Annotated in this window: 45 protein-coding genes and 3 pseudogenes; 27 read left to right on the top strand and 21 right to left on the bottom strand. The window is 70.9% G+C overall.

All coding sequences use genetic code 11. The features are described from left to right. Nucleotides 1-23: 23 nt before the first annotated feature. Nucleotides 24-902 carry a LysR family transcriptional regulator gene (locus AB1460_RS09015; RefSeq protein ID WP_368960264.1) on the top strand — a complete coding sequence of 293 codons (879 nt, stop codon included), beginning with the start codon at nt 24-26 and terminating at the stop codon, nt 900-902. A 796-nt stretch (nt 903-1,698) separates the two neighbouring features. On the opposite strand, the gene AB1460_RS09010 is transcribed toward AB1460_RS09015, so the two are convergent. Together AB1460_RS09010 and AB1460_RS09005 are read right to left on the bottom strand one after the other, a co-directional pair. Then, nucleotides 1,699-2,502 (bottom strand): ABC transporter permease, encoded by an 804-nt coding sequence (locus AB1460_RS09010; RefSeq protein ID WP_368960262.1) that lies wholly within the window; start codon nt 2,500-2,502, stop codon nt 1,699-1,701. Beyond that, nucleotides 2,499-3,275 carry an ABC transporter ATP-binding protein gene (locus AB1460_RS09005; protein ID WP_368960261.1) on the bottom strand — a complete coding sequence of 259 codons (777 nt, stop codon included), beginning with the start codon at nt 3,273-3,275 and terminating at the stop codon, nt 2,499-2,501. The genes AB1460_RS09010 and AB1460_RS09005 overlap by 4 nt, the downstream gene beginning before the upstream one ends. Between AB1460_RS09005 and AB1460_RS09000 the strand changes: the two are divergent. The 4 genes and pseudogenes from AB1460_RS09000 to AB1460_RS08985 form a co-directional block, all read left to right on the top strand. Continuing rightward, nucleotides 3,274-4,116, top strand: a pseudogene (locus AB1460_RS09000) (histidine kinase dimerization/phosphoacceptor domain-containing protein); the annotation flags it as partial. The gene AB1460_RS09005 and the pseudogene AB1460_RS09000 sit on opposite strands and share 2 nt — an antisense overlap. Nucleotides 4,117-4,276: 160 nt before the next feature. After that, a complete protein-coding gene (locus AB1460_RS08995; protein ID WP_368960305.1) occupies nt 4,277-4,573 on the top strand; it encodes a sensor histidine kinase in 297 nt (98 codons plus the stop codon). 38 nt (nt 4,574-4,611) lie between these two features. After that, nucleotides 4,612-5,283 (top strand): response regulator transcription factor, encoded by a 672-nt coding sequence (locus AB1460_RS08990; RefSeq protein WP_368960304.1) that lies wholly within the window; start codon nt 4,612-4,614, stop codon nt 5,281-5,283. Nucleotides 5,284-5,386: 103 nt separating this feature from the next. After that, nucleotides 5,387-5,806, top strand: a pseudogene (locus AB1460_RS08985) (AMP-binding enzyme); the annotation flags it as partial. A gap of 75 nt (nt 5,807-5,881) precedes the next feature. Here the strand turns inward: AB1460_RS08985 and AB1460_RS08980 are convergent. Next, nucleotides 5,882-8,737 carry a polynucleotide kinase-phosphatase gene (locus AB1460_RS08980; protein WP_368960259.1) on the bottom strand — a complete coding sequence of 952 codons (2,856 nt, stop codon included), beginning with the start codon at nt 8,735-8,737 and terminating at the stop codon, nt 5,882-5,884. After that, a complete protein-coding gene (locus AB1460_RS08975) occupies nt 8,734-10,359 on the bottom strand; it encodes a 3' terminal RNA ribose 2'-O-methyltransferase Hen1 (RefSeq protein WP_368960258.1) in 1,626 nt (541 codons plus the stop codon). Before AB1460_RS08975 ends, AB1460_RS08980 begins: the two co-directional genes overlap by 4 nt. Before the next feature lie 422 nt (nt 10,360-10,781). Here AB1460_RS08975 and AB1460_RS08970 point away from each other — a divergent pair, with 422 nt between their 5' ends. Continuing rightward, nucleotides 10,782-11,720 carry a transcriptional regulator gene (locus tag AB1460_RS08970; protein ID WP_368960257.1) on the top strand — a complete coding sequence of 313 codons (939 nt, stop codon included), beginning with the start codon at nt 10,782-10,784 and terminating at the stop codon, nt 11,718-11,720. Between the two features lie 230 nt (nt 11,721-11,950). Here AB1460_RS08970 and AB1460_RS08965 read toward each other — a convergent pair whose 3' ends face one another. Then, the gene (locus tag AB1460_RS08965; RefSeq protein ID WP_368960255.1) at nt 11,951-12,247 is read right to left on the bottom strand and encodes a hypothetical protein; all 297 of its coding nucleotides are present in this window, start codon (nt 12,245-12,247) and stop codon (nt 11,951-11,953) included. Nucleotides 12,248-12,454: 207 nt separating this feature from the next. On the opposite strand from AB1460_RS08965, the gene AB1460_RS08960 reads away from it, so the two are divergent. The 3 genes from AB1460_RS08960 (at nt 12,455) to AB1460_RS08950 (ending at nt 15,502) form a co-directional block, all read left to right on the top strand. Beyond that, nucleotides 12,455-14,365, top strand: coding sequence for a hypothetical protein (locus AB1460_RS08960; protein ID WP_368960253.1), 1,911 nt, complete (start codon nt 12,455-12,457; stop codon nt 14,363-14,365). 256 nt (nt 14,366-14,621) lie between these two features. Continuing rightward, the gene (locus AB1460_RS08955; RefSeq protein WP_368960251.1) at nt 14,622-14,750 is read left to right on the top strand and encodes a hypothetical protein; all 129 of its coding nucleotides are present in this window, start codon (nt 14,622-14,624) and stop codon (nt 14,748-14,750) included. A gap of 62 nt (nt 14,751-14,812) precedes the next feature. Then, nucleotides 14,813-15,502: a DUF5710 domain-containing protein gene (locus tag AB1460_RS08950; protein ID WP_368960249.1), complete on the top strand. Its 690-nt coding sequence runs from the start codon at nt 14,813-14,815 to the stop codon at nt 15,500-15,502. Between the two features lie 104 nt (nt 15,503-15,606). Here the strand turns inward: AB1460_RS08950 and AB1460_RS08945 are convergent, their stop codons facing one another. Beyond that, a complete protein-coding gene (locus AB1460_RS08945) occupies nt 15,607-16,743 on the bottom strand; it encodes a CapA family protein (RefSeq protein WP_368960247.1) in 1,137 nt (378 codons plus the stop codon). Nucleotides 16,744-17,261: 518 nt separating this feature from the next. Here AB1460_RS08945 and AB1460_RS08940 point away from each other — a divergent pair. From AB1460_RS08940 to AB1460_RS08930, 3 genes are all read left to right on the top strand, one after another. Further along, nucleotides 17,262-21,512 (top strand): cation-translocating P-type ATPase, encoded by a 4,251-nt coding sequence (locus AB1460_RS08940; RefSeq protein ID WP_368960246.1) that lies wholly within the window; start codon nt 17,262-17,264, stop codon nt 21,510-21,512. Between the two features lie 88 nt (nt 21,513-21,600). Further along, entirely contained in the window at nt 21,601-22,020 is a 420-nt protein-coding gene (locus AB1460_RS08935; RefSeq protein WP_368960244.1) for a hypothetical protein, read from the top strand. Between the two features lie 298 nt (nt 22,021-22,318). After that, complete coding sequence (locus tag AB1460_RS08930; RefSeq protein WP_368960243.1) at nt 22,319-23,161, top strand: RICIN domain-containing protein; 843 nt, start codon at nt 22,319-22,321, stop codon at nt 23,159-23,161. Here AB1460_RS08930 and AB1460_RS08925 read toward each other — a convergent pair. Then, entirely contained in the window at nt 23,158-23,643 is a 486-nt protein-coding gene (locus tag AB1460_RS08925) for a serine hydrolase domain-containing protein (RefSeq protein ID WP_368960241.1), read from the bottom strand. The genes AB1460_RS08930 and AB1460_RS08925 overlap by 4 nt on opposite strands. A 56-nt stretch (nt 23,644-23,699) precedes the next feature. On the opposite strand from AB1460_RS08925, the gene AB1460_RS08920 reads away from it, so the two are divergent. After that, nucleotides 23,700-24,089 (top strand): MerR family transcriptional regulator, encoded by a 390-nt coding sequence (locus tag AB1460_RS08920; RefSeq protein ID WP_368960239.1) that lies wholly within the window; start codon nt 23,700-23,702, stop codon nt 24,087-24,089. 13 nt (nt 24,090-24,102) lie between these two features. On the opposite strand, the gene AB1460_RS08915 is transcribed toward AB1460_RS08920, so the two are convergent. Both AB1460_RS08915 and AB1460_RS08910 read right to left on the bottom strand, forming a co-directional pair. Next, complete coding sequence (locus AB1460_RS08915) at nt 24,103-25,641, bottom strand: MFS transporter (protein ID WP_368960237.1); 1,539 nt, start codon at nt 25,639-25,641, stop codon at nt 24,103-24,105. 226 nt (nt 25,642-25,867) lie between these two features. Beyond that, the gene (locus tag AB1460_RS08910) at nt 25,868-26,431 is read right to left on the bottom strand and encodes a TetR/AcrR family transcriptional regulator (RefSeq protein WP_368960236.1); all 564 of its coding nucleotides are present in this window, start codon (nt 26,429-26,431) and stop codon (nt 25,868-25,870) included. 404 nt (nt 26,432-26,835) lie between these two features. On the opposite strand from AB1460_RS08910, the pseudogene AB1460_RS08905 reads away from it, so the two are divergent. Beyond that, a pseudogene (locus tag AB1460_RS08905) lies at nt 26,836-27,483 on the top strand (HD domain-containing protein). A 130-nt stretch (nt 27,484-27,613) separates the two neighbouring features. Here the strand turns inward: AB1460_RS08905 and AB1460_RS08900 are convergent. From AB1460_RS08900 to AB1460_RS08870, 7 genes are all read right to left on the bottom strand, one after another. Further along, nucleotides 27,614-28,231: a TetR/AcrR family transcriptional regulator gene (locus AB1460_RS08900; RefSeq protein WP_368960234.1), complete on the bottom strand. Its 618-nt coding sequence runs from the start codon at nt 28,229-28,231 to the stop codon at nt 27,614-27,616. Beyond that, complete coding sequence (locus AB1460_RS08895; protein WP_368960232.1) at nt 28,224-29,072, bottom strand: fatty acid desaturase; 849 nt, start codon at nt 29,070-29,072, stop codon at nt 28,224-28,226. The genes AB1460_RS08900 and AB1460_RS08895 overlap by 8 nt, the downstream gene beginning before the upstream one ends. Next, the gene (locus AB1460_RS08890; RefSeq protein WP_368960231.1) at nt 29,069-30,598 is read right to left on the bottom strand and encodes a phytoene desaturase family protein; all 1,530 of its coding nucleotides are present in this window, start codon (nt 30,596-30,598) and stop codon (nt 29,069-29,071) included. Before AB1460_RS08890 ends, AB1460_RS08895 begins: the two co-directional genes overlap by 4 nt. A 104-nt stretch (nt 30,599-30,702) precedes the next feature. Further along, nucleotides 30,703-31,917, bottom strand: a complete 1,215-nt coding sequence (locus AB1460_RS08885) for an alcohol dehydrogenase catalytic domain-containing protein (protein ID WP_368960230.1) — start codon at nt 31,915-31,917, stop codon at nt 30,703-30,705. A 327-nt stretch (nt 31,918-32,244) separates the two neighbouring features. Beyond that, the gene (locus AB1460_RS08880; RefSeq protein ID WP_368960228.1) at nt 32,245-33,531 is read right to left on the bottom strand and encodes a DUF1214 domain-containing protein; all 1,287 of its coding nucleotides are present in this window, start codon (nt 33,529-33,531) and stop codon (nt 32,245-32,247) included. A 307-nt stretch (nt 33,532-33,838) separates the two neighbouring features. Beyond that, nucleotides 33,839-35,698 (bottom strand): serine/threonine-protein kinase, encoded by a 1,860-nt coding sequence (locus AB1460_RS08875; RefSeq protein WP_368960226.1) that lies wholly within the window; start codon nt 35,696-35,698, stop codon nt 33,839-33,841. A gap of 136 nt (nt 35,699-35,834) precedes the next feature. Then, the gene (locus AB1460_RS08870; RefSeq protein WP_368960224.1) at nt 35,835-36,491 is read right to left on the bottom strand and encodes a hypothetical protein; all 657 of its coding nucleotides are present in this window, start codon (nt 36,489-36,491) and stop codon (nt 35,835-35,837) included. A gap of 412 nt (nt 36,492-36,903) precedes the next feature. Here AB1460_RS08870 and AB1460_RS08865 point away from each other — a divergent pair, with 412 nt between their 5' ends. The 3 genes from AB1460_RS08865 to AB1460_RS08855 all read left to right on the top strand — a co-directional run bounded on the left by AB1460_RS08865 (nt 36,904) and on the right by AB1460_RS08855 (nt 42,679). Beyond that, nucleotides 36,904-37,893: a hypothetical protein gene (locus tag AB1460_RS08865; RefSeq protein ID WP_368960222.1), complete on the top strand. Its 990-nt coding sequence runs from the start codon at nt 36,904-36,906 to the stop codon at nt 37,891-37,893. 352 nt (nt 37,894-38,245) lie between these two features. Further along, nucleotides 38,246-38,905, top strand: a complete 660-nt coding sequence (locus AB1460_RS08860; protein ID WP_368960221.1) for a hypothetical protein — start codon at nt 38,246-38,248, stop codon at nt 38,903-38,905. A gap of 171 nt (nt 38,906-39,076) precedes the next feature. Next, nucleotides 39,077-42,679, top strand: a complete 3,603-nt coding sequence (locus AB1460_RS08855) for a DEAD/DEAH box helicase (RefSeq protein WP_368960220.1) — start codon at nt 39,077-39,079, stop codon at nt 42,677-42,679. Here AB1460_RS08855 and AB1460_RS08850 read toward each other — a convergent pair. Further along, nucleotides 42,667-43,383, bottom strand: coding sequence for a flavodoxin (locus tag AB1460_RS08850; protein WP_368960219.1), 717 nt, complete (start codon nt 43,381-43,383; stop codon nt 42,667-42,669). The two genes, AB1460_RS08855 and AB1460_RS08850, sit on opposite strands and share 13 nt — an antisense overlap. Nucleotides 43,384-43,531: 148 nt before the next feature. Beyond that, nucleotides 43,532-44,575, bottom strand: coding sequence for a helix-turn-helix transcriptional regulator (locus AB1460_RS08845; RefSeq protein WP_368960218.1), 1,044 nt, complete (start codon nt 44,573-44,575; stop codon nt 43,532-43,534). 206 nt (nt 44,576-44,781) lie between these two features. Between AB1460_RS08845 and AB1460_RS08840 the strand changes: the two genes are divergently transcribed. The 3 genes from AB1460_RS08840 to AB1460_RS08830 are packed head-to-tail and all read left to right on the top strand — an operon-like array spanning nt 44,782 to nt 47,356. After that, a complete protein-coding gene (locus AB1460_RS08840; RefSeq protein WP_368960216.1) occupies nt 44,782-45,753 on the top strand; it encodes an ABC transporter ATP-binding protein in 972 nt (323 codons plus the stop codon). Further along, entirely contained in the window at nt 45,750-46,544 is a 795-nt protein-coding gene (locus AB1460_RS08835; protein WP_368960214.1) for an ABC transporter permease, read from the top strand. Before AB1460_RS08840 ends, AB1460_RS08835 begins: the two co-directional genes overlap by 4 nt. A 47-nt stretch (nt 46,545-46,591) precedes the next feature. Continuing rightward, nucleotides 46,592-47,356 carry a MerR family transcriptional regulator gene (locus AB1460_RS08830; protein WP_368960213.1) on the top strand — a complete coding sequence of 255 codons (765 nt, stop codon included), beginning with the start codon at nt 46,592-46,594 and terminating at the stop codon, nt 47,354-47,356. A 62-nt stretch (nt 47,357-47,418) separates the two neighbouring features. Here AB1460_RS08830 and AB1460_RS08825 read toward each other — a convergent pair whose 3' ends face one another. Continuing rightward, complete coding sequence (locus tag AB1460_RS08825) at nt 47,419-48,135, bottom strand: dienelactone hydrolase family protein (RefSeq protein WP_368960212.1); 717 nt, start codon at nt 48,133-48,135, stop codon at nt 47,419-47,421. 202 nt (nt 48,136-48,337) lie between these two features. Between AB1460_RS08825 and AB1460_RS08820 the strand changes: the two genes are divergently transcribed. Next, nucleotides 48,338-49,531 (top strand): cytochrome P450, encoded by a 1,194-nt coding sequence (locus AB1460_RS08820; protein WP_368960211.1) that lies wholly within the window; start codon nt 48,338-48,340, stop codon nt 49,529-49,531. Nucleotides 49,532-49,581: 50 nt separating this feature from the next. Here AB1460_RS08820 and AB1460_RS08815 read toward each other — a convergent pair whose 3' ends face one another. Continuing rightward, on the bottom strand, nt 49,582-50,037 hold the full coding sequence (locus tag AB1460_RS08815; protein WP_071086597.1) for a peroxiredoxin: 456 nt from the start codon (nt 50,035-50,037) through the stop codon (nt 49,582-49,584). Nucleotides 50,038-50,316: 279 nt separating this feature from the next. Between AB1460_RS08815 and AB1460_RS08810 the strand changes: the two genes are divergently transcribed. Together AB1460_RS08810 and AB1460_RS08805 are read left to right on the top strand one after the other, a co-directional pair. Beyond that, nucleotides 50,317-51,129, top strand: coding sequence for a ferritin-like domain-containing protein (locus AB1460_RS08810; RefSeq protein ID WP_368960210.1), 813 nt, complete (start codon nt 50,317-50,319; stop codon nt 51,127-51,129). 14 nt (nt 51,130-51,143) lie between these two features. After that, nucleotides 51,144-51,404 (top strand): acyl carrier protein, encoded by a 261-nt coding sequence (locus AB1460_RS08805; protein WP_368960208.1) that lies wholly within the window; start codon nt 51,144-51,146, stop codon nt 51,402-51,404. 44 nt (nt 51,405-51,448) lie between these two features. Here AB1460_RS08805 and AB1460_RS08800 read toward each other — a convergent pair whose 3' ends face one another. Then, nucleotides 51,449-54,913, bottom strand: coding sequence for an AfsR/SARP family transcriptional regulator (locus AB1460_RS08800; RefSeq protein WP_368960206.1), 3,465 nt, complete (start codon nt 54,911-54,913; stop codon nt 51,449-51,451). Nucleotides 54,914-55,099: 186 nt separating this feature from the next. Between AB1460_RS08800 and AB1460_RS08795 the strand changes: the two genes are divergently transcribed. The 4 genes from AB1460_RS08795 to AB1460_RS08780 are packed head-to-tail and all read left to right on the top strand — an operon-like array spanning nt 55,100 to nt 57,417. Then, a complete protein-coding gene (locus tag AB1460_RS08795; protein WP_368960205.1) occupies nt 55,100-55,600 on the top strand; it encodes a hypothetical protein in 501 nt (166 codons plus the stop codon). After that, the gene (locus tag AB1460_RS08790) at nt 55,597-56,574 is read left to right on the top strand and encodes an NAD(P)-dependent alcohol dehydrogenase (RefSeq protein WP_368960203.1); all 978 of its coding nucleotides are present in this window, start codon (nt 55,597-55,599) and stop codon (nt 56,572-56,574) included. Before AB1460_RS08795 ends, AB1460_RS08790 begins: the two co-directional genes overlap by 4 nt. 32 nt (nt 56,575-56,606) lie before the next feature. Further along, a complete protein-coding gene (locus AB1460_RS08785) occupies nt 56,607-57,158 on the top strand; it encodes an ATP-binding protein (protein ID WP_368960202.1) in 552 nt (183 codons plus the stop codon). Further along, nucleotides 57,082-57,417, top strand: a complete 336-nt coding sequence (locus AB1460_RS08780; protein ID WP_368960200.1) for an STAS domain-containing protein — start codon at nt 57,082-57,084, stop codon at nt 57,415-57,417. Before AB1460_RS08785 ends, AB1460_RS08780 begins: the two co-directional genes overlap by 77 nt. Nucleotides 57,418-57,671: the final 254 nt, after the last annotated feature.

Here is a 57,671-nt window from a genome sequence, read left to right as displayed (position 1 = left end):
TATCACCGGGCTAGGTTGTGGCCATGGACACCGTGGAGACCCGCGAGCTGAGGTATTTCCTGGCCGTCGCGGAGGAACTGCACTTCGGTCGCGCCGCCGAGCGCCTCGGTATGGCCCAGCCACCGCTGTCCCGGGCGATCCAGCAGCTCGAGCGGCGCCTCGGCGTCTCCCTGCTGGTACGCAATCGCCGCGGCGTCGCCCTGACCGGTGCCGGCGAGGTACTGCTGCACGAGGGCCGGGCAGCTCTCGACGCGACCACCGCCGCCATTCGCCGCACCCGCCGCGCCGGTGGTGCCGACAGCCCGGGTGGCACCCGCAGTCGCCTGGTGCTGGCGGTGAAGGCCGCCGCGTTTCACGAGCTGCTGCAGAAGCTCCTCGATGCCCACGCGGCCGAGCCCGGCGCCGCCGAGATCGAGGTGCTGCCGAGCGGTACGTGTGAGCAGGAGGAAATGCTGCGCGACGGCCGCGCCGACGTGGCGCTCATGCACGCGCCGTTCAACTCCCTCGCCGGATTCGACAGCGAGGAACTGCTGACCGAGGGGCAGATCGCCATCCTGCCCACCGGGCACCCCCTTGCCGCGCACCGGACCTTGGCCCTGGCCGATGTCAGCGACATTCCCGACCTTCCGCTCGCCCGCTGGTCCCGCCACGGCACGTACCCGCCCGGCCCGGGGCCCGAGATCCACGACCAGACGCAGCTGGCCCAGCTGATCGCCCTCGGACGCACCGTGGCTGTCTTTCCCGACTCCGCCCGTGCCTGGCTGTGGGCCGAGCACACCGCCGTCCCCCTGATCGACGCACCCCCCGTCGTCACCCACATAGCCTGGCCCGCGCACAGCCGCTCCCTCGCTCTCGCCGGGCTGATCCGCACGGCCACGCAGCTGTATGCACGAGCCCATTGATCAGATGTCTACCCGTCGTGACCCGCTGTCTCCTGGGCACCCGAAACGCCTGCATGACTCGGTGTTGGGGAGCTGGAAGTCTGTCACGTAAAGTGTGGTGACTCCAGCTCCCTGCTGCACCGCCATTCCTCAATCGAAACGCGCGCCGGTCTCCAGGGGCTAAGGATTATGGAAGTAATCCCACCGGTCGCCTACAAAAGCGCAGGACCAGTCCTGGTCGACAGGTGGCGTGTGTGCGTATGCAACGCAGCCTTCCCTGGAGCTGAAGCTTGGTCCCACGTTGTACGCAGAGGCAGGATTTGCGGCAAGGATGAACAATGCTGACATTAGTGCGAATGTGCAGACGGTAACGATCTTCTTGATCACGTCGGGATCTCCCATCGAGAGTGGATCGCCCGGACCCGAACATTGATCCGGGCCTTCTTGGCCGTCATGCGTCTCCACCTTTGGCGGCGACTGGCGCTGTAACGCGTCGTCGAAATGCAGCCCACAGGAGGATGACTCGGGAAAAGATGCCCGCCCCGCGACTCACGAAACCACGGCAGGGAGGATTGCTATCACGTAATAGTGGGCAGGAAAGGGCGGCCATCAAAGGGTGGCCATCAAAGGGCGGCACAGGGCGAGTGGGTCCCGGCGCTCCTGCCCGGATGCCACGGACAGCGACTTCTGCGAGTGTGCCGGGACGGGATCTTCCACGAGCGTGCCGGGACGGGACCAGACCTCCATCGGCCGAGGCCGGCGACCAGCCGCCTTGTCGGCGGCGCGGTCGTTCTTCGCCATGCCACGTCACGTCACGTCAGTGGGCGGTGTCGCGGCGGCGGGCGAGTACCAGGCCGACCGCGACGGCGAGAACGGCATAGGCCACGGTGACGCCCAGGCCGTGCCAGGGGCCGGCGTGGTAGTCGGGGCGTTGGACGGTGTGCTGGACGGAGAAGCCGGCGAACGGTGTCCAACGCCCGACGAACTCCTGGATGCGGTCGCTGGTGGCGAGCAGTCCGGGCAGGAGGAGCGTGGCGACCACCAGCGGGATCGCGATCGAGGTCCGCCGCACGACGGTGGCGATGCCGACGGCGTAGAGGGCGACAGCGGCGGTCAGGAGTCCGGTGCCGACGATCGCTCGTATCGGTGTCGCGCTGAGCAGGTCGGGTTCGGGGTAGCTGGGGGCTACGTAGCCCTGGTCTCGTTGGAGCGGGCGAGCCACCAGGTAGGAGACCCAGGACGAGACGACGCCGATGACGAGGGTGATCGCGACGGCGACGGACGCCTTGGCGAGGATGACCCGAGGGCGACGAGGGGTCGCGGTGTAGGTGGTCGAGATCATGCCCGAGCGTTCTTCGTTCCCGATCGAGGTCGCGCCGATGACGGCGGCGACGACGACACCGGCGAGGACACCGACGAGCGTGTTGGCGACGATGTCGTCGTCACCGGGCACGCCAGGCGGGTCGGTGGAGGGCGTGTTCGCGACGATGAGCGCGGAGAACGCGACCGGGAGCGTGGCGAGGAGGCCGAACGCGACGAGCGTGCCGCGGCTGCCGAGGATCTTGATCCACTCGGCCCGCAGGACGCTCGGCCGCGGGCGTCGTACTGCTGCCGACGTCATGGACGGACCTGCTCGGGCGCGGTGACGACCTGCTCCGTTGTGGTGACGAGCCGGAGGTAGACGTCTTCGAGGGTCGGCGGGCCGCTGGTGCCGACCCCTTCGGCCAGCAGCGAGTCGATGCCCGCGTCGGCGGCGATCCGGCCGTGGTGGATCACGACGACACGGTCGGCGATGCCCTCGAGCTCCCGCATCAGGTGCGACGACAGAAGGACGGTCCGGCCTTCGTCCCGCAGGTTTCTCACCAGGCCGCGGAACCAGACCATGCCTTCGGGGTCGAGTCCGTTCATGGGTTCGTCGAGCATCAGGACCGGCGGATCGCCGAGAAGGGCCACGGCGACACCGAGCCGCTGCTTCATGCCCAGCGACCATCCGCCGACCCGGCGTCGGGCGGCGGTGCTCAGCCCGACGCTCTCGAGCAGGGCATCTGCCCGGCCCGTGGGGATTCCGCCCGCGGCGGCCAGCCAGCGAAGGTGGGTACGGCCGGTCAGGCCGGGATTCACGGCGGTTGCGTCGAGCAGCGCGCCGATCCTGGTCAGCGGGTTGTGGAGGTGCCGGTAGCGCTGGCCGGCGACCAGCGCGCGGCCCGCGGTCGGGCCGGCCAGCCCGAGCACGATACGCATCAGGGTCGTCTTGCCGGAGCCGTTCGGGCCCACGAGCACGGTGACCGCGCCGGGTGGCACCGTGAACGTGACGTCGTCGAGGGCGACCACGGAGCCGAACCGTTTCGTCAGCGCCTCGAACGTCAGGCCGGGTGGGGGGAGGTCGGATCGCATGGGTTGGGACGGTAGGGGCGACCGCAGTGGCGGCGAATCCCCCGCGGGAGCGGTTGTGTGCCTCCCCCACGAGAGCGATGCGCGGCCTCCGCCCGACCGGCCAGACTGGTCGGCGATGAGCGCACGAGTTCTCCCGACGATCGTCGGCAGCGTCGAGGAGCGGCTGACGCGTGCCCTGGCGATGCGGTGGCCGTGGATCGCCGCATCGGGAGCGCTCCTGATCGCGGCACTGGCCCAGGCCGGACTGGACGACCGGTTCCTGACATCGATCGCGATCGTCGTGCCTGTCGCGTTCGTCGTCCGCTTCCCGCGCACGGCAGCGGTGCTCGCCACGGCCGCCGCCGTGGGATGGTTCTTCCCGCGGGGCTACCCGATTCCCGTCGCCGCCAGGGCCGGCCTGATGATCGTGTACGGGGTGGCGGCCTACCGGCTGACGGCGGTCGACATCGGTGTCGTCGGCGCCCTGTTCCTCGTGAACGCCGTGTCCCCGTTCAACGGCTCGGATGCGGGAGCGGCCACCTACCTGCTCCTCGCCGTCGTCGCGGCGGCGCTCGGTTTCGGCCGGCTCCTGCGGAACCGAAGCGCGATCATCTCCGAACACGAGGCGCTCGCCGTGGCGCACACGTCCGCGCTGCGCGAGCACCTCCTCCTGGCCGATCGCACCGCCATCGCACGCGAGCTCCACGACGTGGTCGCGCACCACATCTCGCACATCGCGATCCAGGCAGAGACCGCCCGGTACGCGACACCCGACCTGCCTGAGCTCGCCGCCACCCGGTTGGCGGCGATCGGCGAGTCCGCCCGCACCGCCCTCACCGAGATGCGCGCCATCCTCAGGGTGATCCGTTCGCCCGCTCCGCGGCCCGAGGGCACTGGGCACGATCAGCCCGAGTCGGCGCTCGTACCGCGCCCGGGCCTCGGCCAGCTCGACGCGCTCGTCCAGGCTGCTCGTGGCCACGGCACCCCGGTCGCGGTCACGGTGGGCGGGACCCGCCTCCTCGATGCCGGCCGACATCGACCTCGTCGCCTACCGGGTGATCCAGGAGTCCCTCACGAACGCCCGCCGCCACGCTCCCGGCGCTGCCGTGGACGTCGCTGTCGACCATGCCCCGCGCCTGCTCCGCCTGACGATCCACAACGGCGGTCGAGGCCCGGTCGGGTCCACCGACGGGACCGGTCTCGGCCTGGTCGGCATGCGCGAGCGGGTCGAGGCCGTCGGCGGGACCCTGCGCCACGGGCCTGCCCCCGACGGCGGGTTCACCGTCGTCGCGGAGCTTCCCCTGCGACCGGACCGGTGACTGCTGAGACCGGGCTGGTGACCGCTGAGACCGGGCCGGTGACCGCGCCGGCACCGATCCGGGTGCTGATCGCCGACGACGACGAGATCGTCCGGGCCGGGTTCTCCGCACTGCTCGGGACCCGCGACGACATCGTCGTCGTCGGCACCGCACGCGACGGGCAGGACGCTGTCCGTGCCGCGGGTGCGTACCACCCGGACGTCGTCCTGATGGACGTCCGGATGCCCGTCCTCGACGGCATCGCCGCCACGCGCCGCATCACCACGACGCTCGTACCCGCCCCCAGAGTGATCGTCCTGACGACGTTCGACCTCGACGAGTACGTCTACGACGCGCTGTCGGCAGGAGCCAGCGGCTTCCTCCTCAAGGACGTGCCGGCCACGACGCTGTTCGACGCCGTGCGCGCCGTCGCCTGCGGTGACGCTCTTCTCACCCCTGGTGTCACCCGACGCCTCATCGACGAGTTCGCCCGCGTCCGGCCCCGCGTCCGGCCCGAACGGCTGACCCAGCTCACCGCGCGCGAGGTCGACGTCCTGCGGATGCTCGCGGCCGGCCATTCCAATCCGGAGATCGCCGCCCGGCTCCACATCAGCAACGAAACCGTCAAGACCCACGTCAGCAGCATCCTCGCCAAGATCGATGCCCGGGACCGCACCCAGGCCGTCATCACCGCCTACGAGTCCGGACTCGTGCAACCTGGCGCACCATGACCGCCCGCGCCGCGTCGGGCAGACCAGGTGGCGGACCCACGCAATTGTGACCACACGGCGAGCACCCGACGGTGCGTCCGCCGTCGTCCGCCGCCCCGACCGTCGTTCGCCCGAGCAGAACGCCCACAGCTTCACCGCGGACGGCTTCTATCGCACCGGAGATATCGTCGAACGTGACGAACGTGGCTACCTGACCGTGGTGGGGCGCTCGAAGGACCAGATCAACCGCGGCGGGGAGAAAGTCGCTCCCGAGGAGGTGGAGAACCTCATCCTCGGACACGAGGGTGTGCACGACGTCTCCGTCGTGGGGGTTCCGGACAGAATCATCGGGGAGCGGGCCAAGGCCTATCTGATTCCGCGGGAGGGAGTCGATCCGACCACGTTGCGCCTGCCCATCATCCGCCAGTTCCTCCGTGAGCGTGGCCTCGCCGCCTACAAGCTGCCGGACGCGCTCGAGGTCGTCGGCGAGTTCCCGCGCACGGCCATCGGCAAGGTGAGCAAGCTGGCGCAGCGGGGGGAGTAGTCCGGACCTCCCACACCGGACACTGGTCTGAGGTGCTGAGCAGTCTGCTGAGGGCGAGCGGCGCGAGGAGTCCCTCTACAACCGGGGGTCGACGGGCTCCGACTCCAGCGCGAGCACCGCGAAGACGCACTCGTGGACCCGCCAGAGCGGTTCGCCGGCCGCTGCGCGTTCCAGCGCTTCCAGCCCGAGGGCGTACTCCCGGAAGGCCAGCGAGCGCTTGCGTCCCAGGGCGCGGGACCGCAGCCGCTCCAGGTTCGCGGGCTCGGTGTAGTCGGGGCCGTAGATGATGCGGAGATACTCTCGGCCGCGCACCTTCACGCCGGCCTGGGCCAGGCCGCGTTTTCCCTTTGCCAGCCCGGCGAGCGGTTTGACGACCATTCCCTCGCCGCCGGCGGCGGTCAGGGCCTCCCACCACTCGACCCCGGCGGCGACCGAGGCCGGGTCGCCCGCGTCCACCCGGATCCGTTCCGTGGTGGCGACGAGATCCGGGTCGGCGGCGGCCAACTGGTCGGCGACGCCGAGGTGCCAGAGATGGTCCCGTCCCACGTGGGTCGTGCCAGCCGGCCACGAACCGCCCCAACCCGGGCCGCTCGCGGCGTTCGCGGCGTCCTGCGGCGCCGGTCCCGTCGCCAGCAGCATGAACGGCGCGAACCGGACTCCGGCGAGACCGTCCACCGGCCAGCAGTAGCGCTGGTAGGCGGCGGTGAACGCGTCGGCGTTCGCGGCCCGTCCGCGGGTGCGTTCCAGCAGGTCGGCGACGTCGATTCCGCGGGCCGACGCCTGGGTGAGCGCGTCGACGGCGACGGGCAGCGCGGCGCGGGCGGCCGCCCCGGCGGCGGCGTACTGCCGGCGGATGAGGTCCTGGGCCTTCGCGCTCCACGGCATGATCTCCGCGTCGAACACCGCCCAGCCGGCTCCGTTCTCGGCCCACAGCCCGCTGGCGGTCATCGCGGCCCGCAGCCGGGCGAGCAGTGCCTCGGTGCGGTCGCGGTCGAAGAACGGCCGGCCGGTCCGGGTGAACACCGCGCCGGTGGTGCCGTCGGTGGCGCCGAACCGGGTCGCCGCGACGGTCTCGTCCCGGCAGACGACGGCGATCGCCCGGGAGCCCATGTGCTTCTGCTCGCACAGCAGGTCCTCGACGCCGTCCGCCCGGTAGGCCTCGAAGGCGTCCGCCGGATGTTCGAGCAGGCCGGGGAGCTTTGAGGTGGGTGGCGGGCTCATCGTCGGGGGCAGGTGGACGAGCCAGCGCGGGTCGAGGGCGAAGCGGCTCATCACCTCCAGGGCGGCGAGGGCGTTCTCCTCCCGCACCTGCACCCTGCCGCCGTGTCTCGTCTCGACGATCCGCCGGCCGAGGACGTCGGTCACGTCCAGGATCTCCAGGCCCGCGCCCGCCGGGACTGTGCGCGCCGGGACTGTGCGCGCCGACGGCGCCGGCTCCGACGGTGACAGCAGCGGGAAGGACGAGAGCAGTGCCTCGGCTGACACCGGTGCCTCGGCTGACGGCAATGCCTCGGCTGACACCGGTGATCCGGTTGCGGGAGGCGACCCGGCCGGGAGCGGAGACTCGGCTGGCGCTGGCGCTGGCGCTGGGGCCGGCGCCGGGGCCGTGACAGGGCGGATCGGCTCGAAGTAGACCTGCGCCGCCGGCACGGAGACCAGTTCCCGTTCGGGATACCGCAGGGCGGTCAGCCGTCCTCCGAAGACGCAGCCGGTGTCGAGGCAGATCGTGTTGTTCACCCACTCGGGCTCGGGGACGGGCGTGTGACCGTAGGCCACCATCGCCTTGCCCCGGTAGTCCCGTGCCCACGGGTAGCGGACCGGTAGTCCGTACTCGTCGGTCTCACCGGTGGTGTCGCCGTAGAGCGCGAACGAGCGCACCCGGCCCGACGCCCGCCCGTGGTACGCCTCCTTCAGCCCGGCGTGCGCGACGACCAGGCGGCCCTCGTCGAACACCAGGTGGGAGACCAGCCCGTCGCAGAACCGGTCGACCTCGGCGCGGAAGTCGTCGCTTTCCTCGCCGAGCTGCCTGAGCGATTCCGCGAGGCCGTGGCCGATGGTCACCTTCTTTCCGCGCATCGCCCGGACGAGCTTGTTCTCGTGATTACCCGGAACGGCGAACGCCTCGCCCGCGGCGACCATCCCCATCGCCAGTCGCAGGACGCCGGGCGTGTCCGGGCCGCGGTCCACCAGGTCACCGACGAAGACGGCGCGCCGACCGTCCGGGTGGCTCGCGCCGACCGGCCGTCCCGCGTCGTCGTGGCGCAGGGCGTAGCCGAGCCTGGTCAGGAGCTGCTCGAGCTCGGCGCGGCAGCCGTGGACGTCGCCGATCACGTCGAACGGCCCGGCGACGTCGCGCCGGTCGGTCAGCAGCCGGGTGTACTCGATCGTCGCGCCCGCGATCTCCGCCTCCGAGCGCAGGACATGGACCCGCCGGAACCCCTCGCGGGCCAGGCCGCGCAGTGAGCGCCGCAGCTCGGCCTGCTGCCGGCGGACGACATGCGGGCCGAAGGCCCGGTCGGGTCGTGCCGCGTTGCGCGCCAGGCAGACCGCCTCCGGCACATCGAGGACGATCGCGACCGGCAGCACGTCGTGCGACCTGGCCAGCTCGATCAGGGACGCCCGGGACGCGCGCTGGACGTTCGTCGCGTCGACGACCGTGAGCCGCCCGGCGGCGAGCCGCTTACCGGCGATGTAGTGCAGGACGTCGAACGCGTCGGGGGTCGCGGCCTGGTCGTTCTCGTCGTCCGCGATGAGCCCCCGGCAGGCGTCGGACGACAGCACCTGCGTCGGACGGAAATGCGCCCCGGCGAAGGTCGACTTCCCGGAGCCGGTGACGCCGACGAGGACGACCAGGCAGATCTCGGGAATGGTCAGCGGCGCCTGCGGGGCGTCGACCCCCGGCAGGGGACGGTCACCTGTCGGTGCGCTCATCGGCCTTCCCCCGCCCCTGCCCGGTGTTCTCCCGCTGCGCGGTGTTCTCCCGCCGGCAGCCGTTCGAGTATCGCCAGCTGCGTGGGCTGGCCGACCTCCGGATCGTCGACGCCGACTCCACCAAGCCTGGCCGTGTAGGGGTACCGGGCGACGAGGCCGCCGACCCAGCTGGCGAACTCGTCCCGTGTCCACTCGAAACGGTGGTCGCGGTGCCGCAGCGCACCGGACGGCAGGCCCTCGTACCGGACGTTGTACTCGATGTTCGGCGTCGTGACGATCACCAGGCGGGGCTGCGCGTGGCCCAGCACCACCTCGGCGAGCGCGGGCAGCCGGGGCGGGTCGACGTGCTCGACGACCTCGGAGAGCACGATCGCGTCCAGACCGGTGAGGCGGCTGTCCCGGTAGGTCAGTGACGAGACGACCAGGCGTAGCCGGGCGCGGACCTGGTCGGGCATCCGCTCGATCCGCAGCCGCCGCGCGGCGAGTTCCAGTGCGCGGTGGGAGACGTCGACCGCGATGATCTCGGTGAGGTTCGGCTCGGCGAGCAGCCTCGCGACCAGCTTGCCGTCGCCGCACCCGACGTCGGCGACCCGGTGTGCGTCCGAGGTACGCAGCACCGCGAGGATCACCCGCCGCCGCAGCTCCGCCAACGACGGCGGCCGCGTCTCGCCGCCGTCGCCGCCGTCGCTCGTGCCCTCGGCGCCCGCCTCGGCCACTTCCGTCTCGGCTGTCTCGGCCACCTCGGCTTCGGCCACTTCCGCCTCAGCCACTTCCGCCTCGGCTACCTCTGTCTCGGCCACTTCTGCCTCGGTCGCGACCAGGCCGGGCTCGAAGCCGGTGCCGAGGGTGTCGGCCGCGAGGTCGTCGACGGCCGCGAGCTGGGCGAGCGCCGTGGTGGCCAGGGCCCGGCGGTGCGCGAGATAGCGCCTGGCGATCAGGTGTCGCTCCGGATGCCCCGGCAGCCAGCTGGCCCCCTCGCGGAGGAGTTTGTCGATCTCGTCCCGTCCGACGTAGTAGTGCTTCGCGTCGTCGAGGACCGGCAGCAGGACGTAGACCTGGGTGAGCGCGTCGGCGAGCCGGAGAGTCCCGGTGAGCGTGACGTCGTGGTGTGGTGCGTCGCCCCACTCCGGGAACCGCGGGTCCAGCGGGAGCGGGACGGCCGTGACCTGCCATCCCAGCGGTTCGAACAGCCGCCTGGCGAGATCGGCGCCGCCGGCCCGGCAGGGCAGGGACGGCAGCCTGATCTCCAGCGGCAGCGCGGTCGCGGCCAGCTCCGGCCGGGCCTTGCAGCGTCCTGCCATCGCCGTCGCGAACACCGCCGCCATCGCGACCGCGAGCAGACTGGACGCCGCGTAGGTCCGGTCATCGACGTACTGGGCCGCATCCGCCCCGCCCCCACCACCACGCCTGCCCGCGGTGCCTGCCTGCCTGTTACGGACCAGCCCGACGGGGTCGATCTCCAGCAACAGCGCCGCGGTGCAACGCTCTTCGGTCGCCTCCGGGTAGAAGACGTGCGCGCTGCCGGCGGCGGTATCGAACCGCTGCGCCTTGTCCGGATGCTTGTGGAGCAGGAACCCCAGATCGGTGGCGGGGCGGTGGGTCGTCGACACGGCAAGGAGCACCTCGCGATTCTTCCGGACCCGACCCCGCCCGTCGCCCCGATTTCGCCGGACATGTCTTCACCAGTTCGATCTGCGACGGCGGACCGGAAGTGTCCCAGCGCGACCATCTCGCCCGGGGACCCCGTCACACCCCCATCGGAGCAGTCTCGGTCAGCTATCGACTGGAATGACGCGACTGGCTCGCGCGATGGCGCGGTAGCAGCACACTGAGGTACTGAGCCCTGTGCCCCGAAGGGGAAAAAGTAGGTGATCCGGCTGGCTGTTGGCGTCGAGTGCCTGTTCGGTGTTCGGTATTGACCGAACACCGAACGGTGCGGATGCTGGTGCGCATGGACACCGAGGCCCTCGTGGTCGACGCCCTCCTCCAGCTCGGAGTCGAGGCCCGGCCACCTGGCGATGGGTCCGGCAGTGAAGTCGACCTCATGCTCGACCCGGACGGAGTCGGGGTTCCCATCGAGCTCAAGCGCCGGTCGCTGGTGTCTGAGAGCGATGCCGCGCAGCTGCTCGCGGCCAGCAGCCCATCCGGTGAATCGGACGGTTGCCTCCTGCTGGTCGTCGCGGACCGGGTGACCGAGGCGGCCCGGAAGCTGCTGACCGAGCATCGGGCCGGCTACTACGATCTACGCGGCCGGATTGCGCTTCGTTCGAGCAGGATCGTGATCGACGCTGAGGTCAACCCGGTTACCAGACGCGGTGCGCGGACACGGGCCTTGAGCGGCACGGCCGGACTCGAGGTCGCCACCACTCTGCTCATGGAACCGCAAGGAGGTGCCGTCGTTCGGGAACTGGCACGCCGGCTCGGCCGATCCCCCAGTACCGTGTCGGAGGTGCTGGCGGCGTTGCGCCGCGACCGGTTTGTCGACGCCGAGAACGTCGCCACGGACGTGCGGCTGTTCTGGCAGGTGGCCGAGCACTGGCCGACGCGACGTACATATCTTGCGAAATCCCCTGACTCCAGTGCCGTGAATGGCGTCACCAGATCGCTGCGCCTTGGCCTCCAGGATGTAGAAAACGAGACCGGGTGGGCGTTGACGGACACCATCGCCGCCGCGGCGTACGGCGCCCCGGTCGCTGTTCGCGCTGACCAGATGCCTGACTTCTTCGTCCCCGACCAAGCAGTACTTCGGCGCGCGACCATGCTTCTCGGCACGGCCTCGACGCCGGCCCTGGCCCGCGCCGCGGTGCGAGTCGCTCCGGTAGCGGTCGCCTGCACTCGTCGGGTCGACCTCCGGCTCGAGCAGTGGCAGTGGCCGCTTGCGCACCCGCTGTTCGTCGCGCTCGATCTGGCGCAGGACGTCGGGCGTGGCCGCGAGATCCTCGACGCATGGCGACCAGGCCCGAGGTGGGCCCGTGTCTGGTAATCGGGTGATGTTCTTGGGGGACGCGATGGCCGCGGTCGTCCAGGCCGCCGAGGAAGTGCGGAAGCTCATCGGCCAACCGCCGGTCGTGGTCGGCGGGCTGGCGGTGCTGTGCCGAGTCTCAAGCTCTCACCGAGCAACGGTCGACCTGGACGTCGTCGATCGGCTGCATGGGAGTGCGCCGCACCTGGAGGTGCTCCGCGCGGCTGAGGGCGCCGAAGCAGGGCACCGACCTATTCGATGTCATACGCCTCATGCTCGACGACACAGCGCGTGCGGCAGCGCTGGCCCAGCTCGGCACCTGCGCCTCGTCGACCGCCGCCGACATCGCCCTGCACGTCGATCTGTGGCTTGTCCGCCGCCGCGACCAGGCAATTCGACGGATACAGAGCGTAGGTGGCGGTGACGTCACGGCTCATGATATTGATCTTGTCGCCGGGCTTCTTCTCGATGCCTGCGAACGCATCTGACAGGGCCCGAGCCGGAGACCATGCGGAACGGCCGCATGGCGAGCGGCGGTGGCGGCGCACCTCTCACTGCTCCCGCCCACGATTAGCGCCGAGTCCGGTCGTGGCGACCTTTCCCAACGGGTCTACGAGCAGGCGGTCCGCCCTCGGACCGCGGATGAGACCCGCTGGCCGCGCTGCTGGACGAGGGTTCGGCCTACTCGCTTACCGGGGCCGGCGCCGTGGCCGCCGAAGCCGGCTACCGAGTCCTGCCCGTTGCCACGAGTGCCCGTGATTGGTACCGTGACGGCAGGCAAGGAGCCTGGGAGTGTTGCCCTGGGCCACCGCCAGGTTTCTCTCGGCATGGAGCGTTGGATTAGACCTGCGCCACCACCGGTCCTCAAATTTATGCAAGCTGCCGATCCCCCTGCGGGTGTCGACAGAAAGGCTATTCACATGACAATTTATTCGATTCACCCAAGCCGCGGCAAGGTGCAGATACTGGCAACCTATCGGACGGTGGATGGCATGACGTCATCCACTGTTACGAGTGTTGTAGAAACCGGCCTCGCTGCTCCGATCGTCAACGCGCTGAATCGAATCTCAGCTTTCGCGACTGTGCCGGTCAGCGTGTGGGATCGGAGAAGTGGTGAATATCGCCATTATCCGACGAATCATCTCGAGGTGCTGGGTGACCGCGACAAGCGGCTGCAGCTTCTCGAAGGTTCGCACAGTCTCTGGTACGAACTCGTCATGATTTTCCTCGACGGGGCACTGGTGGATCTGGAGAAGGCTGTGTCCCAGGTGCCACCTCCAGTTCGGACCGCTGTCGATGCCGAGCTGGCTGCCGAGGCCCAGGCCCTTCGGGCAGAACTAGCCGAATATAACGAAGGCGCCTCTCCTTCGGAGTCGGTGAATCGGCGTTTGTGGGAACGCGAAGATCCCCTGGTTGGCATTGAGGACGATCTAGGTCTATTTGATGAAGACACCCGAAAATCTCTCGACAAGGTCGAGGAGAGTCTGAAGGGTGACAAGCTTCAGAGGGTGATCGACGACCTTCGGATACTCCTCCAAGTCTACCTTGAATGTAACGAAGAATCCGCCAGGCTTGAAGTCGAAGATCTCTCGATATTCGTTGATCCGGATTTTGGCGAAAAATATTACCTGACCGTGGAGGCGCCACTTCCCTCGGAAGCAAGCCGTCACGACTGGAAGATCGAGATCGGACGTTGGGAACCGTACGGCCCTGAGGATGAGGACGGTAACGGTAGCTACAGCGGAAACCCACTGCTGGCCTGCGTCCAGTCCGCTCCGCCCGTGGTGCGGGAGCTCGTTGATCTACTGGATCTGGTCGGCCACCAGCCCGGGCAACTCGCCATCTGGTCCAAGACTCCGGTCGGCGGGAGACTCGCTGGGACGAACTTCATCGTGACCGACTCTGAACAATCTGAGGTGCTCCTGCCTGGGAATGTCGGCGACGACATTGATGCAGTCGAAGCGCATGGGTCGGAGTACTCGGTGACTGCGGTCCGTGACGACTTGCCGGCCAATGGGGATGAGGGCAGGTCCATGTCGTGGCCGAAATTTGACGCGCTCTTCGCCTCATGTTCGTGCGGGCGGGAGGGCTGCGACGAGTGTGCAGGGTTTCAGTTGACCCCCCGTACCGCCGCAAGGTTGTGGGTTGCGCTAAATTTTCTAGCTGACCAGGCGTATGACGACGTCGAGGAACACGGGGATGAGCCGGTCCGCGACCCGCGTGACTGGTCATTGTTCGACGAGTATCCACGGATTACATTCCGGCAGGATGCGGTCTGGCGCCGCCAAGCCGCTCGCTGCTTCGACGATCTCTCTCGGGATCTTGAGGCGGCTAGATGGCCGTCACCGCGCTGTGCTGGCGAAGAGATGGCGCTGCACCTCGCGCTCGACTTCGCACCTGACGCCGTTGATGAGGGTGGATCCCTAGCGGAATGGATCGATCGGCTTCCAGCTCATCCGGGTGACCTTGACTGGGACGCCTGTGTGGACGGGCTGTTTCAGGACACCGACATCCTTACCCTGTTCAACGATTCTCATGACGGACTGGAAGACCCCGGCGACCCAACCAACCGTCGGCTAGGAATAGGCGACTACCGACCCGCCTCCTGGTTCACCACATTCGACAATCAGGAGCCCCGCGACAGTCGTCGCCCCTTCCGTCGGTAGACCTGCTAATGTGCGTTCCCATCCGCATGGCGTTAATTTTCGGTGCCCACCCCACACCGCTCTGGCTGCGTTGCTCGGCCGTCACAACGTGGTCGCCGCATGAACGGAACCGTCGAGGCCGGCGTGTCGCCCGTGGTCGGGAGTCGGTGGTTCCGGGAGAGCAGCGGGATGCCCCCTTCGAACGTCGACCTGGTACCCAGGTCACGGTTGAAGTGGGCCATCAGCGACCGGGTGCTCGCAGAGACACGAGTCCCTAATGTGTCCTGACGAGCTCTACCTCGTAGACATGATCGAAGTCGCGGTCGCCGCGATGACCTTCGTCCATAATGTCGACGAGGCCGCTTTGCTGGAGGGCGATCTGATCCAGAGCGCCGTCCTCCAGTAGCTCCTGGTGATCGGCGGGGCGGCCTCGGGCAGTGCCGTCCGTATGTTCCCGGGAGGTACACGATGGCTTCGTCGCCCGTCGGGCGCCGGTGGCTCGACGTCCCCTATGCGGAGAAGGACCTGGCGAAGGCTGCGGGGGCACGTTGGGACGCGCGAGCGCGGCGGTGGTACGCGCCTCGGCCGGACATTCCGGCGCTGGCCCGGTGGGCGGCGCGGCCGGATCTTCCCGTCCTGCTGCCGGGCGAGGACCGGTCTTTCGGTAGTGGGCTGTTCGTCGATCTGGTGCCGTCATCGTGCTGGTTCACCAATGCACGGTCGTGTGTGGCAGGTGCCGACTGGGAGCGACTGCGGCGAATGGTTCTTTCCCGTTGTGGCCAGAGGTGCGAGGCGTGTAGACGCGGGCCGGACCGCGACACCGGGCGCTGGCTGGAGGTCCACGAGCGCTGGGATTACGACGAGCGTGCCCACGTACAGCGCTTACGCCGGTTGGTGTGCCTGTGTACCGACTGCCACACCGCGACCCACTTCGGTCTTGCGTCCGTGCGGGGCCGGGATGCCGAGGCGCTCGCACACCTGTGTCAGGTCACTGGCCTCACCGAGGCGCAGGCTCGCGAGCACGTGGACGCCGCCTTTGAGCTCTGGACCCAGCGCTCCACCATGACCTGGGCCCTCGACCTCGGCATTCTGACCAACGCAGGGATCGCCGTCGCGCCGCCGCCCTCGCCATCCGAACAGTCCCGTTCCGGGCCATAAACCGTTCGAGTCGGTCAGCTGGTCAGATCCAGGGCGACCTTGAGCCAGCCCGGGCGGCGCAGATCGAAATCTTCGGCCAGGCTCTCGACTGCCGAGGAGTCGTTTCACGTTCCGCACGGCTGCAGCCGCAGGGTGCCGTCCGGGTCGAGGGCGAACCGGGTGCCGAAGCCGCCACTGATCTGATCGAGGATTCCGCGCAGCCAGGCCACGTCCGCGGGCGCAGCGCGTTCCAGCCGCATCCGCCGTGCCTGCAGGGGCACCAGCCGCAGGCCGGTCAGGGCAGCGGTGTCCGGATCGAGGGAGACGAAGTACGCCAGTCGCAGATCGTCCCGGTAGTCCTCGTAGCCCGCGATGCCCTCGTAGTCGTCGACGAAGTCTCCGCAGCCGTACAGGACGAGCCGGTCCCGGTACACCTCGACCGGCCGCGGGTGGTGGGACGAATGGCCGTGCACGACGTCCACGCCGCCGTCGACCAGCTGGTGCGCGAAGCGGATCTGGTCGTCGCCGACGTCGTAGCCCCAGTTGGATCCCCAGTGAACAGAGGCCACGACGATGTCGGCGGGGCGCTTCACGGTCCGGATGCGGGCGATGATCTCGAGCGCGGCGGCCTCCGACAGCTCGGGGACGACGTCGACGCCGGCCCTGTCCGCCGTCGCGGCCCACGCCATGGGGGTGCCACTGGAGGGCAGGGCGAACGAGAAGACCACCACCCGCCGGGCGCCGTCGAGCGGAACCACCGCGGGGCGGCGCGCCTCGTCCAGATGGTGACCGGCTCCCACCGTCGTCAGCCCGGCGGCGGACAGCGCGCCGAGGGTCTCGGTGAGCCCCTGCCGTCCGAAGTCCAGCAGGTGGTTGTTCGCCAGCACGCACACGTCCGGTCGGGCAGCGGCCAGACAGGGCGTGTTCGCCGGACTCATCCGGTAGTGGATCGCTTTCTCCGGTGCTGGTCCGCCGCACCGGGTGATGCTCGTCTCCAGGTTCACCACCCGCACATCGGGCTGGACCTCGTCGAGCACGGACAGTGCCTCGCCCCAGGGCCAGGTGAAGTCGACCGGCCACGGGACGGGGCCGTTCACCGCCTCCGCCAGCCCGACGTAGTCACGGGCATCCCGGACCCATGGCTCCGAGAGCTTCGGGTCACCGGGATGCGGCAGGATCTGATCCACCCCGCGGCCCAGCATCACGTCGCCGCACAGGAACAACGTCACGTGCCGCGGTCGTCGGACGCTCCGTGGTGTCATCGCCACACCTCGCCCGGCCACTTCGTCTCGTGGCCATCTGGCCGAACGCTCTTCGTTACCCAGAGTTAATGATGATATCTCACGGTTGCCGTGAACTCGTTTGCTCGTGGAAAGGATGCACGTCGTGGGTCACCTGATTGCCGGAATTGTCGTCGAAGCGGTCGGAGCGGCGCTGGTCGTGCTGCTGACAGGGCTGGTGCGTCGTTGGTTGGCGAGGACGTCCCCCGTGGCCGCCTGACCGGCGGGCTGCGCCCCTTGATGGTGACGCATGGTTAGCATGCGCCCGGATTCGGGTAACGGAATCCCAAGGGGATGCCCTCGAGGTACGGAGGGCTGACGTGGCATCGGCCTGACGAGGGGGTCCGCGGATGCGCCTTCCGGGTAGTCGATCGGTAGGGCGTCTGCCGGCCGCCGTCCTCCACACCCTCACCCCACCCGTGCTCGACCGGTTCGAACCGCGCACGGACCCCGGCCGGCGCGACCGCGTCGCCGGCCGAAGGGGGAGCCCGGCCGCCACCGTGAGGCAGCCGGAGGAGGAGTCGGAGGAGGTGATGGCCGAGCCGAGCGGTGACCTGCTGCCCGGCGGCTTCACCGGACAGGTCCGCCGGTCGGGAATAGCCCTGGCCGCAGACGCGGCGGCGCTGACACTGGCGTCGGCGGGTCGGCTCAGCCGGTGGGCGCCGCTCCCCACCGAGCTCACCTCGCTGGTCACGCTCGTCGACACGCAGCCTCGCCTGCGCCGTCGGCTGGAACGGGCCCTTGGCCAGGACAACGCCGACCTCGCCCTCGCGGTGGCCAACGCGGCCACGCTCGGCCTGACGCAGGGACACGCCAGCCTCGGTACCGACGCCGCCTACCGACTCCTGGCCCTCGACACGGCACGCACCCGCAGGGAGGCGTTCGCGGCCGTGGCGGACGAACTGCCGCCCCGCCCCGAACGGGCCGGGGCGCGACCGGTCGCCGTCGAACGGCCGCGACCGCTGCCGGCCGGCCCGATCGAGCGCTATGCGGACGTCGCCGTGCTCGGCGGGCTCGCGGCCGGTGCGGCCGCGGCCGGCCTCACCCGCAGCCCACGCCGGGCGGCGGCTCTCGCTCTCACCGCGCTGCCCCGCCCGGCCCGGCTCGGCCGCGAGGGATTCTCTCTCCAGCTGACCCGCGTGCTCGCCCGCCGCGGTGCGCAGGTGATGTCCCCGGCCGCGCTGCGGTTGCTCGACCGCGTCGACACCGTCGTCGTCGATCACGACGTCCTGGTCAGCGGCCAGCACACCATCGGTGACATCGTGTCGTTGCCGGGCGCCGATCCGAGCGAGGTGGCCGTCCGTTCCCACGCGCTGTTTCGTCCCGCCGACACCACCGCCCGCGTGAGCCGGGACGGCTGGACGCTCGGCCCGGTGGAACGGTTGGCCCTCCGGGGCCGCACCGGGGTGCGGGAGCGGCGCCGGCTGGCCGCGGCAGGAGCGGTGACCGTGCTCGGCCTCGCGCACGGGACCAGGTTGATGGCCCTCGTCGGGCTGGTGCCCGAGCGCGTGGAGGCCAGCGAGCAGTTCCTGGCCGCCTGCCGCCGTTCCGGCTGCGCCGTGTTCGTGGCCGGCGGCCCGGAGGGTGGGCCGAGCGGGCGGACGCCCTGGGACGGGTGGGCCGGATTCGACCATGCCCCCGGGGGCACCCGGCTGGTGGCCACCGTCCGTGGTCTACAGGCGGAGCGTGGCGGTGTGCTCGTCGTGTCCCGGCAGCGGGCAGCGGTCGGCTGCGCGGACTGCGGGGTGGGCGTGGCCGGGCCGGACGGATCGCCGGCATGGGGGGCTCATGTGCTGGTCGGCAACGACCTCCTCGCCGCGGGGCTCGTGGTCGAGGCCGCGGGCGTGGCGTCCCGGGTCAGCCGGCACGCGGTGCGCCTGGCGGAGCTGGGCACGGGGACCGGCGCCCTGGTCACGCTGACGGGGGCCCGCAAGGCGCTGGCAGCCCGCGCCCAGCTCATGGTGACGGCGGCGGCCGCTGCCGCTCTGGGGGAAGGTGCCTGGGCGGCGCGCGAGCTGGGCCGCCGGCCGGTGCCCCGGACGATTCCGCGTATCCCCTGGCACGTGCTTCCGTCCGAGGCATGCCTGGACCGGCTCGGCAGTACCCGGCAGGGGCTCTGGGCAGACCAGGTCGCCGAGCGGCAGGTCGGCGAGACGTCCGTGTCCGTGAACGCGCCCGGCCTGGCCCGGGCGTTCGCCGCGGAACTGGCGAACCCGCTCACCCCGGTCCTGCTCGGCGGCGCCGCGCTGTCCGCCTCCACCGGATCGGTCCTCGACTCCGGGCTCGTCGTCAGCGTCGCGGTCGGCTCCGCGCTCATCGGCGCGGTACAGCGGCTGCGCGCCGACCGGGCGCTGGCCCGTCTCTTCGCCGTCTCGGCCATCCCGGCTCTGGTGCGGCGGGACGGTGCGGATGTGGAGCTGACCGCGGACGACCTGGTGGCCGGGGATGTGCTCACGCTGGGGCCGGGCGACGTCGTCCCCGCCGACTGCCGCCTGCTGTCCACCGAAGCACTCGAGGTGGACGAGTCGTCGCTGACCGGCGAATCGCTCCCGGTGGCGAAGTCGCCGAAGCCGGTCGCCACCCGGGACCTGGCGGAGCGGACCTGCATGGTCTTCCAGGGCACGACCGTGGCCGCCGGGTGCGCCACCGCCCTCGTGGTGGCCACCGGCACCGCCACCGAGGCGGGGCGGGGCCTGGCCGCGGCCGCCGGGCCGGCGAGACCGGTGGGTGTGCAGGCCCGGCTCACGGCGATCACGGACCTCACCGTCCCGGTCGCACTCGGCGCGGCCGGGACGTTGCTGCTGTCCGGGCTGGTACGTGGCCTCCCGATCCGGAACACGCTGAGTGCTGGAGTGGCGCTGGCCGTGGCGGCGGTCCCCGAGGGGCTGCCCTTCCTCGCCACGGCCGCCCAGCTCGCCTCCGCCCGACGGCTGGCCGGGCAGGGCGCGCTCGTACGCAACCCGCGCACCATCGAGACGCTCGGCCGGGTGGACGTGCTGTGCTTCGACAAGACCGGGACCCTCACCAAGGGAAAGATCCGGCTGACCGCGGTGTCGGACGGCTCCCGTTCCCGCCCGCTGGCGGACCTCGACGAGACCGGGCGTCAGGTGGTGACCGTCGGCCTGCGCGCCACCCCGGACGACCAGCGTCGCAAGCTGCCACACCCGACCGACCGGGCGGTCGTGAAGGGCGCCGCCGCCGCGGGTGTGGGCCGGGCACCCGACGGGCGGGAATGGTCGCCGGTGGCCGCCCTGCCGTTCGATCCGAGCCGCAGCTACCACGCCTCCCTGGGCCAGCTTGGCGCCGCTACGTTGCTCGACGTCAAGGGAGCGCCCGAGGTGGTGCTGCCCCGCTGCACCCACCGCCGGACCGGCCGGCGCACCCAGCCACTCGACGGCCGTGGCCAGGCACGTCTGGCGCGGGAACACCACCGCCTCGCCGCCGCGGGCTACCGGGTGCTTGCCGTCGCCGAGCGCCGGATGGCGGCCGCGGGCCCCGCAGAGGGCCGACAGCTGGTCGACGACGACGTCGCGGGCCTTTCGTTCCTCGGGTTCCTCGCGCTGTCCGACCCGATCCGGGGCACCGCGACCCCGTCTCTCGACCAGCTGCGCGCCGCGGGTGTGCAGGTCATGATGATCACCGGCGACCATCCGAGCACCGCGCGGACGATCGCCGCGGAGCTCGGGGTGCTCGACAGCGATGCGCAGGTGGTGACCGGCGCGGAACTCGATGCCATGGCCGACGCGGAACTCGACGCCATGCTGCCGCGGGTGGCCGTCGTCGCCCGCGGCACACCGGCGCACAAGGTCCGGGTGGTCGAGGCCTTCCAGCGGCTGGGCAGGACCGTCGCGATGACAGGTGACGGTGACAACGACGCGCCCGCCATCCGGCTCGCGGACGTGGGCATCGCGCTGGGAAAACGGGGGACCCCGGCGGCGCGGGCCGCAGCCGACGTGATCATCACGGAGAACCGGTTGGACGCCATCCTCGCCGTGCTCGTCGAGGGCCGGTCGATGTGGGCCTCGGTCCGCAAGGCGCTGGGCATCTTCGTCGGGGGCAACCTCGGCGAGATCGCCTTCACCCTTCTCGGCTCGCTGGCCACGGGACGCTCACCGCTGTCCGCCCGGCAGTTGCTGCTCGTCAATCTGCTCACCGACCTCGCCCCCGGACTGGCGGTGGCGCTGCGCCCACCAGATCCGGAGGCGACCGGCCGGTTCCTCGGCGAGGGGCCTGAACGGTCCCTGGGTGGCCCCCTCAACGCGGAGATCGCGGTGAGGGCGACCGCGACGACCCTGGCCGCCGCGGGTGCCTGGACCGCCGCCCGCCTCACCGGGCGGCGCCGGCACGCCGACACGGTCGGGCTCGCGGCGCTCGTCGGCTCCCAGCTCGGCCAGACCCTGCTCGTGGGCGGGCGCAGTCGCATGGTGATCCTCAGCAGCCTGGTCTCGGCGGTCGTCCTGGCCGCCGTCGTGCAGGCGCCCGGGGTGAGCCACTTCTTCGGCTGCACCCCCCTCGGCCCGGCCGGATGGACGATCGCCGTCGCCGCGTCCGCTGCCGCGACGCTGCTCTCGTTCCTGCTGCAGCGGCGTACCGAACGCCTGCTAGAGCGGCGTACCGAACGACTCGTCCCGGCTCGCGCCGACCTGACCCGGATCCTCCACGGACTCGCCCGTGTCCCGCGGGCGGCGGTCCGGACAATCGCGGCCGGCCCCGGCCCCGGCCTGGCACTGGCCGGTCGCGGAGCAGGATGACGCCGAGCGGGACATCAGGGGAGCGGTCGATTTTGCCGATCTCCCATCCGGGGGATGCTATTGGCGTCGTCTGAGGTGAGGAGGAGCCATGGTGAGCAGGACAAGCACTCCCTCGCGGGCCCGGACGAGCGGCAGGCGGACGCAGGACCAGGACGGCCAGGGAGCCGCGCAGTCGCCGGCAGAGCAGAGGGGAGCGGACGCGAAGGAGCGCCACGAGACCCACTCGGCGATGCTGCGGCTGCCGTTCCTCAAGGCGCGGTTCGAGATCCCCCAGTCGTCGGGGGCACCGATGCACCTGGGCCCGATGACGCTGCCGTCGCCGGAGAAGACCGTCTACTACGTGGGGCTGGGGCTGCTGGCCGTCGCCGAAGTGATCGAATGGCCGGTGGCCGCCGCGATCGCGGCCGGTACCTATGTCGCGCAGCACACCGGCACCTCCCGGGCCGACCAGCTCCGGGCCGAGCCGGCGCACAACGGTCAGCGCGAGCCGGCGACCGGGTCGGCCTGACGCGGTCGCCCGGCCGCTCGGGCTCCATCGTGGGTGGGCCGGCGGGACTCGCAAGCACTTCTGCGTCTGCGCTGGTCACCGCGTACTTGCTGGCATTTCGTCACCCTCCCGAAGCGACGGGAAGGCCCCGCCGGCATGACGCGCGCCTACCAGGCTGTTACCGCCGGTTCACCCGCGCCAAACCCCCGGAAAGCCGCATGTTCAGAAAAAGCTACTAAGATATCCCTAAATTAATACTAAACAGTATCTGCAGCGTCCGACAGCAGGAACAGGTCAGGGGCGGAGAAGGAGATGTCTGATGTCGGCCCCGGGGCGCAGCACCGCTCTCAAGCGCTGGCAGGTGACAGCCCTCTTCGCCGTCCTGCTGTGTGTGACGTCAGTGCTGGTGGGTAGCGCAGCGGCCCAGAACGCGCAGGTGTACTTCTCCTGGGACGAGACATCGACCCAGTCGACGGCGGCAGGCCCGTCGGGTGAGACGCCGGGCCAGCAGGGCGCCGGTCGGTCCTGGCCCGCCGCGAGCCAGCCGACGGCATCCGCCCCCGCCGCTGCCGCGTCCGCTTCGGGGCCGCCCGCTGCCCCCGGGGCTGGCTCTGGTCCTGGCGAGGCCACGAGCGCACCGGTTCCCGGCGCCGCCCGCCCGTCCGCCACCGCGCCGCCGACTCGGCACCCGGCATCCGTGCCCAGCCTGAATCCGGTTCCGTTGGAGGCCAGGTCCCTCGCGCCTGCGCCGACCCGCGTCGCCACCCCCGCGCCGAAGCCGGCACCGGCGCCGCCACCCCCGTTCGAGATCACGAGCGTCGCGAACGGCAAGTGCCTGACCAACAAGGGTGGCAGGAACATGGGCACCCAGTACTGCCGCGGGACCATCGCCGAGAAGTGGACCATGTTCGGCTACGGCTCGGTCATGCTGGTCAACGCTGGCAACGGCCTGTGCCTGGACAGCAACGACCAGAACCACATCTACGGCCTGGTCTGCACCGACACCCGTCGTCACCAGCAGTGGCGAGTGGTGGAACGCGGCGGCACCATCGACCTGGTGAACGTCGGCAACGGGCACTGCCTGGCCAGCGTGGACTCCGGATACCCCTACACCGTGACCTGCGACGCCGACGACATCCTGCAGCGGTGGATCATCCGCTAGTTCAGGACGTGATAGCCAGACGCCGAACCGGGCTCCCACCAGGGCGACTGGGAGGCCATCCGGGCCGCCGCCGCGCCGACGTCGTACAGATCCTCGAGCCGGGCGGGGCTGTCGAGGCCGCTGACGCCCGATGTGTGCGACATCAGGTGCCGCACCTCGACGTGCTGCTTGCCGTTCGCGGCGAACTCGGGCCAGTAGCGGGCGACCGGGGCGTAGGCGTCCAGTTCGCCGGCGTCGACAAGCATCAAGGCGGCGAGGCTGGTCACCGTCTTCGTGACCGACCAGACGTTGGTGATGGTGTCAGCTTGCCAGGGCTGCGTGCGCGTCGCGTCGCGATGGCCTCCCCACAGGTCGGCCACCTGCTGGCCGTCGACGTCGACGGCCAGCGACAGGCCCACCTCGGCGCCGCTGCGCAGCTGACCCTCCATCGCGTCGCGGACGGGCTCGAACTCGGCGTTCACGGTTCCCTGTAGCTCGGTCATGTCGACAGCCTCGAACCTTGACATAAGTGTCAATGTCAAGCGGGTAGCGTCGCGGCATGCGGATCGGCGAGCTGGCCGCGCGGGCGGGTACGTCCGCGCGGCAGGTGCGGTACTACGAGGCGAAGGGCCTGATCACCTCAACGCGCGGGTCGAACAACTACCGCGACTACACCGAGACGACCCTGGCGCGCGTCCGGCAGATCCGTGAGTTGCTGAATGCCGGCCTGTCGACCCAGCTCATTCTCGCGATCCTGCCCTGCCTGGAATCACCGCGCGACCCGATCGTCTTTGAGGGCGTCACCCCCGAGACGGTGGCCGCGCTCCAGCGCGAACGGGACCGGCTGTCCGACCGTATCGACATCCTGACCCGCAACCGTGACGCGGTTGCCGAATACCTCGCCGAACTTCAGCGGCACGCGCGGGGCTCGGAGCCCGCGGACAGCTGACACTGCTCGAGGCCTATGAGTCCGACCTGGTGGACTGAGGGCTGGCGGACACGGCGACCGCGGGGGCCGGGCGGGGCCTGCGCGTGAAGACGAGGGCGGCGACTGTCAGGGCAACGGCGAGGAAAGCCACCAGTACGACGAACGAGTCGGCGATTCCCTCGCCCAGGTTGTGGTGGAGCTGCTCCTGCGGGCTCAGGGCGGGGTTCGGGTGATGCGCCGAGTCGCGTAGCGAGGTGCTGTACACCGTGGTGAGAACGGCGATCCCGACGGCCAGCCCGACCTGTTGGAGGCACTGCAGCAGGCCGGAGGCCGACCCGGTGTCGCGGGGCGGCAGCCCGGCCAGGATGACCATGTTCAGGGGCATGAACGCCAGCCCGACCCCGAGCCCGAGCAGGATGAGTGGGCCGACCAGGCCGCCTGGGTAGGTGCTGGTCCCGTCCAGTCGGGTCAGCCAGATGGCGGAGACCATCGCGGCCAGCGTGCCGGCGATGGTGACGGCCTTCGGGCCGAACCGCGCGACCAGCTTCGGTGCCGTCCGTGCGCCGCCGAACTGCACGGCGGCCATGGGCACGAACGCCAGGCCGGTCTGGAGCGGACTGAGGTCCAGCACCCGTTGGATGAACAGGGAAAGGAAGAAGAAGAGGCCTCCCATCGCTCCCGACATGAACAGCATGTTGATGTAGGCGCCGGCCCGTGATCGCTCCCCGAACAGTCGCAACGGCATGATCGGCTGGCTGACGTTGGCCTCGATGGCCAGGAATCCGAGCAGGAGCACGATGCCGACGGCGAGCATCGCCACGGCCAGCCCGTCAGACCAGCCGTCGGCGGCAGCCCGGGTGAACCCGTAGACGAGGGACGCCGTTCCGGCTGTGGACACGGCCGCGCCGGCCACGTCGAACCGTGCCGGATGACGAGGGGTGTCCTGCAGGAACGGTCGGGCCAACGCGATCACTCCGATCCCGAAAGGGACGTTGATGACAAACACCCATCGCCAGGAGGCCGTGGACAACAATCCGCCCAGGATCAGCCCGAGCGTCAGCCCGAGACCAGCGATCATGGAGAAGACTCCGAGGGCACGTTGCCGCTCGGTGCCGTCCTTGAAGGTGGTGGCGAGCAGTGCGAGCGAGGCCGGCGCCGCGAATGCGCCCCCGACTCCCTGCGCGGCCCGGGCCGCTATCAGGGCTCCCGCCGAGGGGGCGAGGCCCGCGGCGAGCGACGCGAGCGTGAACAGCGCCAGCCCGCCGATGAACAGCCGCAGCCGGCCGAACATGTCACCGGCTCGGCCGCCCAGCAGGAGGAGCCCCCCGAACGCCAGCGAGTACGCGCTTTGCACCCAGGCCAGACCGGAGGCGGAGAAGTCCAGGTCCTCCTGGATTTTCGCCAGGGCGACGTTCACCACCGTGCCGTCGATGATCACCATCAGTTGGCAGATCACGATGACGCCGAGGGCGATCCGAAGGCGGTTGCCGCGCCGCTTCGGCGTTGCGGGAGCAGCGCCGCCAGCCTGCTCGGCACTCTCGACGGTGGCCGCGTTCAGCTCCTGAGCACTCATCCTCGTCCTTCGGTCGGGAGACGCCTGACCAGGAGGTCTCTCCGGCACGCGAGCAGAGATCCAGAGGCCGGGCACGGCTGGCATCGCATTAAGCGGAAGATCTTTCCGTTTTGCTGGGCCCACGATACGGAAGATCTTTCCGTTTTTCAAGCATCAGTGGCCCTCGCCGGTGTGAGGCAGACGGCCGACCACCGACCGCCGACCACCGCCTGCGACCGGGGTGCCGTTACCGCCGTCGAAGACCGTCGAGGAGGTAGCCGAGCAGATCGTCGGCGGCGTGGCTGGCGTTCTGCCCGGCGGCGTGGCCGCTGGTCTGCTCGGCGGTCAGCGCGATCGCGTTGGCCAGCTTCAGGAGAGTCGACATGTCGAGGTCAGCACGCATCGTGCCCGACTGCTGCGCCCGGCAGAGCAGGGCGGCGCCGGCGGCCCGCATCTCGAGGCAGGACAGGGACAACGACGAAGCGCCGTCGTGCAGGACCGACATGACCTCCGCGGCCAGCCCGCGGTACTCGGTGAGGTGGACGATGAACTGCCGCAGCCACTCGGTCAACGCTTCGTCGGGCGCGGGCGCGGCAGAAGCGTCGGCCAGGTCGACCGCGGAGACCCTCAGCGCCTCGAAATGATCAAGAAGGACCCCCTCGAGCAGCGCCTCACGGGTCGGGAAATGCCGGTAGACAGTGCCGGTACCCAGCCCGGCCCGCTTGGCCACGTCGTAGAGCGAGGCGTTGGCACCCTTCTCGGCGAAAACGGCGCGTGCCGCGGCAAGGAGCCACTCACGGTTTCGCCGCACGTCCGTCCGAACGGCCCGGTCAGTGGACGTAGGTACCGAGCGAGCCATCATTGCAGCCTCCCCAGGCATCGCCTCCCGGCGGAGCGCGCCACCGAGGCCCTCGCCGGGCTTGCCGTGTTCCGCGGAACCACCCTGCGATCCCGAAATCTGTGCGATCCCGAAACGGAAAGATCTTCAGAATCGTAGCAGGCGAACCACCGCTTCCCGGGTGGCCGTCTAGGACGACACCGGCGTCGAGGACCCGGTCGAGGCCACGCCGGCCCGCGCCCGCCGGGCCTGCCCAGGCATCCCGCGGGTGGCGCGGCGCCGCGTCGATCGGGGCGGAGGTGCGGCTGGCCCGGTGGCGTCTCATGCTGGGTGGGTGGGAGCGATACCGGCTGAGGTCGTGACGATCGGGGGTCCACATGTCCATCAGCACCCAGGATGTCGCGGGTCTGAGCGTGCCGGACACCGCCGTGACCGTCGAGGCCACCGAGCTGGTGCGCGAATCCACGAGTGACCTCGTCTACCATCACTCGCGGCGCGTGTACTGGTTCGGCGCCCTGTGGGGTCGCGGCAGGGGGATGAGTTTCGACCCGGAACTCCTCTACGTCGGGGCCATGTTCCACGACCTTGGACTCAACGAGGAGTTTCGGGACAGCGGGCGACGCTTCGAGGTGGACAGCGCGGACGAGGCCCGCCGTTTCCTGCGCCGGCATGGGCTGCCCGAAGACAGTATCCGGCGGGTCTGGACGGCAATCGCGCTGCACACGACACCCGGCATTCCGCAGTTCATGGAACCCGAAATCGCTCTTGTCGCGGCGGGCGTGGAGTACGACGTTCTGGGAATCGGCTACGACGGTGTCAGCGACGCCGACCGGGCCGCGATCACGTGAATGCACCCGCGCCCGGACTTCAAGCGCCGCATTCTGGAGGCGTTCACCGCCGGCATAGCACCGAAGCCCGATACCACCTTCGGCAACGTCAAGGCGGACGTCCTCGAGCGTTTTGTCCCCGGCTTCCGGCGCGGCAACTTCGTGGACACCGTCCTGAACTCGCCCTGGCCGGAGTAGATCGCGACCGACGGGTTTCTGGGTTCGGACAAGGCGCGCTACATCACCGGTCATGTCCTCACCGTCGACGGCGGTCTCACGGCGGGCTGGCTCCTTTTCCGGAGTCCTGAGCCCCGGATCGGCGGGAGCGCTATCCAGGGGTGCTTCGTCGCAGCCGTGGAATTCTGTCGAAGTACCCGGCGAGCCTCGCGGCCTGGTCGAAGAACTCCATCACTTTCGAGGAGTCCTCGTCGAGGTGGGCGAGCGTCTCCGCGCCGAGGTAGAACGCGACGGCCGCATTGGCGAGGACGGGCAGGCGCACCAGACTGGCGAACGGCTTGCCACTCAGCAGCGTGCTGAGCACTTCGGCGGCCAGCGCCTCCCAGTGCCGGGTCTCCAGTGTCAGCTGGGTCGCCAGCCGCGACCCCGGCCGAGCCCCCGCATACAGCTCCTGGACGGCGGAGATGTGCCCCACCTCGGTGTCCTCGAGGTACAGCCGGCGGAGTATCTCCACCGCGCGCCCGGCCCGGTCCACACCGGACAGCTCTTCCCGGTACCGCTGGGCGCGTGCCTCACAGGTGTGGGCAAGGGCTGCGACCAGGACGTCGTCCAGATCGGCGAAGTGGTAGTAGAGGACGCCAGGGGCGAATCCGCCGACCTGGGCAATCGCCCGTGCGGTCGTGCCGGCGTAACCGTGCCGCACCAGGCAGGCCAGGGCGGCGTCGAGGATCCGGCCGCGGGTGTCGATCCGGCCGCGGTTGTCAGACAACGCGTATCGGCCGAACGTCGTTGGCGGCGAGGTAGCCGTCGAGTCGACGGGCGAGCGCCGCGAGATGGTGGCTGGGCACCTGTGGGTAGAGATGGTGTTCGAGGTGATAGGTGAGCTCGAGGAACACAGCAGGGATGATCCTCCCGCGCAGGGTCCGGGTCTGTGTCAGGGGTGTGTCGCCGTAGGCGTGGTGCGGCAGGTACACCGTCAGAAGCGGGTACACCCAGCTTCCGACGATCGCCATCACCGCATAGACCAGCACAGCCGGGGTGTACGGCCACACGAGGATGCCCCCCGCGAGCGCCACCACGGGCGCGGCGGCCTCGGCGAGCAGCCAGCCGCGGTCGCGTCCCCGCTGGTAGGACCACCACCACAGCCGTGGCAGGAAGACCGGCCCGTAGGCCACGGCGCCGAGCAGCGACAGCTCGGCGGGATGCCCCTCCGGATCGTCGGGGTGGGGGAAGAGCTGGTGGTGGCGGGTGTGCGAGGCACGGTAGGCGTGCCCGCTCTCCAGCAGGACGAGCCCCATGGCGAACAGCGCCCGATCGGTGGCCGGGCCGGACAGGCCGAGCGTCCCGTGCACCACGTCATGCGTGACCGTGACGACCGCGACGAAGATGCCGAAGACGATCACCGGTGTGAGCCACCACCAGCCTGCCCGCACCGCCGCCGCGAAACACAGCACGCCGGCGAACGGGCGGGCGAGCGCGATCCACCGCTGCCGGCGGGTGGTGACGAGCAGGTCGGCACCCAGGTCGGCCAGCGCAGGCGGGCCGGGCGGACCAGACAGGTCGGGCGGGCTGAGCGGGCCGAGCGGATGGGGCGGGTCCAGGGAGGTCACCGGTTGAATCCCCTCTCACGCAGCATGCCCTCCGCGACGATGCGACTGCCCAGCACGCAGGCCACCGTGCCCAGACCCGGCCAGGTCGAGTCACCGACCAACCAGAACCCGGGGCCGCCAAGATCGTGCGGAACGGCGTGCTGGTTGGTGTTGCGAAGGTGCTGGCGGGCGCCCCCGACAGCGCCGGCCGGGCGGAAGCCGAACCGTTCGTAGCTGCGCGGGGTGCCCGTCGCCGCGAACACCGCTCGTTCTCCCAACGACGGGTAGGCGCGGCGGGCACACCCGACGAGCAGCTCGCCGATCCCTTTCTTGCGCTGCTCGTACTCGACGTCGTCGAGTCCCGCCCATGCGGACAGCTCGGTGTGGGTGGAGATCATGACGGCGCGGTGCCCCGGCGGTGCGCTGAGCGTGTCCCCGGGTTCGGAGACGGAGACGAACATGTTGTTGCCCTCGCCCAGCGGGCGGTCGTAGGACTGCAGGAACTGATGGTGGGTGAACTGCTGCCCCTGCACCTCGTCCTCGGGTACTCCGAGGAACACGACGCACGCGCCGCCGAGCGCCTGCGCGTCGCGTTCCAGGTAGGCCCGCAGCCGGTCGGCCACCGGGAGCCCGGCGCAGATCGAGGCGGTGGTGGTGGCGGGTACCGCGGCCACGATCCGGCGGGCACCGATCGCGCCGCGGCGCGTCGACACCCGGTAGGCGCCCGGCTCGCCGTCGATCCGCGCGACAGCGCACCCGGTGCGCAGCCGGCCTCCCAGGCCCCGGTAGTGCGTGACGAGTGCCCGCCAGAAGCCGTGCATCCCCCCGGCGTGCCGGCTCAGGCCCGCGCCCCGGATCGTCACGCCGAGCGCCGCGTTGATCAGCGGGGCGTCGTCGACGGTCGCGTGCACCGTGTCCTCGACGAGCATCGCCAGCAGCCCGACGAGAGCCGGGTCGTCGCGCAGCCCGTGGCGGCGCAGCGCGTCCCCGAGCGTCCAGGTCAGATAGCGGGCGAGGGGAACGCCGGCCGGACCGACCGCCCGCAGGTCGTGCAGCGCGTCCGCCGGACGGCGGACCGGGAGGCGCACTCCTGACCGGCTCGCCTGCCAGAACGCCCGCGCCAACCGGTCGAGCAGGGACCACAGCCGCCGGTGCGGGTCGGTGTCGCCGAGCATGCGCCGACGCTCGGCGTGCCACAGCGCCCGATCGCGGTGCAGCACGACCTCGCGATCGGGCAGGTGGGCCACGTAACCCGGTAGCTCGCGGGCGTCCAGCGGGTCCATGCCGACGCTCTGCAGCAACTCGAAGCCGACGCCGCCCGGTGCGAAGTCGACGAGCGTGGTGGCACCCACGTCAAAGGAGAACCCGCGCTTGCGGAAGTAGCCCGCACAGCCGCCGGCATGGCCGTGCGCCTCGAGTACCACCGTCGACAGACCGGCGTTCTGCAGCCGAAGTGCCGTCGCCATGCCGGCCGGGCCACCGCCGACCACCGCCACGTCGAACGGCCCGGGCACTGCCGGCACGTCCTGAACACCTGTTCTGAACATTTGTTCAGAATGCGGCGAAGGGGTAGGTGAGTCAATCCCTGATCACAGAAGCTCTACGCCAGGCTCACCCGAGCCGTCCGGGATCACGTTCTCGTGCGGGGTGTTCAGCTGGTCAGGTCCACGGCGACCTTGAGCCAGCCTGGGCGGCGCAGGTCGAACTCCTCGTAGGCCGAGAGCACGTCCCGCATGGGTTCGTGCTGGGTGACCAGGCGCTCCGGGTGCACGACTCCCGATTCGACCATGGCCAACAGCTTCGGGATGTACCGCGGGTGGTTGCCGACTCCCGCGTTGACGGTGAGGTTCTTGTTCATCGCGGTGCCGATCGGGAAGAACCGGTCGGTCGGCGGATACACCCCGATGATGCCCAGCGTGCCCGCCTTGGCCAGGCTTTCGACGGCCCAGGTGTGGGCCTGTGTCGGCGCGTCGCCAGGCTTCCAGTGCCCGTCGTGTTCGTGCGTCTCGGGGGCGATCTCGCGCAGCTCCTCGCGGTGCTGCTGGTCCTGTTCGCGGGCACGGGCAGCGGCCGGGCCGGACCGGGGGCTTTCCGCGTCCACTCCCACGGCGTCGATGGCCCGGTCGGGTCCGATGCCGCGGGTCAGGTCCAGAATCGCCTCGACAGGGTCCTCCTCGTTGAAGTCGACTGTCTCGGCTCCGAGTGCCTGGGCGCGTTCCAGCCGGTCGGCGTGGCCGTCGACCGCGATCACCCGCGCGGCGCCGCGCTGGAAGGAGGACAGCACGGCGAACTGTCCCACCGGCCCGCAGCCCCAGACCGCCACCACGTCACCCTCGGACACTTCCGCGATGACAGCGCCGAAGTCGCCGGTGGGGTAGATGTCCGACAGCGGGATCGCCTGGTCGTCGGAGACCGAGTCGGGCAGCCGGAAGAGGTTGGTGTGGGCGTAGGGCACGCGGGCGTACTCGGCCTGCAACCCGTCGAAGGAGCCGTTGTCCCGTGGAGCACCGTAGAAGGCGGATCCGGCCCTGGGGCCGTACGGGTTGATGTCGTCACACTGGGCGAAATAGCCGCTGCGGCAGTAGGTACACGAGCCACACCCGAGGACGGCGGACAGCAGCACGCGATCGCCGCGCCTGAAGTTGCGGACGCTCCGGCCGACTTCCTCGACCACGCCGACCCCTTCGTGCCCGAGGACGATGCCTGGTTTCAGACCCGCTACCGTGCCCCGGATGAAGTGGAGATCCGTACCGCAGATCGCCGTGGTGGTGATACGGACGACGGCGTCGGTCGGCTGTTCGATCTTCGGTTCGGTGACGTTCTCCAGACGGATGTCGCCCACGCCGTGCCACACGACTGCCTTCATCACCTTCCGCTCCTTCCGTCCGGCTCACGAGGATGATCGCGAGCTCCTGTCGGTCCCCGGGGACCTGACTCCGCCGGCCGGCGCTTCGGTATCGACGGCACGACGGGTTGTCTTCGACCGCTACAGGCAACCATCGCTCGAATGGGGCGCCGGCGCACGACGAGACACCTGGGCGAGGAGCGGAGTCGCCCGGTCGGGACCGCCCTGAGCGGGAGCCGTGGCCCCGTGGACCGCCACCCGCTGGACGCTTCGGGGCTGACTGGCCCAGCCCCCAGCCCCCAGCCCCCAGCCCCCTGCACCGGCAGCTGCCGGTGCAGACTGCCGCTGCTACAGGGTGCGGGAGTGGTACCCGGCGGCCCGGGCTGTGAGCTGGGCCGTCCGCTGTTCGGCGGTGACCCGGGGGAGGTCGAGGCCGTCCACGTCCGTGAGGGAGACGACCCGGAAGTCGCGCACCAGCACGGCCGGGTCGATCGACGCGCCGGGCGGTGCCGCCTGCCACCGGATGAGTCCGAGCCCCTCGTCGAGGCCGGTGGTGTCGAGCCAGTTGGCGGCGCCGGGGTCCTCGTGGGCGAGAACGAAGGTGAACGTCCCGTCGGGGTTCGGCGCGGTCTGGGCGAGGTTGAGCGAGACCTGGTGCTCCCTGGCGTTGGGGCCGAGCATCCACGGGTCCATGAGCTGGAAGCCCGTGTAGGCGGCGCCGACCGGGTCCGTCGTCACGACGATCGCCTGGTTCGGCCGGAGGTCCCAGCTGAGTGCCACGGTGAAGCCGGCCATGCTGCCGGTGCGGGTGTGCCCGGGGCTGATCCGGTTGCCCTGCAGACCGCCGAACCACACGTTCGGGAAGTTCGCCCAGAACAGGAGGTAGTTCGGCAGGTCGCGGTACACCGCCTGCCTGATCCGGGTGACGTCCAGGGGGGTCGGCTCGGTGTCGTCGAGGGGGCGCAGCTCCATCCAGGTCGGGCGCTGGTCCCAGTCCGCCAGCATGTCCCGGGAGCCGAGGGAGAGCAGACCGGGCGCCGACAGGAGGTGCACGGGGCTTTCCTCCTTCGGGCCGATCGTGATCCGGAAGGACCCGTCCGCCGCGATCTGCAGATCACGGTCGGTGATGCTGGCGAGGGGGGCCAGGTCGGTGTTGTTGACCAGGTTCGGCGGTGTGACCTTGGTGCCGCGGTGCAGCTCGATGTTGAGCTGCGCGGGCCGGTGGGCGGGATCGAACTGGCCGAGGACCTCGAAACGCCGGTCCCCGTCGACGGAGGCGATCCGGTAGATCGCGTCCGGATTGTCGCCGGAGGTGCCGACGCCGGGCAGGGTGTGGCCGAGCCATTCGCGGGGGGTGTCGTCGGTGACCCAGAGCTGGGAGGGCAGCGGCAGGAAGTTCCCGATCTCAGCCATGATCAGCGAGTTGGACCACTGGGAGACCGCCTCGTCGAGGGTGGCCGCGCCCGCCGGCGACTGCCCGCGCGGTGTCGCGGCCAGCTGGTCGCGCAGGTCGGCCTGCAGGCGCTTGAGCTGGGCGTCCTCGAGAATCTCCAGCAGGGTCTCCTCGGCGAGGATCTGCGACGCGGTCGCCAGGACCGGCCGCGGCCGGGTCCGCTGGGCATCGTCAGGCGTCATCGTGATCGCTCCTCATCCCCGATGCTCGGCACAGGTGTCGAGGTCCGACGGAAACAGCCCCGGCCAGGAGCTGATGCTAGGACGTCGCCTGTCGCGGTCGCCAATACAGATACCGGCGTCCAGATATGCCTTTCTGATATGGCTCAGCCGTAGGGGCACGTCGGCGGTGCAGCTGTCACTGCCACCCGGCGACGATCCGGGGAATGTCGCCGCGGTTCTCACTGTCGCCGGGATGCGGTCGGTTCGTTCGACGTCGCCCCAGACGAGTCGGCGATCGCGGCAGCCTGGTTCGGCGCCTGAGGCAGGGTCAGCCCGTGAGGACGTAGCCCTGCAGGCCTTCGACGATCTGGCCTTCGCAGGCGCCGTCCGGGGAGACGAAGTGGTCGCCGCTGCCCGTCCGGCAGCGGACGATCGCCCTCGTGGCCGGGGCGGCCGGCTGCGAGGTGTAGACCCAGCCGAGGACGCCCGCGACCTGCTGCCCCTCGCAGTCCGCGCTGCCCGAGGTGAAGGAGTTGGTGCCGATCCAGCAGGCGTAGAGCGGGTGGGTGCCTGGCACGTCGCCGGCCTGGTAGACCGACCCGAGCACGCTCTCCGCCCAGTAGCCGCCTGGCGCGGTGCCCGTCAGCGCCGTGTGGTCCGCGCCGTTGTAGTACCGGACCAGGGGAACCGTGGCGGGGGAGGGCGCCGGGGCGGTGGTGGGTGCCGTGGTGACGGTTGGCACGGCTCCTGTCTGGCCAGGGCCGGCGGACGAGACCACCGGTGCCCCGGGAGACTTCGCCGGAGCCGCCATGCGCACGGCGGCCGCCGGGTCGCCCGACGGCGTGGGCCGACCCGACGGTGTCGCATCCCCCCCGCCGGTCGGTCGGCCGGAGCCGTCCGGAGCGGCGGTCCCGACCAGCTGCGGACGCAGAGCTGCCCGGTCCTCGCCTCGGTCCCCGGGGCCGCCGCTCACCGCGAACGCGGTGAACGCACCGCCGGCGAAGGCGGCGGCCACGGCGGCTGTGGCGGCCAGGCGGGCTCGCCGTCGTCGGGCCGGTCGGCCGGGCTCGACCAGGGCCCGCTCCCCGGAACCGGAACCGGAACCGGGAGCGGAACCGGGAGCGGAACCGGGAGCGGAACCGGGAGCGGAACCGGGCGCGGAACCGGGCGCCGGAACGGAACCGGGAGCGGGGCCTGGACCAGGACCGACGGCCGGCAGGCCTGCCTGCACGTTCGTGGGGCCCATCGCCGCAGACTCGTCCCGGCGATGGGCCGGGGGCTGGATCCCGCTCGCGGGCGAGGTCAGCAACGGCTCTGCCCACGGAACCCATAGCTGGTCCATCGCGCCCAGCGTGACGTCCTGCGCGGCCGCCAGGCTGGCGATCTCGATGCCGAGCAGCGCGCAGAGCGCCTCGTCCGCGCTGGGACGGCGCGCCGGATTCTTCTCGAGCGCCCGGGTGAGCACCGGGACGAGGTGGCCCGGCACGCCCGTCAGGTCGGGGGAGTCCCGCAGCATCCGCATCGCCATCGCCGCGGGTGCCTCGGCGGGGAAGGGATGGCGGCCGCGTGCCGCGAAGAGCAGGCACATGGCCCAGGCGTAGATGTCCGCCGCCGGCCCGGCCCGTTCGCCCAGCAGCTGTTCGGGGGCCATCCAGGCGACCGTGCCGAGAACGGCGCCGGTCCCGGTGTGGGCGGTGCCGTCGAGCGCGCGGGCGATGCCGAAATCGATGATCTTCGGCCCGGTCGTGCCGAGCAGGACGTTCGACGGCTTGAGATCGCGATGTACCAGGCCGGCGGAGTGCATCGAGAGCAGGGCGGTCGCCAGGCCGCAGCCGAGGGCGACGAGCTGGGCCTCCTCGAAGCGGCCGTGCCGCCCCACCGCGGCGGTCAGACTGAGCCCGTCCACGTACTCCGTCACGAGCCATGGGCTTTCGGCCTCGGCGTCAGCGTCGATGAACGCGGCGACGAAGGTTCCGCGGATCCGGCGCGCGGCGGCCACCTCGCGGCGGAACCGCTCGCGGAGCTCGGCCTCGGCGACCAGATCCGGCCGGATCACCTTGACCGCCACCGGCCGGCCCGACGGGTCGACCCCCAGGTACACGGCTCCCATCCCGCCGGAGCCGAGTCGGGCTCGGAGCCGGTACCGCCCCACGACGGCGGGGTCCGAAGCGACGAGCGCCGCCGGCATCCAGGCTCCTCACATGACGGGCAATCAGCTCGTTCCGAGCCTAACCACCAGGATGCGGTCGGCCCAGGCTCGTTCGTGCCGTGACGGTCGCCTGCCGCGAGCCCCGCCGGCCGCCGCCACCCCGGTAGGGCTGAGGCTAGAGGAGCACCACCGCGACCAGCAGGAACAGACCCACGGCGAGGCAGAGACCGGAGCTGAGCAGGACCCCGAACAGTACTGGGCGCCGTTCGCTGAACGGCAGGCGAAGTCGGGGGAACATCGCCGGCAGCGCCCGTGCGTGATGCACCCCGTCCACGGTCTGGAACGGCACGTCGATGCGGTCGAACAGCCGTTGGATGTCCTCGCGGTTCCACACGTGTGTTCTGAACCACAGCGGGGGAGCCGATGGCGAACGTTCGACGACCAGACGTTCGTCGGTCTGTTGCGAGAACCTGGCCGGCCGCGCGGTCACCACGCTCGCGCGGCTTACCTCTGCCCGGCCGATGCGAGTCGCCCGGCCCCGCCAGTCGGTGTAGGTGACGCCGTCCTCGTCGGCGACCAGGCGCTCGTTGCGCGACTGCTGCCGTAACCACCAGCCCAACCCGGCGAGCATCACCGCGACGAATGCGAGCATGCCAAGGGTCTCGCCCCATCCTTCCGGGCCGCGGTTCCACGGCCTGCCGAACACCGCCGCGGGTATCCCCGCCGCCAGCATGGAAAGGAACAGGTTCCGGATCTTCTTTCTGGACGGGCGGACGACAGTGCGTCCGTCGTCGACAGGCGGGCTCTTTTCCAGGCGGGAGAGTGCCGTCATGGTCCACGTGTGTCCCACCCGCGCGTACCCAAACCGCGATGATCGGATCTACGCTTCTCCGGCGCTGACCCGGCGGCCTGTTCGAGGGCAGCCTGGTCGCGTGCATCCGGTGTGGCGTCGGGCGCGCTGTCGCCGAGACGGGCAACCCGCCTCTCCTGCCGGTCCTCGCCTCCTGGGACGAGGTCGCCCCCGCTGGCCACGCCGAGCGCGGCCGACCCACCCGTGCCGGCCATCGGCTCGTCATTCGGCCGCAGGTGCAACCAGGTGGAGCGGGCCCGGGCGCGGCATCGGCCAACCTGGAAAATACTTCTTCTGAGATTCACCCTGAGACGAGTCTTCTTGTTACCGGGCGGTCCGCGGCCACCGACACCGTGGGCAGGGTTTGACCCGACCCTGAGCAAACGGAGCTCCCATGCGATTGCGGACCACCCGCGTCACCGCGACCCGTGCCCTGGCGGCAGCCGTCGCGGTCGCCGCGGTGACCATCGCCACCACCTCCGCCAGCGTCGCCGCGCCGGCCGCCACTACGCCGGCCGCCACTGCCGATGCTGCCGACGCGGCGGTCGTTGCCGCCACGGCACCGCAGGACCTCGCGGCAACGCTGATCCGCCGCTATGCCGCGTTCGACGCCAACCAGGGTGTCGCGGTCGACGGCAAGTACTTCTACGCCGTCGACAACCGCACCATCACCAAGCATGATCGCGCCACCGGCGCACCGCTGTTGCAGTTCGTCTCGGACGCGACCGGCCCGCTGATCCACTTCGACAGCGCCACGGTCGTCGACGGCAAGCTCTACGCCGCACACTCGAACTACAGCCAGGTCCCGATGACCAGCTCGATCGAGGTCTTCGACACCCGGACCATGCGCCACCTCGACACGTTCAGCTTCGGCATCGACCGCGGTTCTCTGACCTGGATCGACCGTCACGACGGTGCGTGGTGGGCAGGCTTCGCCAACTACGACAACAACGGCGCCGACGGCACGCCGTACGGCGGCGGCAGCCAGAACACCCAGATCGCGAAGCTCGACGACAGGTTCGAGGTCGTCGAGGCCTGGATCGCACCGCCGGACCTCGTCAACCGGTTCCGTCCGATGAGCAACTCGGGAGGGTCCTGGGGCCCCGACGGCAGGCTCTGGCTGACCGGTCACGACCACCCCGAGGCCTATGTCGTCGAGCTCCCGGCGGCCGGCTCGACGCTGACCTGGGTCGCCACCGTCGCGCTTCCCGACGTCGAGGGCCAGGCCATCGCCTGGGACCGCTCGGACAGGAAGCACCCGACGTTCTGGGCCATCAAGCGGACGACCAAGGAGGTCCTCAACTTCGAGGTGCCCTACCGGGCGGTCCGGGCCGCGCCCGCCGCGCCGTTCCGCGTGGTCGGCCCGGGCTCGTTCGTGCCGTGACGGTCGCCTGACGCGGAGCTCTGCCGGCCCGCCTGCCAGCCAGGTGGGCCGGATCGTGGACGCGGTGCCCGCGTGAACGTATGGGACGGCGTTCGGAGGTGGTGAAAGTCGACCGATCGTCCATCAGTCATAGACGGAAGGCAAACTTTTTACCGCCGTCCGTTCGCCGTTGATTCGGGTGTGCTCATTGACCGCGCCTGGGCGGTGCGCAGCTCCCGCTCCGCCCTGACGCCCGGATGCTACTCTCGGCACGAAACGTGTTGGTGCGCGCCGCGGTGGATGGGGGCCGGCTGTGAGCACGCCCGATAGTGGGTCGCCGTGGTGGAGAAATCCACACCTCGTTGTTCCTTTTGTGGGAGTCATTCTCGCGGCAATCATCGGCGGTGTCATCAACGCCTGGGCCTACCCTTCCCCGGCGCGGCCGGACCCGCCGCCACCGACGCCCAGCCCCAGCCCGAGCCCGACGGAATCACCGTCGCCTTCCCCGACTCCTTCGCCCGTCGTCAGCCCGAGCGTCACACCGGTTGCGGATGCCGCACCGACGGAGTCTCCGCCAGGTCGTCCGACGCCAACGCTCGCGGAGGATGAGAGGCGGCTCGCCGCCCTGCTTGATGACGACGAGATCGACCTGGATACGTGCCGCCCCCGTCGAGACCTGGAACCGGAGCCATGGAACGCTGACAGCGCCATCAGCTGCGAGACCGCCCAGGACACGACTCGCGTCCAGTTCCTGGCCTACGACTCGACGGCGGCGATGAACACTTACCTGGACGGTGTCGCCCGTTCGGTCAACGGTAGTGGCCGATGCAATGACGGCGAGGAGATGAACGGCACCTGGAGCCACGGCGGAGATCGTCTCGGGCGGAAGGTCTGCATCGTTCTCAGCTCCGGAAAGTTCCAGATCAACTGGTCCTTCGAAAACAGCAGCCTCGTGGCCGTCCGCGAGGATGACGACGCGGACGACGCCGCCGCCTGGTGGAAGGACCACCTGTGTGTCGCGGAGGAATGCTGAACCGGATGCGCCGGTCGGACGGGACGATCATCCGCACCTGCAGGTTCGGCTCCCGGGGCCGTGGGGCAGGGCCGCGGTCGATCCACCCGGCCCGCCCGCGCCGGCCACCGGCTCGTCGTTCCACGGCATGCGGCACCCGCCCGCACACTCTCCGCATAGGGTGCTTTCTACGTGCTGCGTGGAGAGGCGGGGCTGTCACCGGTGGTCGCGACGCTGGCGGAGCGGGAGCGCAGGGCGAGGATCGTGCGGTACTGGCGGGCCATCGAGATGTTCAGCCCGCAGCAGGTCGGCAGGGTCTCGCCGGAGCGGCGGATGTTCCCGGTCGACGCTCGCCGGCCGCTGCCCTGGGAGCAGGGCCATGCGCTGCGGGACGCGCCCGTGCCCGCCGGCATGGCCTGGCGGCACACCGTGTACTGCGGGATCTTCCGGACCTCCGCGGCCCGCGATGTCCTGCTGGAGGTCTTCGGCGGCAGCGAGGAGGATCACGACAACCGCGTCGACGGGGACAGCGCGCTCCTCGCCTTCGAGGTCACCGACGAGGGGCGGCTCCTCGGTGAGTCGATCACCTTCTCGTCGTGTGCCTGGGCGGTCGGCCGGGCCCGCAGCCCGGGGCCGGCAGGGGCGGGATGGCTCGACGGGTTCGAGGGCGATGCCACGTCCTGCGCGGAGGTCGTCCTCGACGCCGGGGACGGCCGGCTGACGATTGTGGAACGCGGGGGCGGCAGCCGGCAGCCGTTCGCCGGAATGATGTGCGAGATCGTGCTCAGTGCGGCCGGGGGCGCGATCGCGCCGCTGGTGGCGCCACTGCTGGGTGCGGCGGCGGGGGCGGTTGTCGGCGGCACGCAGGCCGCGGCCGAACGTGTCCTGAGTGAACGCCGGCGGGCCGGGGCCGGCCATGAGAACAGAGACGGTCACCAGGACGACGAGGACGACGAGGACGGTCCGCGGCTCGGAAGTCGGCAGCTGACGGTGCGGGACCTGTCCGCCGTCACCCGCTGGCTGTCGGACCGGTTCGGTGTCACCACGGACCTCACGCCCACGGCCGTCCGCGTCCAGAGCAGGCTTGTCTCCCTCCGACGGGCCGACAAGGCGACGGGTACGGACTTCCTGAACAGTTTCATCGCGGCCGATCTCGCGCTCGTGGCCGGTCGACTGGCCACCTCGGAGCCGGGAAAGGCACTGGGCGACTATCTGACGGCGTCCACGGCCGTTCGTACCGACCGGCGCCTCGATCTGCGGCGCAACCCGGCCGCGGTGCTCGCCGGAGTCGAGCCCGAGCGGTTTCCGCTGGGACGTTGGCCGGCGAAGACGGAACATCCGCTGGTGCGCAGCCAGCAGTTCGCGGTCAACGACATTCTGGAGCGGTTTGCCGACGACGTTGACGGCGGCGTCTACGCCGTCAACGGCCCGCCGGGTACGGGCAAGACCACGCAGTTGCGGGACCTCATCGCCGGCGTTCTCGTCCTGCGGGCCCAGCGCCTGGCCGTGCTCGCCCATCCCACCGCCGCCTTCACCGGTCCGACGCATCGATGGACCACGGGCCACCTGCACCGCTCCGTGTGCGAGCCGGCCGCCGCCCTGGTCGGTTTCGAGATGGTCGTCGCGTCGGCGAACAACGGCGCGGTGGAGAACGTGTCACGGCAGATCCCCGAGCTGGAGTCGGTGGACGAGGCCTGGCGTGCGCAGGCGTCGTATTTTCCCGACCAGGGCCGGCTCGTCCTCGACGGCGCGCCGGCCTGGGGTGCGCTGGCGGCACCGCTGGGCAACAGAGGCAACCGCCAGGACTTCCGCGACAGGTACTGGTTCGGAACCGACCGGGAGAAACAGTCGGCCAGCGCCGCGAACGGCCGCCCGCGCGACGGCCGTCCGCGCAATGGCAGCCTCCGCACCGGTCCTGTCCCTCGGGCCTCCGGCTCCGGCTCCGGCTCCGGTCAGGGCATGCGCGACCTGTTGAAGCGTACGGCGCAGCAACCGCCGGACCAGGGCGCCTGGCGGACGGCCGTGAACCGCTTCCGCGAGGCGGAGCGTGCCGTGCGGGCGTTGCGTGACGAGCGGCAGCCGGCCGCGCGGGCGCTGCGCGAGCTGCCCGGAGCACAGTGGGCTGTGCGTACCGGGCAGGACGCCGCCCGCGACGCCGACCAGCGTCACCGCGCGACCCTCGCGGCGCTGACCGACGCCACGGAGCGACTGGCCACGCTGGAAGGTGACGTGCGGCGCTGGGCCGAACGGCAGGCCGAGCACCGGCGGGCGCGGCCCGGTTTCCTGCAGGGGCTGTTCACCCTGGGCGGCGCGCAACGTGACTGGCGTGCCCACCAGCGTCCCCTCGCCGAGGCGCACCGTGCCGCCGAAGCCGCCCACGACCTGCAGGCCGGCACGGTGGCCACCCACGAGCAGGCCCGGCGCGCCGCGCAGGCCGAGGCGGCGACGGCGTGGGAGACGGCCCGGCGGGCGCAGCTCCACCGTGACGCGCTCGAAGCGACCGTGGCAACGGCCCGGGCCACCTGGGGCCCGCACGTGCCCGCCGACCCGACGGGCGCGAGCGGTGCCCACGGCGCTCAGGGCGACGAGGCGGAGGCTGCCGGGGAACTGGGCTCGCCGTGGTCCGATCCGGAGTTCACCGCCGCCCGCACCCGGCTGTTCCTCGCCGCCATGGACCTCCACCGGGCGTTCCTCGAAGGCGCCGCCGACCGGATGCGCAAGAACCTCGACGCGGCCATGGACGTCCTGTGCGGTGACGCGCCGAAAACCATCCCACCGGGCGCGGTGCTCGCCGCCTGGCGGAACCTCTTCCTCGCCGTCCCGGTCGTCTCCACCACCTTCGCCTCCCTGGACCGGATGTTCGCCGGCCTGGGTGCGGACGCGCTCGGCTGGCTGCTGATCGACGAGGCTGGCCAGGCGACCCCGCAGATGCCGGTCGGCGCGCTCTGGCGGGCCCGGCGTGCGGTCATCGTCGGAGACCCGCTGCAGCTGGAGCCGGTGGTCACCCTGCCGCACACCGGCCAGCAGGCGCTGCGCCGCGCCTACGGGGTCGACGAGGAGTGGGTGCCGTCCCACACGTCCGCCCAGCGGGTCGCGGACCGGTTGAACCCGCACGGCACCTACCTGCCGGCGCCGGACGGGTCGGGCGTCGACCAGGTCTGGGTCGGCGCACCGCTGCGCGTGCACCGCCGCTGCGACCAGCCGATGTTCGACATCAGCAACCGCATCGCCTACGACGGTCTCATGGTCCACGGCGTCAGCCGCGGCGACTACCCCATCGCCCGCCGCGGTGTGTGGTGGGACGTACCAGCCGGGCCGACCACCCAGGGGAAATGGAACCCGGCCGAGGCGGACGCGGCCAACGTCATCATCCACCGCCTCGTGGACCAGGGACTGAATCCCGCGACGGACCTGTTCGTCGTCAGCCCGTTCCGCGACGTCGTCACGGGGCTCCGTGGCGACCTGTGCCGGACGGTGAACCGGGACCATGTCGGCACCGTCCACACCACGCAGGGCAAGGAGGCCGACGTCGTCCTGATCGTGCTGGGCGCGGGCGGCTCTCGGCCCGGCGCCCGGAACTGGGCGGCCAGCAGCCCGAACCTGCTCAACGTCGCCGTCAGCCGAGCCAGGCGGCGGCTGTTCGTCGTCGGAGACCACGCCGCCTGGCGAGGACACCGCTACTTCGACGTCCTCGCGGGCAGCCTGCACCACGTCACCGACGAGGAGCAGGCCACCATGCGCCGCGCCGCGCCCGGGTCCCTCGCGGGACCCTGCCGCTGCTCTCAGCCGCGGTGAAGCCCGGTGCGGGTGAGCCAGGTCGCGACCTGCTGGTCGGCATCGGTGACGGTCTCGCCGAGCGCGGCCAGACCGTCACCGATGGTCGCTCCGCGGCAGGCACGGCCGTAGTCGTCGGCGGCGCGGCCCAGGCCGCTGACGGCGTAGGTGACGACCGGGTGGACGGTCCTGCCGGTGAAGTCGAGCGCTTCGGTGAACGTCCACATGATCATCGGCGGTCGTGCGTTCCAGATGGGACTGCCCAGCAGCACCACGTCGTAACGGTCGAGGGACGGCGCGGAGCCGGCGATCGCCGGGCGGGCATCGGCGTTCTGCTCCCGGACGTTGCGTGCGACCGTGGCCTCGTAGTCGTCCGGGTAGGGGTCGGCGGCCTCGATGCGGTGGACGTCGCAGTCGATGCGACCAGCGATCAGGTCTGCCAGCACCTCGGTGTTGCCGACGGTCAGGTTCCGGCGCCCGCCGTAGTGGTAGTTCTCGCCGGCCCGGGAGAAGTACGCCAGCAGCACCCGTCCGGCCTGTCCGGCCTGTCCGGCCCGTGCGGGGTCGAGGGAGGCTGTCCCGGGTGCGCCTCCCTGCGCGGCGGCGTCGCCGCGTGAGCCGGGCTCCGGGTCGGACGAGGTTGAGCAGCCGCTGAGCGCGGGCCCCGCGGTGGCCGCCGCCAGGGCCGCGCCCAGCAGCGCCCTGCGGGTCGAGTGCGCACTCATCGTCGGGTGCGGGTCGTGGCGGTCAGGACGAGCCTCCTTGCTGGGATGGCCCCCGCGCGATCCATGCCGTGGCGGGACGACCGGGATCGCTGCCGCTGCCCGCCCGCGGCGATGCGCGGGTGGTCCGGTGGTGGATGGTTCGGATGGTTCATGGCCCGGCGGTGCGCCTTCTCTCCCCGGCCACGCCACTGTCAAACGGGGGTGCGCCGCCGGAAAGGGGGCGGCCGTCGGACGCGCTGTGGCCGGCGGCCGTGCTGTGGCCGGCGGCCGTGCTGTGGCCGTCGGCGGTGGGGCGGCTGGCGATCGGGGTGTGGCTGGCGGCCGGGGTGTTGCTGTCGGCCCAGCTGGCCAGGAACCGCAGCGCCTCCTGCGCCGGGGAGTCCGGCGCGGCGGTGTAGACGTAGAGGTTCATGCCGATGTCACCGGGCAGCACCAGCGCCTGGTAGGCGAGCTCGATCTCGCCGACAACCGGGTGGTGCATCCTCTTGGTACCCGCGGTGTGGTGGCGCACGTTGTGCGACGCCCATCGGACGCGGAACTCCTCGCTGCGGGTGGACAGCTCACCCACGAGGTCGGACAGCGGCTTGTCGTACGGATGGCGACCGGCCTCGATCCGCAGGCTCGCGACGATGTCGCTGGCGGCCGTGTGCCAGTCGACGAAGAAGTCCCGCGCTCGCGGATTGAGGAACGTGAACCGCGCGACGTTCGGCGGCTGGGCGGTCTCGGCGTGGATGTCGCTGTACAGCGCGCGGGCGAGCTTGTTGGACGCGAGAATGTCACGGCGGCCGTTGCGCACGTCCGCCGGCGCGTCGGTGATCGCGTCGAGCACCCGCTGGATACCGGCGGGCACCCGTGCCCGCCCCGCGCCCGCTCGGGACCTGGCCGAGGTGGTGGCGTTGGCGGCCCGGGCCAGGTCGAACAGATGCTCGCGTTCGGCGTCGTCCAGCTGCAGCGCGCCGGCGATCGCCCCGAGCACCGATTCGGAGGCGCCGACGAGGTTCCCGCGCTCCAGGCGGGTGTAGTAGACGACGCTGACCCCGGAGAGTGCCGCGACCTCCTCGCGGCGCAGGCCGGGCACACGGCGGTTGTCGCCGAACGCGACCAGGCCCGCCTGCCGGGGGGACAGCCGCGCGCGGCGTGAGGTCAGAAACTTGCGCGCCTCGCTGCGGTGGTCACCAGTGTTGCCTGCCATGTGCCTGACAGTAGGCGTGGGCCCGAACGGGTGGGAGTCCCCGCCGGTATCCCTCACCGTGGTGTCGCCCCGCATCGCGGCGTCGCCCCTCACCGCTTCCCGGCACCGCTTCCCGGCACCGCTTCCCGGCACCGCTTCCCGGCGTCGCGGTGTCTCCCGCGACGCGGCTTGACCTTGACCCTGCGTCAGGGCCCCAGCATGGCGGCATGACCGCTACCAGGCCCGCGATCGAGGTCGTCGGACTCACCAGGTCCTACGGCGACCACACCGTGCTGAACGGCGTCGACCTGACCGTCCCGGAGGGCACCGTCTATGCGCTCCTCGGGCCCAACGGCGCCGGCAAGACGACCATCGTCAACATTCTCTCCACCCTGCTGGCCCCCGATGCCGGCGAGCTCCGCGTCGCCGGCTTCGACGTGCGGCGCGACCCCGGCGGGGTGCGGGCCGCGATCGGTGTCACCGGCCAGTTCTCCGCGATCGACGAGCTGCTGACCGGCCGCGAGAACCTGCGGCTGATGGCCGACCTGGCGCACCTCGGCCGGGCGGCCGCGGCCACCGCCGTGGCCGTGATGCTGGAGCGCTTCGACCTCGTCGACGCCGCCGACCGACGGGCGCAGACCTACTCGGGCGGTATGAAGCGGCGGCTGGACCTGGCGATGACGCTCATCACCCGGCCCCGGCTGATCTTCCTCGACGAGCCGACGACCGGTCTCGACCCGCGCAGCCGCCGCGACCTGTGGGCGATCGTGCGCGAGCAGGTCGCCGACGGTGTGACGGTGCTGCTGACGACGCAGTACCTCGAGGAGGCCGACCAGCTGGCTGACCGGATCGGGGTCCTCGACGGGGGCCGGCTGGTCGCCGAGGGCACAGCGGCCCAGCTGAAGCGGCGGGTGCCTGGCGGGCACGTGTCGGTGCAGTTCAGGCACGCCGCGGCGCTGGCCGCGGCGGCGGCGGCACATCCGGAGGCCACCTCCGACACCGATGCGTTCACCCTGCAGGTGCCGGCCGACGGCAGCATCGCCGGGCTGCGCCGTGTGCTCGACAGCCTGGACGACGAGGGCGTCGCGGGGCTGACGGTCGCGTCCGCCGACCTCGACGACGTGTTTCTCGCGCTGACCGGCCGCGCGGTCGAGGTGCCCGCCGCCGAGGCGCCCGCAGCAGAGGAGATCCCGGCATGAGCACCGCCTACACCGTCCGCGACTCGGCGACGATGCTGCGGCGCAACCTGCTGCACATCCGCCGCTACCCCTCGTTGTCGATCATGCTGGTCGCCCAGCCGATCGTGTTCCTCCTGTTGTTCGTGTACGTCTTCGGCGGGACCCTGGGCGCCGGCCTGCCAGGCCAGGGCGGCGGCGGGGATCGCGGCGACTACCTGGTGTTCATCACGCCAGGCATTCTGATCATGACGGTCGCCAGTGTCGCGCTCGGCACCGCGATCTCGACCGCGACCGACATGACCACCGGGATCATCTCCCGGTTCCGCGCGATGGACATCGCCCGGGCGTCGGTGCTCACCGGCCACGTGCTGGGCGCTGTCCTGCGGACCGGCTTCGCCGTGGTGATCGTGGCGGCGTTCGCGTTCCTGCTCGGGTTCCGCTCCGATGCCGGCCCCCTCGGCTGGCTCGGCGCGGTCGCGCTGCTGGTCCTCATCGCGTTCTCGCTCACCTGGCTGACCGTCGGCCTGGGCCTGGCGGCGGACAGTGTCGAGACGGCGAGCAACACCCCGCTGTTCCTGGTGATGCTGCCGTTCATCAGCAGCGGCTTCGTGCCGACCGACGCGATGCCCGCCGGCCTGCGCCAGTTCGCGGAGCACCAGCCGTTCACGCCGATGATCGACACCCTGCGCGCACTCGTCACGGGCACGGAGACGGGCACCGACCTGTGGCTCACGATCGGATGGTGCGCGCTGATCGCACTGCTCGGCTGCCTCTGGTCGCGCCGGCTGTTCCTCCGCGTGCCCACGAAGTAGGGAAAGAGCGAAGTAGGGAAAGAGACAGGGGAGTAGGAGACTGACGCGTGCTCACGATCAGCCAGCTGGCGTCGTACGCCGGCGTCACCGTGCGCGCGGTGCGGCACTACCACGCCAAGGGGCTCCTGCCGGAGCCGGAGCGCGATCACTCCGGCTACCGGTGCTACGGCGCCGCGGCCGCCGTCGAGCTCATCAGGATTCGCACGCTCGCCAGCGCCGGCGTCCCGCTCGCACGGGTCCGCGAGCTGCTGGGCGCGGGCGAGGAGGAGTTCAACGCCGCCATCGTCGACATCGACCGGCGCCTGCGTGCGGAGATCAGGGAGCGGCAGCGGCACCGGGAACGGATCGCACAGCTGGCGGCCGGGGACAGCCTGGCCCTGCCGCCGGAGGCGGTGGCCTATCTCGACCGGATGCGCGAGCTCGGCCTGCCGGAGCAGATGATCGAGGGCGAGCGGGACGCCTGGATCCTGGTCGCCGCCCAGCTGCCGGAGCACATGCCGCTCTACATGACGCTGAAGCGGCAGCAGCTCGACGACCCGGCGACGCTCCAGCTCTACCATGATCTCATCGGCGCGGCCGCCTGGGAGGCGGACGACCCGCGAGTGGAGGCCATCGCCGACCGGCTCGTCGCCCTCATCGAGGCCGACACCGAGGGCTGGGAGGACTACGACGAGGTGATGCCCGACGAGCTCGCGCAGCTCCTCGACGCGGTCTTCCTCGACTCGATGCCGATCGCCCGCACGCTTCTGGAGCTGCTCGAGGAGCGCGGCTGGCGCGGCTGGACCAAACTCGAGCGGATCCCCCCGATATAGCACCGCCATCGCCGCGGAGGCGGCTCCCGTCGACCAGTCACCGGGTGCGGTGGGCAGCCGGCTCAGCGGGAGGCCGGAAGAACCTCCTCGAACAGGTCGATCATCGCCTTCCAGGAACGTTCGTCGGCGCGACGGTCGTAGCGGATGCCGGGCCGCAGGCCGTCGTGGGACGGGTCGGTGAAGGAGTGGCCCACGCCGCCGTAGAGGTGCATCTCCCAGGCGACTCCGGCGGCGTGCATCTCCGCCTCGAAGGCCTCGCGCTGCTCGGGCGGTACGTACGGATCGTCGGTGCCGAGACAGACGAGGACCCGGCCGGTGATGTTCGCGGCGTCCGCCGGCCGGGGGGTCGTGAGAATCGAGTGGAAGCCGACGACGGCCCGCAGGTCGGCCCCGTCCCGGGCCAGCTCCAGGGCGAGGGCACCGCCGAAGCAGTAGCCGATCGCGGCGACCTGCCCCGGGGCCGCCGCCTCCTGCGCGAGCAGAACCTCCAGGCCGGCCCGGCCGAGCGACCGGACGAGCGCCATGTCAGCGGAGAGCTCGGCGAACCGGTCGGTCTCGTCGGCCCGCAGCTCACGCCCGCCGCCGTAGTAGTCGAGGGCGAAGGTGACATAGCCGAGCTCCGCCAGCCGGCGCGCCTGCCGTCGGACATTCTCGTTCAGGCCGCCGCCGCCGTGACAGACCAGAACCGCCGGGCGCGGGCCGGGCCGGCTCTCGTCGAGGGAAAGCTCACCGACGAGGCGCAGGTCCCGACAGGTGTACTCGATGTTCTCGGTGCGCATGGAGCCTCCGTCGGCCTTCGCGCGGGCTTCGGTGCGGGCTTCTGTGCGGGCTTGGTCGGCCCAGCATCCCAGAAGCCGTTCCCCGCGGGCGGCGCGACAGCCTCGTCCGGTCGGACCGGCGATCTTCTTGACGGCGGGTGCCGCCGAAGTTTGAATGCGTGTTCAAAGAAACGCGCAGGCGCTGCCGTCCCGGGAGGTTCCGATGACCGACACGACCACGGTGTACTGGGATCCGTTCGACCGTGAGATTGCCAACGACCCGTATCCGGTTTACCGGCGGATGCGTGCCGAGGCGCCGCTGTGGCACAACAGCCAGCACGATTTCTGGGTACTCAGCCGTTGGGACGACGTCAACAGCGGCCTCGTCGACTGGCCCACCTTCTCCTCGTCGAGGGGGCCGATTCTGGAGATCATCAAGGCGAATGTCGAGATTCCGCCGGGCACGCTGCTCATGGAGGATCCGCCGATCCATGACATCCACCGGCGCCTGCTCGCGCGGGTGTTCACGCCCCGCCGGGTCTTATCGCTGGAGTCGGCGATCCGGGAGTACTGCGTCCGCTGCCTCGACCGGATCGAGGGAGCAGACCAGTTCGACCTCATGACCTCCTACGCCAACGAGGTCCCGATGCGCGTCATCGGCATGCTGCTCGGCATCCCCGAGGAGGATCAGCTGGCGGTCCGGGAACGCACCGACGCCAGGCTGCGCACCGAGGCCGGCGGGCAGATGAAGGTGTCGGGGGCCGCGCTCATGGACACCGAGCTGTTCGCGAACTACATCGACTGGCGGGCCGCGCATCCCTCCGACGACCTGATGACCGAGCTGCTGGGCGCCGAGTTCGAGGACGAGAAAGGTGTCCGCCGCACGCTGACCCGCGAGGAGATCCTGACCTACGTCACGGTGCTGGCCGGCGCCGGCAACGAGACGACCGCGCGCCTGATCGGCTGGCTCGTCGCGTTGCTCGCGCGTTACCCCGACCAGCGGGCCGACCTTCTCGCGCACCGCGACCTGATTCCGAACACCATCGAGGAGACGCTGCGCTTCGAGCCGACCGGCCATGCCGTCGCCCGCTATGTCACGCGCGACGTGCAGCTGCATGGCCAGACGGTGCCGGCGGGCAGCGCGATGATGATGCTGGTCGCGTCGGCGAACCGCGACGAGCGGCGGTGGGACGGCGGCGAGCGTTACGACATCCGCCGCAGGATCGACCAGCACATCACCTTCGGGCTCGGCACCCACTACTGCCTGGGCGCCGCCCTGGCGAGACTCGAGGGCCGGGTCGCGCTCGCCGAGTTCCTCAACAGGTTCCAGGAGTGGGAGGTGGACTGGGACAACGCGGCGCTTTCCTCCACCTCGACCATGCGTGGCTGGGAAAGCCTTCCCCTCAGGGTCGGCTGACGTCGTCGCCCCGGCCCTCACCCGTTGTCTGCCGCCGGCCGCCTGCCGCGTCAGGCCGGATTCGTGGCCGATCGCAGTGCTTCGAGGGCCTGGTCGGCATGGCGGCCCATCGCGAACTCGGAGTCGATACGCGCGATCACGGTGTGGTCGGAGCCCACGACGAACGTCGACCGCTTGTTCGGGCCCCGCCGGCGCCTGACCCCGAACGCCTCCGCGATGGACCTGTCCGTGTCGGCCACCAGCGGGAACCCGAGTGTGTGTTTCGCGCTGAACTGCGCCTGCTTGGCCACGTCGTCGGCGCTGACACCGACGATGCCGGCGCCGACGGCGGCGAACTCCTCCGCCAGGTCGCGGAAGTGGCAGCTCTCCTTGGTGCAGCCGTACGTCATGGCGGCCGGATAGAAGAACACCACCAGCGGGCCCTTCGCCAACAGATCCGAGAAGCGCAGCTCGGCCCCTGTCTCGTCGACTCCCGCCAGATCCCCGACCTTGTCTCCCACGTCCATGCGGTGTCCCTCCCGGTTGTCGTACCCCTTGGTACGAACTGGGCGTGAGCCTATTACGTTCCCAGTCTGGTGGCATAAATACATCCGTCGAGGACTGCCGCCGCCCTCGCGGCGAGCCCGGCCCGGACCGGCGGCCGGCCGGGCCCGCGGGCCCACGCCCCCGGACAGGACCGCGCGGATTGATCGATTGGGAGATCGAATCCAGGTTGTGGTGATCCCGGGGGCCTTCCATCGTGGAGCGGCGCGGGCCTGCGCGAAAGCCCGGGAGGAGCTCAGCCCATGCCGTCTTCCACCGCCGAGAGATCACACAGCTTCGACGTCTTCGAGCACTACGAACGGCTCCAGTGGAAAGTCTGCGACCTCGGCCTCGACACCGTCCGGCGGGAGCTCGTCCAGCCTGCCTACATAGCCCTGGTCCGTGGAGTCGTCGTGGGCGAGGCGACCTCGCTCCCGGGGCTGCACGGCTTCCTCAGCGAGTTCTCCGACGACTACGACTGCTCCGCGTTCGTCGCGATCTGGGCGTACCAGGAACTGCAGCACCACTACGCCTTCCGCGCGTGGCTCAGGGCGGTCGGTGTGCACATCGACCAGGACCGGATCGAGGCGCTGCGTGAGCCGTACGAGGCCGGCATCACGCCGAGCGCGACGCTGACCACGAACGTCATCTCGGAGATCATCGTCAACACGGCCTACCGGGCCCTGGCGGAGTGGGTGGAGGAGCCCGTCCTGGCCGACCTCTTCCTCCGGGCGAGCCGCGACGAGGCCGGCCACGCCCGCGAGTTCCTCTTCTACCTGAAGCGCCGCCTCGCGGACCATCCGCACGAACTGAAGTCGGTGCTGGAGCGCATCCACTTCTACGTCACCAACCCGCGGCTGAACCACCCGGTCGGTGTCTACAAGCACCAGCGGGTCGAGGAGATGCGCGACCACGAGACCGTGGACGACGTGATCGACGTCTTTCTGCGGATCTCCCCGCCGGACGCGCAGGAGAAGCTGCAGGCCAGACTCCGCCGCATGCTCGGGACGGCGGTTGGCCGCGACCTCAGCCGGAACTCGGCGATCCGCCACGCCATGGCCGAGCTCTCGTCCTGACCGAAGGAGCCACGATGACGCCGTCCGCCTCCGAGGTTCGCAGCACCGTCACGGGCATCGTCGCCCGTGAGCTCGGCACGCCGGCCGAGACGATCACGCCCGACCTCGACCTTCGCACCCTTCAGGGCGCGGACTCGATGAAGGTCCTCGTCATGATCTCGCGTATCGAACGCACCTACGACATCGAGATCGAGGACGAGGACGTCTTCTCCCTGGCCTCCGTCAACGACGTGGTCCGCGTCGTCCTCGCGACGCTCGCGGCGACCACCGTCTGAACTCCGGAACGGCGCAGACCCGGAACCGGGACTGGACGTCAGCATCACGCCCGGGGTGTGCCCCGCCCCGGGCGGATGCCCGGCCCGGGGTGACCGACGGGCTCTCCGCCGGCGTCGGGGTTGGGGTTGGGGTCGGCGTCGGTGAGTGCCCGCAGCACCGCGCGCATGTACTCGAGCGCCTCGCGGTCGTCCAGCGCCCGCCCCCACGCCTGCTCCCGCTCCGGACCGAGGTGGGGCTGCGCGGCGATCGCCGCGGCGGCGTCGTCCACCAGGGTGTTCCAGTCAGGTGCGTCGAGAAGGCCCGTCGTCGCGAGGAAGCCAAGCATCCGCGCGGCGTCGGACAGCCGGCCGACGGCTGCCATCATGTTGATGAACTCGACACTGGTGACGCAGGCAGCCTGCATGTTGTCGTCGTCGAGAAGCTGGTCGATGTGGCCGCGCAGGATGCCGAAGGCCCGCGCCCGGTCCCCGCGCCGGAAGACCGCCCCCGCCTCGATGACCCGGTTCGGGGAATGGGTGCGCTGCGGCACCGTCACCCCGACGGCCTCGTCGAACAGCCGGTTGGCGCGGGGGAGGCCGCCCTGCAGCGAGGCGGAGTAGCCGAGCATCACCAGGGTCAGGTTGAGCAGTGTCGGAGGCCCCTGGGTCCGGTACCGGTGCACCAGAGCCGTGGTGAACCGGTCGTGTTCGGCGAACCGTCCGGTGAACAGCAGTGCCGCGCCGGCGTCCAGCTCGAACTGTTCGGCCAGGTCGTCGTCGCCTCGCCGGCGCAGGTCCGCGATGGCCGGAGTCGCCCAGACGCCGAGCGCCGCGTAGTCCTGGCAGACCGACGCCCGTGCGTGGTGGACCAGCGGATGGTCTGGTTCGCCGTAGCGCTCGACGAGGCGTTCATAGGCGTCGTTGCGCCGGCTCAGTTTGTAGCGCTGCGCCGCCCAGGTGAGCCCGAAGACGACGAGCTCGTCGTCGGGCGGCGAGATGGCCAGCAGCCGTTCGACCCAGTCACCGATCTCGTTGCGGCTGCGGCGCACGATCTCGACGACGACGCGGCGAACGAGCGCGTGGGCGAGCTGTTGCCGCTTCGCGGCGCACGCCCAGTCGAAGGCGGCCCGCAGGTTGGGCCAGAGCTCGTCGAGGCGAGCCACCCCCTCGACCTCGGCCTGGCCCGCCAGCAGAACCTGCACCCGGGCGGCCGCCTCCAGACACCACAGTGCGTGCCGTTCGGCGACGTCCTCGGTCTCGCCGGTCTCGGTCAGCCGTTCGGCCGCGAACTGCCGCATCGTCTCCAGCAGCCGAAACCGCGGCCCGAACGGCCCGGAGTCGACGACCAGCATCGAACGCGCGACGAGGGTTCCCACCACCTGGTCCACGTCGGTGCCGCCGATGCTGCCGGCGGCAACCGCCGTCGCGCCGCTGAGGTCGAACGGTCCCGCGAACACCGACAGCCGCTGGAACAGCCCGCGCTCGGCTGCGCTGAGCAGGTCGTAGGACCAGGCGATGGTGGCACGCAGCGTCCGGTGGCGCCTGGCGGCGGTGCGCGGCCCGCCGACGAGCAGCCGGAGATGATCGTCCAGCCGGGTGAGCAGATCGGCCGGAGCGAGGGTGGTCGTCCGGGCGGCGGCCAGTTCGATGGCCAGCGGCACTCCGTCGAGCCGGCGGCAGATCTCCTCGACGGACTGGCGGTTCGCCGGGGCGTCGAACCCGGCCGACAGGGCTGTGGCCCGCTCCTCGAACAGCTCCGCCCCGGGCCCGGACGGTTCCAGCGGCCCGACCGCGACGAGTCGTTCGTGGCCGTGGCCGAGGCCGAGAGCCTCCCGGGAGGTGGCCAGCACGCGCACGTCCGGACAGCCCTCGGCGATGGCCGCGGCGAGCTTCGCCGCCCCGGCGGCGACGTGTTCGCAGTTGTCGAGCAGGAGCAGTGCTCGGCGTGGTCGCAGCGCGGTGACGACCGAGCCGTTCAGATCCCGTCCGGCCAGCTCGGTGATGCCCAGCGGGGTCGCCACCGCCCGCGGGACGTCGTCGGAGGTGGTGATCTCGGCCAGCTCGATCAGCCAGGCGCCGTCCAGGTCGGAGCGGCGGGCCGCGGCCGCGACGGCGAGCCGGGTCTTGCCGATGCCACCCGGGCCGACCAGGGTCACGACGGGGGCCGCGGTCAGCGCCTTCTCGACCGTGTCGAGAAGGGCGTCCCGCCCGAGCAGGCGGCCCAGCCGGCGCGGCAGGTTCCCGCGGCGACCGTCCTCCGTGCGCGGTGGCGGGTGTTCGCCGTGGCCGACCTGGTAGAGGCGTTGTGCGGACACCACGCCGTCGAGACGGTGGGTACCGAGATCCCGAAGGTCGTCGCGATCGAGCAGCAGCGCGGTCGCGGCGGAGGCGAGCACCTGCCCGCCGTGCCCGGCCGCCGCCAGCCGGGCGGCCAGGTTCACGGCCGGTCCTAAATAGCCGTGGCGCCGTTCGTCGGTCTCACCCGTGTGCAGGCCGAGCTGGGCCCGGATGGCCATGCCAGCCGGCCAGGCCTCGTCGCGCGCCGCCACCTGCAGGTCCAGCGCCCACGCCACGGCGTCGGCGGCGCGGTGGAAGGCCACGCCGAACGAGTCGCTGCCGCTGGCGAAGACATGGCCGCCGTGACGGCCGACGGCGGTCCGGACGAGAGCCTCGTGACGAGCCAGGGCCAGCGGCATCTCGTGCCGGTGCGACGCCCACCAGCGGCCCGCGTCCGCCACCTCACAGAAACCGAACGTCACGGTCCCGGACGGTCTCGCCGCTGCCGCTGCCGCTGCCGCTGCCGACGACGCTGCCGTATCTGGCGCCGCGGGCCTGGCCAGCCGTCCGTCATGACCGAGGATGGATGCCTCGAGCTCCCGCAGCCGAGGACCGGGCTCGACAGCGAGCTGGGAGATGAGACGTTCACGGGCTGTGCGGTAGGCGGCGAGGGCGTCGGCCTGGCGGCCCGCCCGGTAGAGCGCCGTCATCAGCAGCGCCCACAGGCCCTCGCGGAACGGGTAGGTGGCGGTCAGCTCGGTCAGCTGGCCGATCGCGGTGGACGCGTCAGCCTCGACCCGGTGCTCGAGATCTGCCTCCACGACCGCCAGCCACTGTTCGATCAGGCCGTTGACCGTGGCGGTCAGCCCCGGTGCCACCAGACCGGCCAGCGGGGTGCCCGTCCACTCGGCGAGAGCCGCCTCGATCTCACCGGCCTCGGCCAGCCGCCGGAACCGGAGGACGTCGACCGCCTCGGGGCCGACAGCCAGGCGGTAGGCCGAGCCGGCGCGCTCGATCGAGCTGGATCCCAGCGCGCCGCGCAGCCTCGTCGCGTACGACGCGAGCGTGCGGTCGGCCGTTCTCGGCGGGGTGTCACCCCAGATGAGCTCGGTCAGCCGCCACACCGGGACCGCCCTGCCCGCGGACAGGGCGAGCGCCGCGAGCAGCGCCTGGCATTTCGCCGGCCCGACCTCCGCCGGGCGGCCGTCGGGCGTGACGGCGCCGACTCCACCGAGTAGACGGATCTGCAGCACCGCGCCGCTCCCTGCTCTGTCCTCGCCCGGGGGAGACCTCGGAAGATCACGGTAAGGAGCCCTGCGGGCATCCCGACCCAGTATGACTTTCCTGGCTGCGCCACTCTCCGGAACAGCCGGCCGGGCTCAACAGAAACTCGACCCGTTCGAGGAGATCACACAACACGGTCGCGGCAGCCTCGACTCATGCACGCACTTCAGTCCCGACAGCTTTCCCGCGGCTGGGCCGCCGCGCTGTTCGCCGGATTCGTGACCGTGGGGGCCATCCAGCCGCCGCGGCATGAACGACCGCCGACGCAGCCGGCCTGGGCGGACATCCTGATCGTCGCCACCCTGCTGCTCCTGCTGGTCGCCTTCCTGGCTCTGCTGGCCGGCCGGCGCTGGGGATTCACCCCCGCCGCCTACGGCAGCGGCGGCTTCGTCCTGGTGTCGGCGGTGTGCCCGGTGTGGGAGCACCATCAGATCGGAGCGTGGTGGGTGGCCCAGATCGGTATCAGCGTCGCCATGCTGGTCGGGTCCGTGATCGGACGGTCGGCGCCCACCAGGCCGACCGCCGCGCCGTCTGTGTCCGCGGCGCTGTCGGTGTCAGCCCCGCCGTCGGCGTCCGCCGGCCTGTCCGTGCTCGCCGCGCCGGGCGCGGTCTCGGTGTCCTCCGCCGCCACCGGACGATTCCGGGAGGCCCGGTGAAGGCGATCGTGCAGGAGCGGTTCGGCCCGCCGGACGTCCTGAGGCTGGCCGATGTCGACGTCCCCGAACCCGGCCCGGACGACGTCCTGGTGGCGGTGCGGGCCGCCGCGCTCAACCCGTACGACTGGCACATGCTCCGCGGCGATCCGCTCGTCGCGCGGCTGTTCGGTGGGATGGGCCTGACCCGGCCGAAGTCGCTGGTGGCCGGGCTGGACGCGGCGGGCCGCGTCGAAGCTGTCGGTCGCAACGTCACCGGGCTGCGCCCCGGGGACGAGGTACTCGGCTACTGCCCGGGCGCCTTCGCCGAGTACGCGCTGACCTCGCCGGAGATGGTCGTGCCCAAGCCGGCGGCACTGTCCTTCGAGCAGGCCGCCGCCCTGCCGATCGCGGCGACGACCGCGCTCCGCGGGATCAGGGACGTCGGCCGCGTCCGGGCGGGCCAGCGCGTCCTCGTCAACGGGGCCGCCGGTGGTGTCGGCACCTTCGCGGTCCAGTTCGCGGCGGCGTCGGGCGCCGAGGTCACCGGCGTGTGCGGCACCGCGAACGTCGACCTGGTGGCCTCCCTCGGTGCGTCCTCCGTCGTCGACCACACGTCGGCCGACTTCACCGACACCGACGACCCGTACGACGTGATCCTCGACAACGTCGGCAACCGGCCGCTGCGCCAGCTGCGCGGCGCGCTGGTACGGAGCGGAACCCTCGTGGTCAACGCGGGTGGCTCACCCGGCCACGTGTTCGGCGCGGTCGGTTCGACGCTGCGGGCGGTCGTGGTCAACTGTGTCGTGCGGCAGCGGCTTACTCCGCTGCCGGACCGGCGTGAGAGGTTCTTTCTGCTCGCGGTCACCGATGCTGTCGAGAAGGGGACGCTCTCGCCCGTTCTCGATCGGATGTACCCGCTCGCCGATGTCGCCGAAGGCCTGCGTTACGTCGAACGAGGCCACGCCAGGGGCAAGGTCGTCGTCACGGTGGCCTGACAGACCCCCGTGCCATCACAACTGCCGACCTGGTGATCGGCGGCCGGGCGATCGACCTGTCCGCGCCTCGTCATGCGGGGGTGGGCGTGGAACGGACGGTGCTGGAGCTACGGTCCACCCTCTCGAGCATTGCGGTGGCCGAGCAGCGGGCCTGCCAGGTGGCCGCGGAGTCCGGACTCGATCCCGACGACGGGGAGCGGCTGGGCCTGGCGGTGCGGGAAGCCGTGGCCAACGCGGTGATCCATGGGAACCGGCTCGACCCGGTGCTGCCGGTTCGCCTGCTCCTCGACCGCGACGCGCACCGGATCACCGTGACTGTCGGCGACCGGGGCCCGGGCTTCCTCCCTCGTCCGCCAGACGACGGTGCAGTGAACCTCACGCCGTCGGGCCGCGGGCTGATCCTCATCGCCCACTGCGTCGACGGTGTCGATGTCACCCGCCGCACTGATCCACCGGGATGCGACGTCGTCCTGGTGAAACACCTACCGGAAGGACTGCCTGATACTCGTGAAGATCGCCCGCCGTCAGCAGAACGGCGTCACCATCCTCGACCTGTCCGGCAAGATCACCATCGGGGTGTGTGACGTCGCGCTTCGCCGGGCCGTCCAGGACGAAATCGGGAACGGCAGCCTCAACCTGCTGCTCAACTGCGCCAGCGTCACCACCATCGACAGCTCCGGCATCGGCGAGCTCGTCAGTTCCTACACCACCACCCAGCATCGCGGTGGCAAGCTCAAACTGCTGAGCCCGCCGCCCAAGGTCCAGGACATCCTCACGATCACCCAGCTGATCAGCATTTTCGAGATCCACGAGGACGAGAAGGAAGCCGTCGCCAGCTTCTGAGCCCGACGGGGTGGACGGCCGCGTCCGGGCCGCGACCGTCCACCCTGCTGGTCGCCTCAGTGCGCGGGTTGCTGGGCCGTGACCAGATGCGCACGGCGGTGGACGTCGCGCGGGGAGCAGCGGCGCTCTAGTAGACTGTCGCCGCTAATGTGTGGGGTATAGGTGGCGGAGTTTGGTGCGGGCGTCATCGGTGGTGAAGTGCCAGTTGACCTGTCGCTGGTCGGCGTTGACGGCTGCCTGCCAGGCGGTGAGTT

The organism is Parafrankia sp. FMc2 (assembly GCF_041008525.1).
Taxonomy (GTDB): domain Bacteria; phylum Actinomycetota; class Actinomycetes; order Frankiales; family Frankiaceae; genus Parafrankia.
The sequence above is the reverse complement of the archived record's forward strand: the minus strand, read 5'-3'. Positions and strand labels throughout refer to the sequence as shown.

What these genes read in the sequence shown, in the direction of transcription:
- AB1460_RS09015 (WP_368960264.1), top strand. Translation starts at nt 24, where the DNA reads ATGGACACCGTGGAGACCCGCGAGCTGAGGTATTTCCTGGCCGTCGCG.
- AB1460_RS09010 (WP_368960262.1), bottom strand. Translation starts at nt 2,502, where the DNA reads ATGACGTCGGCAGCAGTACGACGCCCGCGGCCGAGCGTCCTGCGGGCC.
- AB1460_RS09005 (WP_368960261.1), bottom strand. Translation starts at nt 3,275, where the DNA reads ATGCGATCCGACCTCCCCCCACCCGGCCTGACGTTCGAGGCGCTGACG.
- AB1460_RS08995 (WP_368960305.1), top strand. Translation starts at nt 4,277, where the DNA reads ATGCCGGCCGACATCGACCTCGTCGCCTACCGGGTGATCCAGGAGTCC.
- AB1460_RS08980 (WP_368960259.1), bottom strand. Translation starts at nt 8,737, where the DNA reads ATGAGCGCACCGACAGGTGACCGTCCCCTGCCGGGGGTCGACGCCCCG.
- AB1460_RS08970 (WP_368960257.1), top strand. Translation starts at nt 10,782, where the DNA reads ATGCTCGACCCGGACGGAGTCGGGGTTCCCATCGAGCTCAAGCGCCGG.
- AB1460_RS08955 (WP_368960251.1), top strand. Translation starts at nt 14,622, where the DNA reads ATGTGTCCTGACGAGCTCTACCTCGTAGACATGATCGAAGTCGCGGTC.
- AB1460_RS08950 (WP_368960249.1), top strand. Translation starts at nt 14,813, where the DNA reads ATGGCTTCGTCGCCCGTCGGGCGCCGGTGGCTCGACGTCCCCTATGCG.
- AB1460_RS08945 (WP_368960247.1), bottom strand. Translation starts at nt 16,743, where the DNA reads ATGACACCACGGAGCGTCCGACGACCGCGGCACGTGACGTTGTTCCTG.
- AB1460_RS08935 (WP_368960244.1), top strand. Translation starts at nt 21,601, where the DNA reads ATGGTGAGCAGGACAAGCACTCCCTCGCGGGCCCGGACGAGCGGCAGG.
- AB1460_RS08930 (WP_368960243.1), top strand. Translation starts at nt 22,319, where the DNA reads ATGTCGGCCCCGGGGCGCAGCACCGCTCTCAAGCGCTGGCAGGTGACA.
- AB1460_RS08925 (WP_368960241.1), bottom strand. Translation starts at nt 23,643, where the DNA reads ATGACCGAGCTACAGGGAACCGTGAACGCCGAGTTCGAGCCCGTCCGC.
- AB1460_RS08920 (WP_368960239.1), top strand. Translation starts at nt 23,700, where the DNA reads ATGCGGATCGGCGAGCTGGCCGCGCGGGCGGGTACGTCCGCGCGGCAG.
- AB1460_RS08915 (WP_368960237.1), bottom strand. Translation starts at nt 25,641, where the DNA reads ATGAGTGCTCAGGAGCTGAACGCGGCCACCGTCGAGAGTGCCGAGCAG.
- AB1460_RS08890 (WP_368960231.1), bottom strand. Translation starts at nt 30,598, where the DNA reads ATGTTCAGAACAGGTGTTCAGGACGTGCCGGCAGTGCCCGGGCCGTTC.
- AB1460_RS08885 (WP_368960230.1), bottom strand. Translation starts at nt 31,917, where the DNA reads ATGAAGGCAGTCGTGTGGCACGGCGTGGGCGACATCCGTCTGGAGAAC.
- AB1460_RS08880 (WP_368960228.1), bottom strand. Translation starts at nt 33,531, where the DNA reads ATGACGCCTGACGATGCCCAGCGGACCCGGCCGCGGCCGGTCCTGGCG.
- AB1460_RS08875 (WP_368960226.1), bottom strand. Translation starts at nt 35,698, where the DNA reads ATGCCGGCGGCGCTCGTCGCTTCGGACCCCGCCGTCGTGGGGCGGTAC.
- AB1460_RS08870 (WP_368960224.1), bottom strand. Translation starts at nt 36,491, where the DNA reads ATGACGGCACTCTCCCGCCTGGAAAAGAGCCCGCCTGTCGACGACGGA.
- AB1460_RS08865 (WP_368960222.1), top strand. Translation starts at nt 36,904, where the DNA reads ATGCGATTGCGGACCACCCGCGTCACCGCGACCCGTGCCCTGGCGGCA.
- AB1460_RS08850 (WP_368960219.1), bottom strand. Translation starts at nt 43,383, where the DNA reads ATGAGTGCGCACTCGACCCGCAGGGCGCTGCTGGGCGCGGCCCTGGCG.
- AB1460_RS08845 (WP_368960218.1), bottom strand. Translation starts at nt 44,575, where the DNA reads ATGGCAGGCAACACTGGTGACCACCGCAGCGAGGCGCGCAAGTTTCTG.
- AB1460_RS08840 (WP_368960216.1), top strand. Translation starts at nt 44,782, where the DNA reads ATGACCGCTACCAGGCCCGCGATCGAGGTCGTCGGACTCACCAGGTCC.
- AB1460_RS08835 (WP_368960214.1), top strand. Translation starts at nt 45,750, where the DNA reads ATGAGCACCGCCTACACCGTCCGCGACTCGGCGACGATGCTGCGGCGC.
- AB1460_RS08825 (WP_368960212.1), bottom strand. Translation starts at nt 48,135, where the DNA reads ATGCGCACCGAGAACATCGAGTACACCTGTCGGGACCTGCGCCTCGTC.
- AB1460_RS08820 (WP_368960211.1), top strand. Translation starts at nt 48,338, where the DNA reads ATGACCGACACGACCACGGTGTACTGGGATCCGTTCGACCGTGAGATT.
- AB1460_RS08815 (WP_071086597.1), bottom strand. Translation starts at nt 50,037, where the DNA reads ATGGACGTGGGAGACAAGGTCGGGGATCTGGCGGGAGTCGACGAGACA.
- AB1460_RS08810 (WP_368960210.1), top strand. Translation starts at nt 50,317, where the DNA reads ATGCCGTCTTCCACCGCCGAGAGATCACACAGCTTCGACGTCTTCGAG.
- AB1460_RS08805 (WP_368960208.1), top strand. Translation starts at nt 51,144, where the DNA reads ATGACGCCGTCCGCCTCCGAGGTTCGCAGCACCGTCACGGGCATCGTC.
- AB1460_RS08795 (WP_368960205.1), top strand. Translation starts at nt 55,100, where the DNA reads ATGCACGCACTTCAGTCCCGACAGCTTTCCCGCGGCTGGGCCGCCGCG.